The 57,671-nt window shown below is 57.8% G+C and carries 47 protein-coding genes, 1 tRNA gene and 1 riboswitch (2 of these 49 cut by a window edge); of the genes, 29 read left to right on the top strand and 19 right to left on the bottom strand.

Annotated features, from left to right (window positions below; all coding sequences use genetic code 11):
* Positions 1–23, bottom strand: partial view of a 3'(2'),5'-bisphosphate nucleotidase CysQ gene (gene cysQ, locus ACR0D6_RS18270; RefSeq protein ID WP_480731031.1) — the 5' portion only. The gene continues 775 nt to the left of window position 1, outside the view; 23 of the gene's 798 nt are visible here — the first part of the coding sequence; it begins with the start codon at positions 21–23; its stop codon lies beyond the left edge, outside the window.
* Between the two features lie 121 nt (positions 24–144).
* Here cysQ and ACR0D6_RS18265 point away from each other — a divergent pair, with 121 nt between their 5' ends.
* Complete coding sequence (locus tag ACR0D6_RS18265; RefSeq protein WP_170655215.1) at positions 145–969, top strand: ABC-2 transporter permease; 825 nt, start codon at positions 145–147, stop codon at positions 967–969.
* A 3-nt stretch (positions 970–972) separates the two neighbouring features.
* Here the strand turns inward: ACR0D6_RS18265 and ACR0D6_RS18260 are convergent, their stop codons facing one another.
* Complete coding sequence (locus tag ACR0D6_RS18260; RefSeq protein WP_170655212.1) at positions 973–1,575, bottom strand: alpha-ketoglutarate-dependent dioxygenase AlkB; 603 nt, start codon at positions 1,573–1,575, stop codon at positions 973–975.
* Between the two features lie 214 nt (positions 1,576–1,789).
* Between ACR0D6_RS18260 and dnaK the strand changes: the two genes are divergently transcribed.
* The 13 genes from dnaK to radC all read left to right on the top strand — a co-directional run bounded on the left by dnaK (position 1,790) and on the right by radC (position 13,364).
* Positions 1,790–3,697: a molecular chaperone DnaK gene (gene dnaK, locus ACR0D6_RS18255; RefSeq protein WP_170655208.1), complete on the top strand. Its 1,908-nt coding sequence runs from the start codon at positions 1,790–1,792 to the stop codon at positions 3,695–3,697.
* 74 nt (positions 3,698–3,771) lie between these two features.
* The gene (dnaJ, locus tag ACR0D6_RS18250; protein WP_170655206.1) at positions 3,772–4,920 is read left to right on the top strand and encodes a molecular chaperone DnaJ; all 1,149 of its coding nucleotides are present in this window, start codon (positions 3,772–3,774) and stop codon (positions 4,918–4,920) included.
* Positions 4,921–5,052: 132 nt separating this feature from the next.
* Positions 5,053–5,157: riboswitch (TPP riboswitch) on the top strand.
* A 47-nt stretch (positions 5,158–5,204) separates the two neighbouring features.
* Entirely contained in the window at positions 5,205–6,008 is an 804-nt protein-coding gene (gene thiD, locus ACR0D6_RS18245; protein WP_480766568.1) for a bifunctional hydroxymethylpyrimidine kinase/phosphomethylpyrimidine kinase, read from the top strand.
* The gene (locus ACR0D6_RS18240; RefSeq protein ID WP_480766567.1) at positions 6,005–6,982 is read left to right on the top strand and encodes an FAD-dependent oxidoreductase; all 978 of its coding nucleotides are present in this window, start codon (positions 6,005–6,007) and stop codon (positions 6,980–6,982) included. Before thiD ends, ACR0D6_RS18240 begins: the two co-directional genes overlap by 4 nt.
* On the top strand, positions 6,966–7,160 hold the full coding sequence (gene thiS / locus ACR0D6_RS18235; RefSeq protein ID WP_480452583.1) for a sulfur carrier protein ThiS: 195 nt from the start codon (positions 6,966–6,968) through the stop codon (positions 7,158–7,160). The genes ACR0D6_RS18240 and thiS overlap by 17 nt, the downstream gene beginning before the upstream one ends.
* Before the next feature lie 2 nt (positions 7,161–7,162).
* Positions 7,163–7,933, top strand: coding sequence for a thiazole synthase (locus ACR0D6_RS18230; RefSeq protein ID WP_480766566.1), 771 nt, complete (start codon positions 7,163–7,165; stop codon positions 7,931–7,933).
* On the top strand, positions 7,930–8,526 hold the full coding sequence (locus ACR0D6_RS18225; RefSeq protein WP_480452580.1) for a thiamine phosphate synthase: 597 nt from the start codon (positions 7,930–7,932) through the stop codon (positions 8,524–8,526). Before ACR0D6_RS18230 ends, ACR0D6_RS18225 begins: the two co-directional genes overlap by 4 nt.
* Positions 8,523–9,485, top strand: coding sequence for a HesA/MoeB/ThiF family protein (locus tag ACR0D6_RS18220; RefSeq protein ID WP_480766565.1), 963 nt, complete (start codon positions 8,523–8,525; stop codon positions 9,483–9,485). Before ACR0D6_RS18225 ends, ACR0D6_RS18220 begins: the two co-directional genes overlap by 4 nt.
* A 19-nt stretch (positions 9,486–9,504) precedes the next feature.
* Positions 9,505–10,440, top strand: coding sequence for an ABC transporter substrate-binding protein (locus tag ACR0D6_RS18215; RefSeq protein ID WP_480766564.1), 936 nt, complete (start codon positions 9,505–9,507; stop codon positions 10,438–10,440).
* A complete protein-coding gene (gene tenA, locus ACR0D6_RS18210; protein WP_480766563.1) occupies positions 10,437–11,117 on the top strand; it encodes a thiaminase II in 681 nt (226 codons plus the stop codon). The genes ACR0D6_RS18215 and tenA overlap by 4 nt, the downstream gene beginning before the upstream one ends.
* Positions 11,114–11,842 carry an ABC transporter ATP-binding protein gene (locus tag ACR0D6_RS18205; RefSeq protein ID WP_480766562.1) on the top strand — a complete coding sequence of 243 codons (729 nt, stop codon included), beginning with the start codon at positions 11,114–11,116 and terminating at the stop codon, positions 11,840–11,842. The genes tenA and ACR0D6_RS18205 overlap by 4 nt, the downstream gene beginning before the upstream one ends.
* A complete protein-coding gene (locus ACR0D6_RS18200; protein WP_480452573.1) occupies positions 11,839–12,573 on the top strand; it encodes an ABC transporter permease in 735 nt (244 codons plus the stop codon). The genes ACR0D6_RS18205 and ACR0D6_RS18200 overlap by 4 nt, the downstream gene beginning before the upstream one ends.
* A gap of 35 nt (positions 12,574–12,608) precedes the next feature.
* The gene (gene radC, locus ACR0D6_RS18195; protein ID WP_170655177.1) at positions 12,609–13,364 is read left to right on the top strand and encodes a RadC family protein; all 756 of its coding nucleotides are present in this window, start codon (positions 12,609–12,611) and stop codon (positions 13,362–13,364) included.
* A gap of 116 nt (positions 13,365–13,480) precedes the next feature.
* Here radC and ACR0D6_RS18190 read toward each other — a convergent pair whose 3' ends face one another.
* From ACR0D6_RS18190 to ACR0D6_RS18175, 4 genes are read right to left on the bottom strand one after another with little or no spacing between them, the layout of a single operon-like run.
* Positions 13,481–15,097 (bottom strand): bifunctional aspartate transaminase/aspartate 4-decarboxylase, encoded by a 1,617-nt coding sequence (locus tag ACR0D6_RS18190; RefSeq protein WP_480766561.1) that lies wholly within the window; start codon positions 15,095–15,097, stop codon positions 13,481–13,483.
* An 18-nt stretch (positions 15,098–15,115) separates the two neighbouring features.
* Positions 15,116–16,801, bottom strand: a complete 1,686-nt coding sequence (gene aspT / locus ACR0D6_RS18185) for an aspartate-alanine antiporter (RefSeq protein ID WP_480766560.1) — start codon at positions 16,799–16,801, stop codon at positions 15,116–15,118.
* Positions 16,802–16,839: 38 nt separating this feature from the next.
* Positions 16,840–19,968, bottom strand: a complete 3,129-nt coding sequence (locus tag ACR0D6_RS18180) for an efflux RND transporter permease subunit (RefSeq protein ID WP_480766559.1) — start codon at positions 19,966–19,968, stop codon at positions 16,840–16,842.
* Between the two features lie 3 nt (positions 19,969–19,971).
* Positions 19,972–21,150 (bottom strand): efflux RND transporter periplasmic adaptor subunit, encoded by a 1,179-nt coding sequence (locus ACR0D6_RS18175; RefSeq protein WP_480766558.1) that lies wholly within the window; start codon positions 21,148–21,150, stop codon positions 19,972–19,974.
* Positions 21,151–21,391: 241 nt separating this feature from the next.
* Here ACR0D6_RS18175 and ACR0D6_RS18170 point away from each other — a divergent pair, with 241 nt between their 5' ends.
* Positions 21,392–22,339 (top strand): cation efflux transmembrane domain-containing protein, encoded by a 948-nt coding sequence (locus ACR0D6_RS18170; RefSeq protein ID WP_480766557.1) that lies wholly within the window; start codon positions 21,392–21,394, stop codon positions 22,337–22,339.
* A 54-nt stretch (positions 22,340–22,393) separates the two neighbouring features.
* On the opposite strand, the gene ACR0D6_RS18165 is transcribed toward ACR0D6_RS18170, so the two are convergent.
* The 4 genes from ACR0D6_RS18165 to secA form a co-directional block, all read right to left on the bottom strand.
* Entirely contained in the window at positions 22,394–23,095 is a 702-nt protein-coding gene (locus ACR0D6_RS18165) for a hypothetical protein (protein ID WP_480766556.1), read from the bottom strand.
* Positions 23,096–23,576: 481 nt separating this feature from the next.
* On the bottom strand, positions 23,577–25,136 hold the full coding sequence (locus ACR0D6_RS18160) for a phosphate ABC transporter substrate-binding/OmpA family protein (RefSeq protein ID WP_480766555.1): 1,560 nt from the start codon (positions 25,134–25,136) through the stop codon (positions 23,577–23,579).
* Positions 25,137–25,160: 24 nt separating this feature from the next.
* Positions 25,161–26,096, bottom strand: a complete 936-nt coding sequence (locus tag ACR0D6_RS18155) for a hypothetical protein (RefSeq protein ID WP_480766554.1) — start codon at positions 26,094–26,096, stop codon at positions 25,161–25,163.
* Between the two features lie 100 nt (positions 26,097–26,196).
* Positions 26,197–28,902, bottom strand: coding sequence for a preprotein translocase subunit SecA (gene secA / locus ACR0D6_RS18150; protein ID WP_480766553.1), 2,706 nt, complete (start codon positions 28,900–28,902; stop codon positions 26,197–26,199).
* 176 nt (positions 28,903–29,078) lie between these two features.
* Here secA and ACR0D6_RS18145 point away from each other — a divergent pair, with 176 nt between their 5' ends.
* The 3 genes from ACR0D6_RS18145 to ACR0D6_RS18135 are packed head-to-tail and all read left to right on the top strand — an operon-like array spanning position 29,079 to position 31,554.
* Positions 29,079–29,927: a peptidylprolyl isomerase gene (locus tag ACR0D6_RS18145; protein WP_480766552.1), complete on the top strand. Its 849-nt coding sequence runs from the start codon at positions 29,079–29,081 to the stop codon at positions 29,925–29,927.
* A gap of 5 nt (positions 29,928–29,932) precedes the next feature.
* A complete protein-coding gene (argJ, locus tag ACR0D6_RS18140) occupies positions 29,933–31,159 on the top strand; it encodes a bifunctional glutamate N-acetyltransferase/amino-acid acetyltransferase ArgJ (protein WP_480766551.1) in 1,227 nt (408 codons plus the stop codon).
* Entirely contained in the window at positions 31,156–31,554 is a 399-nt protein-coding gene (locus tag ACR0D6_RS18135) for a (deoxy)nucleoside triphosphate pyrophosphohydrolase (protein ID WP_480766550.1), read from the top strand. Before argJ ends, ACR0D6_RS18135 begins: the two co-directional genes overlap by 4 nt.
* Positions 31,555–31,585: 31 nt before the next feature.
* On the opposite strand, the gene ACR0D6_RS18130 is transcribed toward ACR0D6_RS18135, so the two are convergent.
* The 7 genes from ACR0D6_RS18130 to ACR0D6_RS18100 form a co-directional block, all read right to left on the bottom strand.
* A tRNA-Leu gene (locus tag ACR0D6_RS18130) sits at positions 31,586–31,671 on the bottom strand.
* A gap of 70 nt (positions 31,672–31,741) precedes the next feature.
* The gene (locus ACR0D6_RS18125) at positions 31,742–33,808 is read right to left on the bottom strand and encodes a capsular polysaccharide synthesis protein (protein WP_480766549.1); all 2,067 of its coding nucleotides are present in this window, start codon (positions 33,806–33,808) and stop codon (positions 31,742–31,744) included.
* A 38-nt stretch (positions 33,809–33,846) separates the two neighbouring features.
* Positions 33,847–35,088, bottom strand: coding sequence for an NAD(P)/FAD-dependent oxidoreductase (locus ACR0D6_RS18120; RefSeq protein ID WP_480766548.1), 1,242 nt, complete (start codon positions 35,086–35,088; stop codon positions 33,847–33,849).
* A 48-nt stretch (positions 35,089–35,136) separates the two neighbouring features.
* Positions 35,137–36,069 (bottom strand): 4-hydroxyproline epimerase, encoded by a 933-nt coding sequence (locus ACR0D6_RS18115; protein WP_480766547.1) that lies wholly within the window; start codon positions 36,067–36,069, stop codon positions 35,137–35,139.
* Positions 36,060–37,019 carry a dihydrodipicolinate synthase family protein gene (locus ACR0D6_RS18110; RefSeq protein ID WP_480766546.1) on the bottom strand — a complete coding sequence of 320 codons (960 nt, stop codon included), beginning with the start codon at positions 37,017–37,019 and terminating at the stop codon, positions 36,060–36,062. Before ACR0D6_RS18110 ends, ACR0D6_RS18115 begins: the two co-directional genes overlap by 10 nt.
* 173 nt (positions 37,020–37,192) lie before the next feature.
* On the bottom strand, positions 37,193–38,182 hold the full coding sequence (gene iolG, locus ACR0D6_RS18105; protein WP_480766545.1) for an inositol 2-dehydrogenase: 990 nt from the start codon (positions 38,180–38,182) through the stop codon (positions 37,193–37,195).
* Positions 38,183–38,194: 12 nt separating this feature from the next.
* Positions 38,195–39,316 carry a Gfo/Idh/MocA family protein gene (locus ACR0D6_RS18100; RefSeq protein WP_480766544.1) on the bottom strand — a complete coding sequence of 374 codons (1,122 nt, stop codon included), beginning with the start codon at positions 39,314–39,316 and terminating at the stop codon, positions 38,195–38,197.
* Between the two features lie 102 nt (positions 39,317–39,418).
* On the opposite strand from ACR0D6_RS18100, the gene ACR0D6_RS18095 reads away from it, so the two are divergent.
* From ACR0D6_RS18095 to iolB, 8 genes are all read left to right on the top strand, one after another.
* A complete protein-coding gene (locus ACR0D6_RS18095) occupies positions 39,419–40,234 on the top strand; it encodes a MurR/RpiR family transcriptional regulator (protein ID WP_480766543.1) in 816 nt (271 codons plus the stop codon).
* A gap of 129 nt (positions 40,235–40,363) precedes the next feature.
* A complete protein-coding gene (locus ACR0D6_RS18090) occupies positions 40,364–41,305 on the top strand; it encodes a sugar ABC transporter substrate-binding protein (RefSeq protein ID WP_480766542.1) in 942 nt (313 codons plus the stop codon).
* Positions 41,306–41,368: 63 nt separating this feature from the next.
* Entirely contained in the window at positions 41,369–42,466 is a 1,098-nt protein-coding gene (locus ACR0D6_RS18085) for an ABC transporter permease (RefSeq protein ID WP_480766541.1), read from the top strand.
* 1 nt (position 42,467) lies between these two features.
* Positions 42,468–43,286: an ATP-binding cassette domain-containing protein gene (locus ACR0D6_RS18080; RefSeq protein ID WP_480766540.1), complete on the top strand. Its 819-nt coding sequence runs from the start codon at positions 42,468–42,470 to the stop codon at positions 43,284–43,286.
* Positions 43,283–45,196, top strand: a complete 1,914-nt coding sequence (locus ACR0D6_RS18075; RefSeq protein WP_480766539.1) for a bifunctional 5-dehydro-2-deoxygluconokinase/5-dehydro-2-deoxyphosphogluconate aldolase — start codon at positions 43,283–43,285, stop codon at positions 45,194–45,196. Before ACR0D6_RS18080 ends, ACR0D6_RS18075 begins: the two co-directional genes overlap by 4 nt.
* Entirely contained in the window at positions 45,193–47,019 is a 1,827-nt protein-coding gene (iolD, locus tag ACR0D6_RS18070; protein ID WP_480766538.1) for a 3D-(3,5/4)-trihydroxycyclohexane-1,2-dione acylhydrolase (decyclizing), read from the top strand. Before ACR0D6_RS18075 ends, iolD begins: the two co-directional genes overlap by 4 nt.
* Positions 47,020–47,063: 44 nt before the next feature.
* Complete coding sequence (iolE, locus tag ACR0D6_RS18065) at positions 47,064–47,978, top strand: myo-inosose-2 dehydratase (RefSeq protein ID WP_480766537.1); 915 nt, start codon at positions 47,064–47,066, stop codon at positions 47,976–47,978.
* Positions 47,971–48,798: a 5-deoxy-glucuronate isomerase gene (iolB, locus tag ACR0D6_RS18060; protein ID WP_480766536.1), complete on the top strand. Its 828-nt coding sequence runs from the start codon at positions 47,971–47,973 to the stop codon at positions 48,796–48,798. Before iolE ends, iolB begins: the two co-directional genes overlap by 8 nt.
* Before the next feature lie 144 nt (positions 48,799–48,942).
* On the opposite strand, the gene ACR0D6_RS18055 is transcribed toward iolB, so the two are convergent.
* Positions 48,943–52,062, bottom strand: a complete 3,120-nt coding sequence (locus ACR0D6_RS18055; RefSeq protein WP_480766535.1) for an efflux RND transporter permease subunit — start codon at positions 52,060–52,062, stop codon at positions 48,943–48,945.
* The gene (locus ACR0D6_RS18050) at positions 52,063–53,220 is read right to left on the bottom strand and encodes an efflux RND transporter periplasmic adaptor subunit (protein WP_480766534.1); all 1,158 of its coding nucleotides are present in this window, start codon (positions 53,218–53,220) and stop codon (positions 52,063–52,065) included. It lies immediately after the preceding gene.
* A gap of 263 nt (positions 53,221–53,483) precedes the next feature.
* Here ACR0D6_RS18050 and xrtT point away from each other — a divergent pair, with 263 nt between their 5' ends.
* From xrtT to ACR0D6_RS18035, 3 genes are all read left to right on the top strand, one after another.
* The gene (xrtT, locus tag ACR0D6_RS18045; RefSeq protein ID WP_480766533.1) at positions 53,484–54,938 is read left to right on the top strand and encodes an exosortase T; all 1,455 of its coding nucleotides are present in this window, start codon (positions 53,484–53,486) and stop codon (positions 54,936–54,938) included.
* Positions 54,935–57,013 carry a VIT and vWA domain-containing protein gene (locus tag ACR0D6_RS18040; protein ID WP_480766532.1) on the top strand — a complete coding sequence of 693 codons (2,079 nt, stop codon included), beginning with the start codon at positions 54,935–54,937 and terminating at the stop codon, positions 57,011–57,013. The genes xrtT and ACR0D6_RS18040 overlap by 4 nt, the downstream gene beginning before the upstream one ends.
* Before the next feature lie 153 nt (positions 57,014–57,166).
* Positions 57,167–57,671: the 5' portion of a response regulator transcription factor gene (locus ACR0D6_RS18035; protein WP_480766531.1), read on the top strand. Its footprint extends 179 nt past the window's final position; only the first 505 of its 684 coding nucleotides appear in the window; the start codon lies at positions 57,167–57,169; its stop codon lies off the right edge, out of view.

The following is a 57,671-nucleotide window of genomic DNA, read 5'->3' as shown; positions in this document are numbered from 1 at the left end:
GGGATAAGGGTTTCGTAGGTCACAAAATTGCTCCGATCCTGTGATTTGTTGATCTGCAAACTTGTCGATCTTATGGTGCGATGCAAAGGGTTCGGCAAGATTTACATGGCATGATCCCGGAAATGACGCAGGTAAAATTCTTCGGTGTTTCAGTACAAGCGCAATAGAACCCTGATCGGTGCCGCCATTTCGACGGCTGAACTGGTGTTTCACGGCATCGTGCGCAATGTGCGTTCGAAGCATTCGAATGCCGTTCTGGCGATTGTGCTGAATATCATTCAGGTCGTCCTGATGGTCGCCGTCTTCTACCTGATCATGACCTTTGTGATGGGCGGGCGTGTCGCGCGAATTCGAGGCGAATTCATTCTGTACCTGCTGTCGGGCGTGTTTCTGTTTCAGGGCCATATCAAGGCTGTTGCTGCCATTTCAGGGGTGGGAACCGGCAACAATCCGATGATGCTGCATTCACCGATGAACATGATGGTGGTGCTTTTGGCGGCGGCGTTCCAGACACTCTATGTCCAGATAATGTCTCTGATCGCTATCCTGTTCATCTATCATGTCACGATCAACCCGTTGGAAATTCAGGATCCGGGCGGTGCATTTGCCATGCTTGTTCTGGCCTGGTTCACAGGCTGTGCTGTGGGGCTGGTATTTCTGGCGATCCAGCCGTGGTTTCCCACAGTTGCAAGTATCGGAAGCAGCGTTTACCGGCGCATGAACATGGTGTTTTCCGGCAAAATGGTCGTTGCCAACGCCTTGCCGCCCTTCATGCTGAAGGTTTTCGACTGGAATCCGCTGTTTCATGCCATCGACCAATGCCGTGGCTTCATCTTCCGAAACTATTTCCCTCGCGTGACCAGCTGGGAATACGCCCTTTGGGTCGGCATTGTTCTGGTGATGATCGGCCTGATGGCCGAATTCTATACCCGGCAGCAGGTGTCGAAAAGCTGGTTCGCCCGCCGCTGAGTGTCAGGTGGCGACGCGCAGCGTCAGGTTGAGCCGCCCGCCCTTGGGCAGCAGGCGGGACGAACCGAACCGAATTCGATCCACGCCATGATAGGTCAGGCGCGCAGGCCCGCCCATGACCACCACATCCCCCGAACTCAGCCACAGCGATTCGGTTTTGCCGCCCCGGCTGGTGTTGCCGATCCTGAACAGCGCGTCATCCCCCAACGAGATCGAGACAACCGGCCAGGAAAAATCCGCCTCGTCCTTGTCCTGATGCAATCCCATCCGGCTGCCCTCGCCATAATAGTTGATGAGACAACAATCCGGTGCGCGGTCAGCCCCGGTCAGGTGTCGCCAGATATCCAGAACCGATGCCGGAATGTCGGGCCATGTCACGCCCGTGGGGTGGGTGGGCTGATACCTGTAGCCGCTCTTGTCGGTGACCCATCCCAGCGCCCCCGCCGAGGTCATGCGAACCGACATCTGTTTTCCGGACGGGGTCGTTGGCCGGACCAGCGGGGCGGCCTTCAGAATCGGCCGCAACTCCTCGATAAGACCCGACTGAGCGGCCCCGTCCAGATAGCCTTTTCTGATGTCGAAACCGCGCAACAGCAGCTGAGTCATCCCGGAAACCCCAATCCTTTCCAAATCCTTGCCAAAAAAGGCCCGAAAATCGTGAAAACCTGCATTTCACGACGCTTGCAGGCCACGTTTCCGGCCCTTATATACGCCGGGACGCGCGATGGTGTAGTGCTGTCGCGCACATCAGATCGGGGCCGGGATGCCGTAACGGGTTCAGGCCTCGGGACATCGCCTTGAAGAGAAAGGGATCGAACCTATGGGAAAAGTAATTGGCATTGACCTCGGCACAACCAACTCGTGCGTGGCAATCATGGACGGCTCTCAGCCGAAGGTCATCGAAAATGCGGAAGGGGCGCGGACCACGCCCTCGATCGTCGCCTTCACCGAAGATGAGCGACTGGTCGGTCAGCCTGCAAAACGCCAGGCGGTCACCAACCCCGACAACACGATTTTCGGCGTCAAGCGTCTGATCGGTCGTCGCGTGGATGATGCAGAAGTCGAAAAAGACAAGAAAATGGTGCCCTATGCCATCGTCAATGGCGGCAACGGCGACGCGTGGGTTGAAGCCCGCGGTGAAAAGTACTCCCCAAGCCAGATCTCGGCTTTCACTCTGGGTAAGATGAAGGAAACCGCCGAGAGCTATCTGGGTGAGGAAGTCACGCAGGCGGTCATCACCGTTCCGGCATACTTCAACGACGCACAGCGTCAGGCTACCAAAGACGCTGGCAAGATCGCCGGTCTGGAAGTGCTGCGGATCATCAACGAACCGACAGCGGCTGCTCTGGCCTATGGTCTGGACAAGGAAGAAACCCAGACCATCGCGGTCTATGACCTTGGTGGTGGCACCTTCGACGTGACCATCCTGGAAATCGACGACGGCCTGTTCGAGGTCAAATCGACCAACGGTGACACCTTCCTGGGTGGTGAAGACTTTGACATGCGCATCGTCAACTACCTGGCGGATGAGTTCAAAAAGGAACACGGTGTCGATCTGTCTGCTGACAAGATGGCGCTGCAGCGTCTGAAAGAAGCCGCGGAAAAAGCCAAGATCGAGCTGTCCTCGACATCGCAGACTGAAATCAACCAGCCGTTCATCTCGATGGGTTCGAACGGTCAGCCGCTGCACATGGTCATGAAACTGACCCGTGCCAAGCTGGAATCGCTGGTTGGCGACCTGATCAAGAAATCGATGAAGCCGTGCCAGGCCGCTCTGAAAGACGCAGGTCTGTCGCCTTCGGACGTGGATGAGGTTGTTCTGGTCGGTGGTATGACCCGGATGCCGAAAGTGATCGAAGAGGTCACCAAATTCTTCGGTAAAGAGCCGCACAAGGGTGTGAACCCGGATGAAGTGGTTGCCATGGGCGCCGCCATTCAGGCCGGTGTTCTGCAGGGCGACGTCAAGGACGTGGTTCTGCTGGACGTGACCCCGCTGTCGCTAGGCATCGAAACGCTGGGTGGCGTGTTCACCCGCCTGATCGACCGCAACACCACGATCCCGACGAAAAAGTCTCAGGTCTTCTCGACCGCCGAGGACAACCAGAACGCCGTGACCATCCGCGTGTTCCAGGGTGAGCGTGAAATGGCCGCGGACAACAAGATCCTTGGTCAGTTCAATCTCGAAGACATCCCGCCCGCACCGCGCGGCATGCCTCAGATCGAGGTGACTTTTGACATCGACGCCAACGGCATTGTCTCGGTTTCGGCCAAGGACAAAGGCACCGGCAAAGAGCAGAAGATCACCATTCAGGCCTCTGGCGGTCTGTCCGAAGAGGACATCGACAAGATGGTCAAGGACGCCGAGGACAATGCCGAGGCAGACAAGGAACGTCGCGAGCTGATCGAGGCGAAGAACCAGGCCGAAAGCCTGATCCACTCGACCGAAAAGTCGATGGAAGAGCATTCGGACAAGGTCGATCCGACCACGATCGAAGCCATCGAGCTGGCGATTGCCGCGCTCAAGGACGAGATCGAGACGGACAATGCCGACAAGATCAAGTCCGGCATCCAGAACGTGACCGAAGCCGCCATGAAGCTGGGCGAAGCCATCTACAAGGCGCAGGCTGAAGAAGCGGATGACGAACCGGCAGCAGCGGACGCTGCGCCCGGCGATGATGACATCGTCGATGCCGAATTCGAAGATCTGGATGACGACAAGCGTAACTAACGGGTAACCGGGCCAATGCGGGCCGGTCCGGTTGCCGGGCCGGCCCGATTACGTTGAGGCAGAAGGAAAAACTGATGTCAAAACGCGACTACTATGATGTGCTCGGCGTGTCCAAGGGCGCATCAGCGGACGAGATCAAGAAGGGTTTTCGCAGGAAAGCCAAGGAATTGCATCCCGACCGCAACAAGGACAACCCGGATGCCGAGGCGCAGTTCAAGGAAGCGAACGAAGCCTATGACGTTCTGAAAGACGGTGAGAAAAAGGCCGCCTATGACCGCTTTGGCCACGCGGCCTTCGAAAACGGCATGGGTGGCGGTGGCCGCCCCGGTGGCGGTTTCGGTTCGGGCGATTTCTCCAGCGCGTTCTCGGACGTGTTCGACGACCTGTTCGGTGATTTCATGGGCGGTCAGCGCGGTGGCGGCGGCGGACGCCGGGCCGCGCGCGGGTCCGACCTGCGCTATAACCTTCGCGTAACGCTGGAAGAGGCGTTTGCGGGGATGCAAAAGACGATCAACGTCCCCACTGCGGTTGGTTGCTCGTCCTGTGATGGAACCGGCGCAGAAGGCGGTGCCGAACCCTCGACCTGTCCGACCTGTTCGGGCATGGGCAAAGTGCGGGCACAGCAAGGCTTTTTCACGGTTGAACGCACATGCCCCACCTGTTCCGGGCTGGGTCAGATCATCAACAATCCCTGTAAATCCTGTCAGGGCGCTGGCCGCGTTGAAAAAGAACGCGCGCTGTCCGTCAACATTCCCGCCGGTGTCGAAACCGGCACCCGCATCCGCCTGGCAGGCGAGGGCGAGGCCGGAATGCGCGGTGGCCCTCCGGGTGATCTTTACATCTTTGTCGAGGTTTCTCCGCATCAGCTGTTCGAACGCGACAGCGTGAACCTCTATTGCCGGGTTCCGGTCAGCATGGCCAAGGCTGCACTGGGCGGTTCGATCGAGGTTCCTACCATTGATGGCGGTCGCGGCCGCGTTCAGATCCCGGCCGGCAGCCAGTCCGGCCGCCAGATGCGCCTGCGCAGCAAGGGTATGCCAGCCCTGCGCGGCGGAGGTGTTGGCGACATGTTCATCGAACTTGCCGTCGAAACCCCGGTCAACCTGACCAGCCGCCAGAAAGAGCTGCTGCGCGAGTTCGAAGAGCTGGGCGAAGACAACCATCCTGAATCCAAAAGCTTCTTTTCCTCGGTGAAAACCTTTTGGGACGGAATGAAGGGCTAAGCCCGACTGCAACCCGAATTCAGGCCGGTCCAATCGGGTCGGCCTTTTTTTGGCCTGATCAATAAGTCCAGATTGGCCTCAATCCCTACAGGATTGGCCCTTGATTCCTGCGCCATCCCCTGAGATTGTCCGCGCCAACCGTTGGGGTGCCCGATTGCGGGCTGAGAGGCGTGGATGCGTTAACCCATCGAACCTGATCCGGGCAATTCCGGCGTAGGGAACGGTCTAAAGACAAGAGAACGTTTTTTATGCCCCTCGTTGCCCAAGTGAATTGGAGCAACCAAATGGCGCATATCGCGTTGACAATAGCGGGATCTGACAGCGGCGGCGGAGCGGGCATTCAGGCCGACCTCAAGGCCATGTCCGCGCTGGGCGTTTACGGCGCCAGCGTGATTACTGCGGTCACTGCCCAGAACACGCAGGCGGTTACTGCGGTACACGGGATTCCGCTGGACGTCATTGCGGCCCAGATCGACGCGGTTCTGAGCGATCTGGACGTCCGGGCGATCAAGATCGGGATGCTTGCGACACCCGAAATCATCCAGACGGTCGCCGATGGCCTTTCCGGCTTTGACGGCCCGGTGGTTCTTGATCCGGTGATGATCGCCAAATCCGGTGATGCGTTGCTGGCCCGCGAGGCGGTGCAATCCCTGCGCGACCTGCTCGTTCCCCGCGCCACGGTGCTGACCCCGAACTTGCCCGAGGCCGCCTGTCTGTTGAATGAAATGGTCGCCGAAACGGATGATGAGATGATCCGGCAGGGATATGCCCTGTCCGCCATGGGGGCCAAATCCGTCCTGATGAAAGGCGGGCACGGCAAGGGTGATCTGTGCCGCGACCTGTTGATCGACAGCACCGGAGTACTGGCGCAGTTCGAGGCCCCACGACAGGACACGAAAAACACCCATGGAACCGGCTGCACCCTGTCATCCTCAATCACAGCCGGACTGGCCAAGGGTTTGACGGTGCCCGAAGCGACGGCGCAGGCGCATGACTATCTGCAGGGTGCGATCTCGCAGGCGGACGGTCTTGCGGTTGGTCGTGGACATGGTCCGGTGCATCACTTCCATCGGGTCTGGGGCGCGTGACGGATTTCTCGGTCATAGGTGCCGGTGTCTCCGGCCTTGCGGTTGCGACCGAACTGGTCGCGCGCGGGGCAACGGTTCAGATCTTCGACCCCGGCGGAGTGCCGGGGCCGCATTGTTGTTCCTGGTGGGCAGGCGGCATGTTGGCGCCATGGTGCGAGTACGAAAATGCCGAGGAACCCGTGCTGCGGCTGGGTCAGAAAGCCATCGGCTGGTGGGCCGACAAAACCCACGTTACGCACCACGGAACCCTGGTCGTCGCCAGTGGCCGGGACATGCCCGATCTGCGCCGTTTTGCCCGCCGTACCGAAGGCTTTGCCGAGGTAGATCGAGCGAAAATAGCCGAGTTAGAGCCTGATTTAGACAAGTTCGGCAAAGGTCTTTTCTTTGCGGACGAGGCGCATCTTGACCCGCGCAAGGCGTTGCAGGACCTTGTGCGCGGATTGCAGGACAACGGCGTGGTGTTTCACCGCAAACTGGCTCCGGCGCGTCTTGAAAACGCGATCGACTGCCGGGGTCTGCACGCCCGCGACCTGCTTTATGACCTGCGCGGTGTTAAGGGTGAGATGCTGGTGATCCGCTGTCCGGATGTTACTCTGTCGCGCCCCGTGCGTCTGCTGCATCCGCGCATGCCGCTTTACATCGTACCGCGCGGAGACGGCGTTTACATGCTGGGCGCGACGATGATCGAATCCGAGGACAGCAGCCGGATCACCGCCCGCTCGATGTTGGAAATGCTCAGCGCCGCCTATGCCCTGAACCCTGCCTTTGGTGAGGCCGAGGTGCTGGAAATCGGCGTCGATCTGCGCCCCGCCTTCCCCGACAATCTGCCGCGTATCCGGCGGCTGGGGCGGACAATTTATGCCAACGGTCTCTATCGTCACGGCTACCTGCTGGCGCCCGCGCTGGCGCAGGGGGTGGTCGATCTGGCGCTGGAAAACAAACATTCGGAGATGGTCGATGAAGATCGTGCTTAACGGTGAACCGCGCGAGGTGCGCGCCGAAACCCTGTCTGAACTGCTGACCGAATGCGGGTTTTCCGGCCGCGTCGCCACTGCGGTGAACGAAGATTTCGTGCCCTCGGGCCTGCGCGTCGCCCACAAACTGACCGATGGCGACCGGGTCGAGGTCGTCGCGCCGATGCAGGGGGGCTGAGAATGAAACGCTTCTACGGCACTGAACTGCCAAACCCTCTGATGCTGGGCACGGCGCAATATCCCAGCCCGGCCATTCTGGAACAGGCGTTCCGTGACAGCGGGGCAGGGGTTGCCACCGTATCCCTGCGTCGTGAAGGCGCGGGCGGCGCCGGGCAAACATTCTGGCAGATGATCCGCGAACTGGGTGTGCTGGTCCTGCCCAACACTGCCGGATGCCACACGGTGAAAGAGGCCGTGACCACCGCCCATATGGCGCGCGAGGTGTTCGACACAAAATGGATCAAGCTAGAGCTGATCGGCCACACCGACAGCCTGCAGCCGGATGTGTTTCAACTGGTCGAGGCCGCGCGCATCCTGACCGAGGACGGGTTTCAGGTCTTTCCCTACACCACCGACGATCTGATCGTGGGCGAACGTCTGCTCGAAGCCGGTTGTGAGGTGCTGATGCCCTGGGGCGCGCCCATCGGCTCGGGTCGGGGGTTGAACAACGAATATGCCCTGCGTGCCATGCGCGCCGAATTTCCCGATGTGCCGCTGGTCATTGATGCCGGCATCGGCCTGCCCAGCCATGCGGCCCACGCGATGGAGCTTGGGTTCGATGCTGTTTTGCTGAACACGGCTGTGGCCCGCGCGGGCGATCCCGTGGCTATGGCGCGGGCCATGGCGCTGGCGATTCAGGCCGGGCAACTGGCCCATCAGGCCGACCCGATCGAGGCGCGCGACATGGCCGAAGCTTCGACCCCCGTTATTGGAAAGGCGTTCCTGTCATGACTCTCGACCGGTTTTACCCGATCTTCGACCACTCAGACTGGCTTCGCCGGATGCTGCCGCTTGGTGTCAAACTGGTGCAGTTGCGCATCAAGGACCAGCCGGACGATGTGGTGCGTCAGGAAATCGCCACCTCGCGGGCGTTGTGCGCTGAGCATGGTGCGGTTCTGGTGGTGAACGACTATTGGCAGGCCGCCATCGACGCCGGGTGCGACTGGATTCATCTGGGGCAGGAAGATCTTGACGACGCCGATCTGAAGGCAATCCGTAAAGCGGGTCTGAAACTGGGTGTTTCCACCCATGACGATGACGAGCTCGAGCGTGTCTTGTCGATGGGCCCCGACTATGTTGCGCTGGGTCCGGTCTATCCGACCATCCTGAAAAAGATGAAATGGGAGCAGCAGGGCCTGCCGCGCGTGACCGAATGGAAGGCGCGCGTGGGGGATATCCCGCTGGTCGGAATCGGCGGTATGAGTGTCGAACGCGCACCCGGCGTCTTTGCGGCGGGGGCCGATATCGTCTCAGCCGTCACCGACATCACGCTGAACGCCGACCCCGAGGCGCGCGTGCGCGCATGGATCGAGGTCAGCCGATGACACGCTATGCCCGCCAGATGATCCTGCCCGAGGTGGGTGAGCAAGGGCAAAGCCGCCTTGCCGCTGCGCGGGTTCTGGTCGTCGGCGCAGGCGGGCTTGCCGCCCCGGCGTTGCCGCTGCTGGCGGGCGCAGGCATCGGTCACCTGATGATCATCGACGCGGACACCGTCTCGCTGTCGAACCTGCATCGTCAGACGCTGTTCACCGAACAGGATTGTGGTCGTCCCAAGGCCGAGGCCGCCGCTGACCGCTGCCGCCGGATCAATTCCGATATCGAAATCATCGGTACAAACCGGAAGATCACCCCTGAAAATGCTGTAGGATTTGTACAAAACGCCGATCTGGTGCTGGATTGCGCCGACAGCTACGCCGCCAGCTACACGCTGTCCGACACCTGTCTTGCGCTGGGCAAACCTCTGATCAGCGCCTCGGTCCTCGGTCTGTCGGGATATGTCGGCGGGTTCTGTGGAGGGGCCCCATCCCTGCGCGCGGTCTTCCCCGATGCCCCTGACAGCGGCGCAAGCTGCGCCACCGCGGGCGTACTGGGACCAGTTGTTGCGATGCTGGGCGCAATGCAGGCGCAGATGGCGTTGAGTGTGATCCTCGGTCTGGAACCGTCCCCTTTGGGGCAGCTTGTCCAGTTCGACGCAACCGCCTGCCGCAGCACCGGTTTCCGATTTGATCGCGCCCCTGAGCCGGCGCAGTTCTTCCCCTTCGTCACCGCCAGCGCGTTGAACGAAACTGATCTGATCGTCGAGCTGCGGGATGTGGATGAGGCACCGACACCGATCCACCCGGATGCTCGTCGGATATCACCGGTAAGCCTGAAAATAGAGCCTAACAAAGGGCAAAGGCTGGCCCTTTGCTGTGCCACCGGTCTGCGCGCATGGCGCGCTGCCGAGCGTATTCAACCGGATTGGCCGGGCGAGATTGTCCTCGTCGCGGCTTCAACCTCGTGAACAGAAGGAAACGCGAGACATGAAAAAGCTGATCGCTGCAATCACCCTGCTGGCCGCTGCGCCAGCCTGGGCTGAAGACAAGATGACCGTGTTGTTGGACTGGTTCATCAACCCCGATCACGGGCCAATCATCGTGGCACAGGAAAACGGTTATTTTGCAGAACAGGGACTTGAGGTCGAAATCGTTCCGCCTGCGGACCCCTCGGCCCCGCCGCGCTTGGTCGCTGCTGGTCAGGCTGATCTGGCCGTGTCCTACCAGCCGCAACTGCACCTGCAAATCCACGAGGGTCTGCCCCTGAAACGCGTTGGAACGCTGGTCGCCACGCCGCTCAACTGCCTGCTGATCCTGAAGGACGGACCGATTAAATCACCTGCAGACCTGAAAGGTAAGAAGATCGGTTTCTCCGTCGCAGGTGTTGAAGAGGCAGTTCTTAGTACGGTTCTGGGTCAATATGATGTGACCTTGGCCGATGTCGAACTGATCAACGTCAACTTCTCGCTTTCGCCTTCGCTGATGTCCGGTCAGGTGGATGCCGTGATCGGCGCATATCGCAATTTCGAGCTGAATCAGATGGACATCGAAGGCCGTCCCGGCACCTGCTTTTACATCGAGGAAGAGGGCGTTCCGGCCTATGACGAACTGATCTATGTCGCCAATCCGGACACCATGGATCAGGACAAGGTCGCACGTTTTCTGGCCGCGACCGAAAAGGCAACTCAGTACATTGTCAACAACCCCGACAAAAGCTGGGAGATCTTCTCGTCCACCTCGCCCGAGCTTCAGGACGAGCTGAACGCCCGCGCCTGGGTCGATACGCTGCCCCGTTTCGCACTGCGCCCGGCGGGTCTTGAGGCGGGTCGGTATGCCCGGTTCGAGGCCTTCCTGAAGGACAGCGGCATGATCGACAGCATCAACCCGGTCAGCGACATTGCCATTGACGTGACCGCGCAATGAGCGGTCAGGACTATGGCCGCGCCTTCGCGCTGATGCGGGATGCGGCGCAGGAGCCGTGGCGGGATTACACCCGCCACGCCTTTGTCGAAGGGATGAAGGACGGCACGCTGCCGCGCCCGGCATTTCTGCATTATTTGCGACAGGACTATGTGTTCCTGATCCATTTCTCACGCGCTTGGGCGCTGGCGGTGGTAAAGTCGGAAACACATGAAGAGATGCTGGCCGCCGCGCGTACAGTAAACGGGCTGATCAGCGAAGAGATGAAGCTGCATATCGGTGTCTGCGAAGCAGCGGGCATTTCGCAGGACGAGTTATTCGCAACACCGGAACGTTCTGAGAATCTGGCCTATACGCGCTTTGTGCTCGAAGCGGGGTACAGCGGCGATTTGCTGGATCTTCTGGCTGCCCTTGCGCCCTGCGTCATGGGGTATGGCGAAATTGGCACGCGACTTAGTTCCGAGGTCTCTTCGGAAACCTATCGCGACTGGATCGATACCTATGCGGGTGATGAGTATCAAGACGCCTGCCGGGCAGTTGGCGAGCTGCTGGATTCGGCTCTAACCAGAAGGATTGGGCCGGATTTCGCCGCCTCGCCACGCTGGGAACGCCTGTGTCGAACCTTCCGTACAGCCACTGAACTGGAGGTTAACTTCTGGCAGATGGGTCTGACCCCGTGACACCTGCGCCCGAAATCACCATCAGTGGACAGGCCAGCATCGACGATGCGCCGCTGTTCGCACCGTTGTCCCTGACGCTTGCGGCGGGGCAATGGACCTGTCTTCTAGGTGGTTCGGGCGTCGGAAAAACGACAGTCCTGCGTCTGATCGCAGGACTGGCGACTGGCGCTGAGTTTGAAGGGGAAATTACCGCGACAGACAGCGTATCGGTGGCGGACCGGGTGGCCTATATGGCGCAGGATGACCTGTTGTTGCCTTGGGCTACGGTGGCGCAGAATGTCTCGTTGGGTGCGCGTCTGCGGGGCGAGAGGGTCGATCTGGATCGACGCGAGCGCCTGATCAAGCGGATGCGCCTGCAGGATCATATGTCAAAAAAGCCCGGCGAGCTTTCAGGTGGTCAGCGCCAGCGCGTCGCGCTGGCACGCACGTTGATGGAAGATCGTCCCATTGTCCTGTTGGATGAACCTTTTTCAGCCCTTGATGCGCGTACCCGCGCCGACATGCAGGACCTGGCCGCCGAAGCGCTGTTGGGGCGCACCGTCCTGCTGGTCACCCATGATCCCGGAGAGGCCGCACGACTGGGGCAAACCATTGTCGTCATGACGCAGCATGGCTTGACCCACTGTCAGCCGCCGCACGCACCCGCGCCGAGAAAGGTGGATGACCTGGAGACACTGGAGACTCAGGGGTCTTTGCTGCGTCTTTTGCGGGAGGGATCGGCATGAAATACCTGTCCGCCCTTGCCGCAACCGTGTTCGCGGTTGCTGTTTGGCAGGCCATCGTCACCCTGACGGGTCTGCCCAAGTTCATACTGCCGGGTCCAGCCCTGGTGGCCGAAACCTGGTGGCAAAACCGCTGGCTGATTGCGGAACATACATGGATCACCGCGGTTGAGGTGCTGATTGGCCTCGCTTGTGGGACGTTATTGGGCGTAATCACTGCCCTGCAACTTGCCAATTCGCGGGCCGCACGGGTATTGGTGCAGCCGATGCTTGTGTTCACACAGGCGTTGCCCGTTTTTGCGCTGGCACCTCTGTTGACCTTGTGGCTGGGCTATGGGCTCTGGTCCAAGGTGGCAATGGCTGTTCTGATCATCTATTTCCCGATTACATCGTCATTCTTTGACGGGTTGATGCGGACACCACCCGGATATTTGGATCTTGCACGCACCATGCAGGCCGGGCCGCGCGCGGTGTTGTGGCATATCCGCATTCCCGCCGCGCTGCCCTCACTTGCATCCGGTATGCGACTGGCTGCGGTTTACGCGCCAATTGGTGCGGTGATCGGTGAATGGGTAGGGTCATCGCAAGGGCTGGGCTATCTGATGCTGCTGGCAAATGGCCGCGCCAAGACTGATCTGATGTTTGCCGCGATGCTGACCTTGGGGGTGTTTTCGGTTGTGTTGCATATGGCTGTGCGGCGTGCGACCGCGCGCATGGCCGGTGAGTCGCATTAACCAATCGGAAACCAGTTCTGAGCCAGTCTGAGCATATGACTCAGGACACCTTTGCCGAAGCCCCGACGCTGTTTGAAACGGACGAAGCCCCGGTGCAGCCGTTGCCCGCAGGCCGGTTGCCGTCCTACATCAAGGATCACCGCAAGCGCCTGCGTGAACGGTTCATGTCGGGCGGTTCGGCGGCGATGCCGGATTACGAACTGCTGGAACTGGTATTGTTTCGTTCGATTTCTCGACAGGACGTGAAACCGCTAGCGCGGGCCTTGATGGATGCCTTTGGCGACTTCAACCGCGTGCTGACCGCGCCCGAAGAGCGGCTGCGCCAAATCAAGGGCGTTGGTGATACAGTGATCACCGATCTCAAAATTCTTGAGGCTTGCGCCCACAGGATGGCGCGTGCGCGGGTGATGCAACGGCACGTGATCTCAGGTTGGGACGCATTGCTGGACTATTGCCACACCACCATGGCGCATCGTGAGACAGAGCAGTTTCGGGTGTTCTATCTGGATCGGAAAAATGTCCTGATCGCAGACGAAGAGCAGGCCAAAGGCACCGTGGATCATGTTCCCGTATACCCGAGGGAGGTTGCAAAGCGAGCGTTGGAACTGAACGCATCCGCGCTGATTCTCGTGCACAATCACCCGTCAGGTGACCCGACGCCCTCGCAATCCGACATCGACATGACCAATCGAATTCAAGACGCCTGTACCGCACTTGGCCTAGTTTTGCATGACCATCTGATCATTGGAAAATCAACCGAGTTGAGTTTCCGGTCGCAGGGATATCTTTGATCGAAGGGTTGCCTGCCAACTGCAGGCTTGAATGAGCTGCATCCGGCCGTTGCCAGTGAAGGCAACCTACCGGATGCTGGCGTTCCGGTGCACCAACACCGGAACGGTCTGTCTGATCACCCGTGCAACGGTTTATTGTTTGCGGCCCGATATGCCTGAACGTATCCGCGGGCGACGGACCGGACGGCACGGCCAATTTGCGAATAGGCCTCATCTGGCAAGTTGGCAAAGGACACGCGGGCGGACCAACCGGGTGCGTCAAACCCGCTGCCGTTCAAAAGCACGATCCCGTAATCCTCGGCCAGCTTGAAGGCGATATCCAACGGATGAACGTTTTTCTTGATCCATTCGACCACATCCTCGCCCACGTATTTCCGCAGCCAGTATTCAAAGTCGATGATTCCGTAATAGGCGTCGTAATGCGCACCGGCATCCACCTCGATACCCATTGCCTCGGTCAGCAGTTTGAAACGGCGGTGGACTAGTTCCATGCACGCGGTCTGATACAGTTTCTTTGTGTCCACCAGTTCGCAAAGCGAGAACAGCGTCATCATCACCTGTTGCGGCAGGGACAATCCGGCAGTGTGGTTCAGAGCAACATCGCGACTGTCGGCCACCAGCCTGTCGATGAACCTGATATCGCGTGGTGTAAGGCTCAGCGTGCCGTAGCGGCGATCCAGCGCCTGTTTGATCTCTTCCGGCAGGTTCGCGAGTTTTTCGTCAAAGATATTGTCTTCGGCCACCGCGATCACGCCCAGCCGCCATCCCGTACAGCCGAAATACTTGGAATAGGAGTAAACCCCGATCGTATTGCGCGGCAGCTGCCCCATGACCGATGTAAAATCATGAACAAAGGTTCCGTAAACATCGTCGGTCAGCACGATCAGGTCGGGCCGGTGGTTTGTCACCAGATCATCCAGCTTGCGCAGCGATGCGTCATTCAGCGCGACCGAGGACGGATTACCGGGATTCACCAGAAAGAACGCTTTGACCTTTGGGTCTTTCAGCTTTTCAACGGCCGCATCGGTAAGTTGAAATCCGTCTTCCTCATCAGTCTCTACATGGACGGATTCCAGATTGTAGTCCTCAAGCTCGGGCATCTCGAGATAGGGCGTAAATATCGGTGTGCACAACGCAATCGTGTCGCCCGGATTCAGCAGTCGATTGGCTTTGAGAGATTTGAATATATAACACATCGCCGCTGTGCCGCCCTCGACCGCGAACAGATCGAATTTTGCGTCGGGTTGATGGCCCGAACACATGGACCACATCAGATATTCATGAGCGATGATCGCATTGTGCTTCAGGATACGATCCGGAACCGGGTAGTTGTCGCCGATGATCGAATCCGTCAGCTCGTGCACAAATTCGTCCGCATCAAAGTCAAAGGCTGAAATGGCGTGATCGACCACCTGGCGCAGGGTCTCCGATCCCGGCATGTCACCGTTTTCATCAAGCCAGCCCATCAGGCGGCCATGACTGCCAGCCATTTCCGGCATTCCACCCAGGCCTGCGGGATGGTTCATGACACGTTTGGATTCGGTTATTGCGAATTGCCCTAGCGCAAAGAAAGCCTCTCGCGGGCGGGTCGCGACCCAGTTGGGGTTTCCGCGCCCGGCGTTCAGAAAGACGCTGTTGGCTTTTTGGGCCTCGGCTGACGCCAGTTGAATAAGCTCATCCTTGATCTGGAACGGGCTGAGCGCCTCATAGTCGTGCAGTTTCAATCTATCCATTGCAATAGCCTCTCTGAATCAGCTGAGAACAAGTACGACGACCATTCCGAAAATGGTCAAAAGCGTGTTTCCGATGGCATAGGGCATGCCATATCCAAGCGCCGGGATGCGGCTTTGCGCGGCCTCTTGAATCATGCCCAGCGCAGCGGTTGTCGTTCGGGCGCCCGCGCAGGCGCCGAACAGGATTGCCGGGTGAAACTTGAAGACATAGTGGCCAACATAAACCGAAAAGATCATCGGCAGTGACGTCGCGACGATGCCCCAAAGCAGCAGCGCCAATCCCGCCTGCTGAAGGCCCGCGACGAAACCCGGCCCGGCTGAGATTCCGACCACCGCGATAAAGACGTTTAGACCGAGGGTATTCATCAGCCACAGCGATGGTCCGGGTATCCGGCCAAAGGTTGGATGAACGGTCCGCAGCCAGCCAAGGACGAGGCCAGCCAGCAACGCGCCACCGGTGGTCGACAGGCTGATCGGAAAGCCGCCCATCTTAATCGCGAATGTGCCGATCAGGCCGCCGATGAAGATCCCCCAGCCCACAAAGGCCAGATCGGTCGTATCAACGGGGCGGTCCGCATACCCCAGTTCGGCAATGGCGGCTTCGACATGGCGCTTGCTGCCCATGATTGTCAGGATGTCGCCGCGATGCAGGACCGTTCCCGGCAAAAGCGGCAGGTCGATCATGTTGCGCATCAGTTTGGTGGCATAGACACCACGGGCCTGATGCATCTCACTGAGGTCTTGCAGGGTTTTGCCATGGACCTCCTTGTTGGTGATCAGAACATCCAGCTTTTCAGATGGAATGCTCAGCAATTCCGGCGCATCGGCTTCTTTCAGGGTTGGTTCCAGCTGGCCGACCAGATCGGCCCGCCGCCCCGAGAACATGACCGTATCCCCGGCCTGTAGAATGGTATCATCGTCCACTTCAATGATCTTGCCGTCCCGTCGCAGCCGTTCCGCAAACACCCGCACGCCCGGCAGCAAGTCCTTGACAGGCTGCCCCAGAAGCGCACTGCCCTGAGGGATTTCAAAGGCGCGGGCCTCGATCGCGCGATAGGCCGAGACCATGCCGCCGCCTGTTTCTGCCGCAGCGCCACCACCCAGTTGGGCCTCATACTCTTTGCAGGCAGCAACCAGATCGACGCCGATCAATCGCGGCCCGATCTTGGCCAGAATGATGGCCGAACCGATGGTGCCGTAGATATAGGTGACGGCATAGGCGATCGGAATTTGATTTGCGTATTTCTGCGCGTCCTCCGAGGACAGCCCGAGTTGGTTGATCTGATCCGTCGCAACGCCAATCGCAGCCGAGATCGTCTGCGAGCCCGCATAAAACCCGGCGGCATAACCTAGCTCCAGACCAGCAACCTTGGCCGAGATCAGCGGCACAATCAGGCACAGCGCTAGGACGCTGAGCGCAAACAGAACCTCTCTTGCGCCATCGACTTTCAGGCCCCGGATAAATTGCGGCCCAACGCCATAACCGACGGCAAAAATGAACATTATGAAGAAGGTGGATTTGACGGCAGAATCGATGTCGATATGCGCCTGCCCGATGACCACGGCGGCCAGCAACGTGGCCGTGACCGTCCCCAGACTGAACCCCATGAATTTCCACGGGCCGACCAGAAAGCCGATTCCAATGGATAAAAATACGGCAAGCTCCGGATAGTTCCGAAGCACACCCACAAACCAGTCGATCATAGTCTTCCTCCCCTGACGGTGATCGAATTTTGCACTGCTTACGTTTCTGCCTGTTTCCGCTGGCCGTGCACCTTTTCCCGAAATTTCTGAGCCAAAACATAAAGTGACGGGATGATGAAAATCCCAACAAGCGAGGCCGCCAGCATACCGCCAAACACAGGTGTACCGACGCCGCGCCGCGCCAGTTCCGATGCGCCTTCTGCGACAACCAGCGGATAAAGCCCGGCGATAAAGGCAAAGCTGGTCATCATGACGGCCCGAAAACGTGCACGGGCGCCATCAATGGCGGCGTCAACGACATTCATCCCGTTATTGTACCGATCCATCGCAAATTCGACGATCAGGATCGCGTTCTTTGCAGCCAGTGCGATCAGGACGACCAGACCGATCTGGGCGTAAAGGTTGTTTTCAAGCCCCAGCAGCAAGAGCGCCCCCAATGCCCCGCACACGCCAAATGACACGGACAACAGAACCGCTAGCGGAATGCTCCAGCTTTCGTAAAGGGCGACGAGGAACAGATAGGCAAACAATACAGCCAGCCCCAGAACGATGGGAGTTTTACCGGCCGCCTCGATCTCTTGCTGGGCTGTACCGGTCCATTCATAGCTATAACCCTGCGGCAGTGTCTGGGTAGCTACCTGATCCATCGCCGTAAGCGACGCACCCGAAGACACGCCCGGCGCCGGAGCACCATTGATGGTCACGGATCGGAAGTTGTTGTAGCGAACCAGCAATTGCGGCCCAAGGATGAGGTCCGTTTCGGCCACTGCGCGGATCGGTACCATCTCGCCATCCTTGTTGCGCACATGAATACGCCCGATATCCGTGGCGCTTTTGCGATACTTCTCATCCGCCTGCAGATTGACTTGCCAGGTGCGTCCAAAGAGGTTCATGTCGTTTACATAATACCCGCCCAGCGTCACCTGCATGGCGCGGAACAACTCATCCACATCGACGCCAAGGGTCTGCAGCTTTTTCCGATCCAGCTTGAGGTCCAGTTTCGGGGTCTGCGCCGAAAAGGTCGTATAGACGCCCGCAAGCCGGTCATCCGCATTGGCCGACGTCACAAGACCCATCGCTGTTGCCCCCAGATCGACAACATCGCCGCCATGCAGATCCAGAAGCTGGAATTCAAATCCGGCACCCGTACCAAGCCCCATGATCGGCGGCAGGTTGAAAGGAAACGCGACCGCGGATTCCAGTCCAGCGAAACTCCGCCGCGCGTAGCGGATGGAGGCATTGACCGAAAGCGCTGGGTCGGTCCGTTCTTCAAAGGGTTTCATGATGACAATCGCGAAACCGCCGTTGGACTTCGAGATACCGTCGACAAAGCTGAAACCCGTGACGGTCATCACTTCCTCGACGCCCGGCCCGTCTTTTAGGATGTCATAGACATCGTCCAGCACGACGGCGGTCCGGTTGATCGAGGCCCCTTCGGGCAACGCTACCTCGACAAAATAGACACCCTGATCTTCGGTGGGCAGAAACCCCGACGGCGTAATCTTGAACAGCACACCGGCGCCGAACAGGGCGAACCCTAGAAACAGGATCGACAACAGCGCGCGCCGGGCCAATCGGGTGACCACAAAGGCATAGCCATCGCGCGCATCGTCGATCCGCCGGGATATCCACGCCAGCGGACCGCGCTTTGGTTCGTTGTCATGTTTCAGCAAAAGCGTGCACAGCGCAGGGCTGAGCGTCAGGGCATTCAATGCAGATATAAGCATCGAAAAGGACACGGCCACGGCAAACTGCTGGAACATCGATCCGGTGATGCCGGGAATGAACGCAACCGGGACAAACACCGACAGCAGCACGAAAGTGATGGCCAGAATTGGGGCGGTGATCTGGTTCATCGCCTCGCCGGTTGCCTCGGCCACCGACAGTTCCGGCCGCTCGCTCATCACCTTTTCGACGTTCTCGATGACAACAATGGCGTCATCCACAACAATGCCGATTGCCAGCACCAAGGCCAGCAGTGAAACCGTGTTGAGCGAAAAGCCAAGCGCGAGAATAAAACTAAGCGCCCCGATCAGCGAAACCGGAACCGCGATCAGGGGAATCAATGCCATTCGGAAACTGCCGAGGAACAGAAAGACAACAATCACCACCAGCACAAAGGCCTCAAGCAGCGTCTTGATGACCTCTTCGATACTGGCCTTAACGAATGTGACCGAGTTGTAAGGCACACTCCAGCTGACATCCTGCGGGAATGAGCTTTGCAGGGCGTCGATGGCGTTGTTCACCCCTTCGGATGTTGCAAGCGCATTGGCGCCGGGCGCCAGATAGACGCCGATCATCGCAGTGGGTTTGCCTTTGAACTTGGAAAAGGAATCCTGTGATTTGGCACCCAACTCAATCGAGCCGACATCGCCAAGCAATACAAACGACCCATCGGGCAGGGACCGGACAACGATCTGCTCGAACTCTTCAACGCTGCTCAGGCGGCCCTGCGTCTGGATGTTGAGCTGAAAGACCGGATCATCGGTCATCGGCTGCGCGCCTACCCGGCCCACCGCAGCCTGCACGTTCTGTCCGTTCACCGCATTGATCACGTCGTCAACCGACACCTGCAGGCTGGTCATCCGGTCCACGTCCAGCCACACCCGCATGGAATAATCCTGCGCGCCGAATATCTCTGCATCCCCCACACCGGGCGACCGCTTGATACTGTCCAGAACGTTGATCGTGGCGAAGTTCGACAAAAACAACGCGTCGTGTTTCGGATTGTCCGACGTTATCGCAATGACCTGCAACAGCGCCGAGCTTTTCTTCTTGGTGCTGACACCGGCCCGGACAACTTCATCCGGAAGACTGGACATGGCCAGACTAACCCGGTTCTGGACGTTCACCGCGTTGATATCGGGATCAGTTCCCGGTTCAAACGTTACCTGCAGGCTATAGCTTCCGTCCGAACCGCTGGTTGATTTCATATAGAGCATGTCGGATACACCGACGACCTGCTCTTCGATGATCTGCGCGACTGTGGATTCCACGACATCTGCGCCGGCACCTGGATAGGCGGTCGAAACCTGAACCTGTGGCGGTACGATATCGGGCAACTGTTCGACCGGCAGTTGGGTCAGCGAAATTAGACCGGCCAGCGTAATGACAATCGAAATGACCAGCGCAAATCGGGGACGGCGAATGAAGAGTTGAGAGATCACGGATCAATCCTCTTTTGCCGTTGCATTACCCCCGGTGGTGCCGGTTTGACCGTCCTGCCCGGATTTCGCAGATGTCTTTTGCACGGCATCCACTTCGATACCGGCATGGACGCGCTGCAACCCTTCGGTGATGACCTGATCACCTTCTTTCAAACCGCTGCCCACAACCGCTTCGGTCCCGGCAATGCGCGCAACGTCGATTTCCTGTTTTGCGACCTTTCCGCTGTCATCGACCGTCAGGACAAAGTATCCGGACTGATCCCGCTGCAGGGCAATCGCAGGTATGACCAAAGACTTGTCCTGCGGTTGATCGACAACCTTTACGCGAACCAGCTGATCGTTCAGAAGCGCCCCGTCCGGGTTAGGGAAGGTTGCCTTTATCATGATGGTGTCGGTTCCGGACTGAACGCTGGTATCAAGCAGCGAAACCTTTCCGCTATGCGCATAATCCGAGCCGTCAGCCAGAATCAGATCGATTTCCAGAGGCGGTCCGCCCTTGTTCTCCGACCGCTCAGCCCTGAACTTCAGAAGCTCGGTTTCGGATACGGGAAACGAGACATAGATCGGATCGATACTGGCGAGGTTCACAAGCACCCCGCTGCCCGGGTTCACATAGGCCCCTACCGACAGGCTGCTAAAGCTCATCCGCCCATCGAAAGGCGCTGCGATCTTGGTATAGGACAAGTTAAGCTGTGCATTCTGCAGGCTACCTTTCAGCTGCAACAACTCACCTTCGACCTGACCCTGCTGGGCCTGCGCTTTTTGTACGATGTTTTCGGCAACATCATCTTTTTCAAACAGCTTTTGCTGACGGTCCAGTTCGATATCTGCCAAAGTTTTCGCGGCCTGCGTGGATTTGATCTGGCCCTGTATCTGGGTGATCGCCGCCTCATAAGCGTCCGGTTCGATCTGAATCAGCAGGTCACCCTTTGATACGCGTCCGCCTTCCTCGAACCCGATGGATTCAACATAGCCCGGAACACGGGCAAGAATATCTACCTGGTTCACCGGTACGACCCTGCCCGAGAACACTTCGGCTTCCGAGACCTGCTTTGACTCGACCGGAACAACGGTCACTTTCGGTTTGGGCGGAGCCTGTTCGCCCGACTGCGCAAAAGCCGGAGCAGAAAGGCCGCCCGACGAGACAAAAACCAACGTGATAAGCGCAGCTAGGCGTTTCATATACGTTACTCAACTATGGATAATCTGGAATTCTCGTTTCACGATAGCGGTAATCGCGCTTGAGTCCAGTTTCAGAGACTTTGTGCTAACCGTTTTTTCGATCAGCCAGTGTTTCAATAGTTGGTACCGGTGTTCCCTGAAGCCTTCAGCGCTGCCCAGTACGGGCATAGACCTGCGCGGCATAATGAATAATGTGAACCCAGTACGCCAACATAAGACATATCGCGGATCGGGAACGCCAATGACGGTCATTTCAAAAGAAGACACCGAAAAGCTTGAAAGCCGCGCTCTGACTGCCGGAATGATCGGTAACCTGTTTATGGGTGTGGCGGGCGTGATAGCGGCCTATCTTTCGCATTCACAGGCCATTCTGGTTGATGGATTATTTTCGCTGATCGGCTTTTCCGCCGCCCTGCTGGGCAAACGCGTAGCGCGAAATGCGCGCCGTCAGCCGGACAAGTTCCGGCCATACGGCTATGCGGGTGACGAGGCGATTTTCACCACGTTTCGCGCGCTGTCCCTTCTTGGTCTGGTTCTGTTCGCCATAGCCAATGCTCTGATGAACATCCTTGGCTATGTGAACGGAGCACCTCAGGCGAAACTGATATTCGAACCAATGGCCATCTATTTTGTGGTCGTCGGGCTGACTTGTGTCTTGTTATGGGCCTTTCATCGCTGGTCATGGAAGAAAACCGGCAATCTCAGCGAGGTGCTGCGGCTGGAAAGCAAAGCCGCCGCTTTTGACGGCATAATCACCGGTGCCGCAGCCGTGGGCCTTTTGGGCATTCATTTTCTCAAGGACGGATTTCTTGCACCCATTGCTCCGGTAGGGGATTCGGTCATTGTTCTGGTTCTGTGTACGACTGTCGTCGCACAGTATTTCCGGGATTTCATACGCGGCCTTGGTGAATTGGCGGGGGTCACTGCCAGCCCCCGGCATGTCGCCGCAGCGCGCCGCGCAGCCAGGCACACGTTGACGCAAGATGGGGGTTTGCTTTGCGATCTGTCGGTCTCCAAGCTGGGGCGTCTTTTTACGGTCTTCGTTTACTACGATCCAAACCGTCCCGTGCTTGCCGAGCATATTGATGCCCTGACCTTGCAATTGCAGAGAGATATTGGAGCGGCCCTGCCAGATCCCGAAGTCTTTGTCGTGATCTCGAAACACGGCCGCGTTCTACCGACGGAGTAGGGATAGCCAAGGTGCAGAGCAGTGCAATCGGATAACCTGATCCACGAACTGATGTCAGAAACTTAATCCGAACCCGATAGCAACGCCGTTAAAATCCTGAGCGAATACACCATTTAACATAATTCGACCTGCCCTGATCGCCGACCTCCCGCCGGTACCTGTATCGACTTCCAACCCCAGACCGGTTGATACCATCCAGTCGGTATCCAATACAGTTGCACTATCCCCGTGAAAAAAGGCGACGCCGGTGTCGATCACCAGACGTGTAGGACGTTTGAACGGCCGGACCTTGGGCAAGGGGTATCTGTGTCGGGCAAACAAGGTGGTCTGGTTGGATCTTGCGGTCGCATCCCCAGCCAGCGGTTCGTCAATTGGGTAAAATTTGAGAAACGTCTGGCGAATTCGGTACTCACCTTCCAGCAGCCCAAACTTTTCCTCGCGGAGCAGGCTGAGCGACGCACCGACCCCGACGGCATCCAGATTTCCATCGGCATCATCGTTCGGGTTTGTTTCCATTCGCGACAGCGGAGAGCCGGACAAAATTGCGTCTGTGGAAACATGGCCAAATGACAAATGGCCGACAGGTCGGACTGTCCAATCGCGCCCCAGTGGAAATTCCCAGCCAACCCCCACCGTTCCGGCAATGCTCGCCCAGGTCACGTCCAATTCCCTTCCTGGAGCTATTTCGGGAAAAATGAGAACGGGGTTATAGTTTTGATAGGCCGCAAGCCATTCAATATAAAGATTGTTTTCCAACGGTTTGAATCCGCCCCTGATTTGCGTTGACCGAAAATCCCGGGTCGGGCCGGACGCGCTCAGGAAATTGAATGACGGCAGGATATCATTTGGTGTGGCAGCAACACTAAGCGCTGCCAATGCGGCTTTGGCGGCCACTTCTGATACATCCGGCTCAACACCCTGCGCCAAAACAGGAGGGGACAAAGCGCAGGAAACAAATGCAATCAAATACCGAACAGGTTTCACTGTCATCCTTCATTCTGGAGAGCTGAATACCCGCCATTGGCAAGAATTTGATAGAAACGCATCGAATAAAGCAACAACTTTAAACCGCAACTCAGCCAGATCATGCGGTTGAGGTGAGGGGCTACTTGTCATTTTTGGCCATGCCTCTTGCCACTTTCCGCAAGCCAAGGGGTTTTGTCCCCAAAAGCCGATGCCGGTAGGTTTGCAGAAGGTTACGTATCCGCCATCGGCAATTTCATGTGAAGTGTGGCGTTCACTCGATCCAAACTTCGACCCGCCGGTTAATTTTCCGGCCCCACTCGCTGTTGTCGCAGGCCATGGGCATCGCCTCGCCAAAGGCATCTACGGCGATTTCGACGTTTTCCGGCAATGTGGTTTCAATTGCCGCCAGAACCGCGTCGCGCACGGATTCAGCACGTTTTAGTGCGATGCGGGCGTTGCCGTTTGCTGGTCCGTCGCCATCGCTGAAGCCGATAAACATCAGCTTTCGCGTGTCGTATTCTCCGCTCTCCAGCGCTTGTGCCAACTGCAAAATGTTCGATCTTGATTGCGCGTCCGGGCGGGAGGAACCGGGCTCAAAACGAAATGACGTTGTCAGGCGCGCCATCGGCCTGAGCGTTTCAATCATGCGCCGCATTTCTTCAATCTGAATTTCATCCCCACTGGATGCGATGACATTGGCAAGACGATCACCTTGCAGTCCGATGCTGATGGTTTCGGTCGACTGATCCACAAAACCCGCCCGGCGGATGACAAGTTGAGCACCAGGGCCCTGGGCGTATGCCAGAAACTGCCGTGCAATCTTTGGCAGGCGGCGAGCAGGCAGATACAGAAACATGGGCGACGTCAAAGGATAGTCTTCGGTCTTTATGGTCCAGCGGGTTGCCGACAGGGAAAACCCGCAGGGACCCGCCAAAGTCAACGCGCGCGCCGTCGCTGTTTCGGCGTGGCTGGCAATACCGATTGAAAATGGATCGCTGGAAATAGTGCGACCCAGATCGCTGCTTCGCGTGTGCCGAACGATATCCGTCGCAAGGGTCAGATTGACCGGATTCAGCAGCTGGTCAACAACGGCCTGCGCCAGACCAGATCCCGCATCAGGCAGATGCAGTGTTACCGGAGCGTCCGGCCCGCCCAATTCGGACCAATTGGCGATTTTACCGGCAAAGATATCGGCAAGATCGGTGGCCGTGACCTGCCGGACCGGGTTTTCGGCGGACACCACGGGAACCATCGCGTCCAGCGCCAGAACGCGGGACCGGTTGGGTTGAGTCAGGTCGCCCAAACCGGCCTGTATCGCCTGATCCTTTTCCAGAGGGCGTATTTCCCTCTGTGCCATAACTATATCGGCTTCATCGCTCAGAAGATCGGCAAATCCCTGATCGGTGTGCGCAAGTCTGAAGGTCAGCCGCGCAAGCGGAGCTTGCCGTCCGGGCTGGTGCAGAGAATAGACAAAATGCGTATCTCCCTGCGATTTTCGTTGTGCAGTCAGCCCGTTTTGCAGCGCAAACCCCTCGACAAGGGCTGGCAACAGCGACTCTCCCATCACGGAAGAGCCTGAAAACACCACCTCGGCGACGAAGTCGGTCAGACGAGGGCAGGCGGGACCATCACAGGTGACGCCCGAACCATCCACCGTCAGTTCGCCAAACTGTGTTTCGATTCGATAGAATTCTCCGTCAAACCCCAACAGAGAACCGGTCACTTCAACCTTGCCGTCATGCGAAGTCAAAGTGATATCCTGCGCCGCGGCACCGGTTGCGATTGTCAGTAACGAAAGTGCGGCGATCGCCGCCGCACGGAGCCGGTTCATGTGATACCTGAGATTGCCTGCGAATTACTTTGAAGCGATTTTCAGGTCTTGGAGCAGATTATTCAACACCAGAAAATCACCTGCAGCCGTACAATCGGGGATAGTCAGCGTGAAATCGCGTGACCGTAGTTTACGATCCCGACGCAGCTCAAGGGATTGCGCGTGAATGTCACGACCACAATTGGCCTGCGTCACCTCAGCTTCGATCGACAGCGCAACAGACCCCGTTCTATCGGACTCACGGGATGGAAAAGTGTAAATCTCTGCAAACTGCGCTTTGGATGCTTTTCTGTTGCCAAGGTGAACGACGTGACCCACCCCTCGGGCAGAGTGGTCTGCCCAGACATGTCCGTCTTCGCCATAGCCCGCTCCGAATTCCAGTGCGTGGATCTGGAAACCGGCATCGGTGTCCCATTGCAGGGCGATCCGTTCGTATGCATCCAGATCACCCACATGCGTGCTGGCCACCGTTCCTTTCCCATTTTCGAATGAAACCAGGAAAACCGCATTCTCGGTAATGGCGGGCACCATCAGTTCCAGATCCCCGTCAGCATCGGTCATTTCAGTGAACACGAGCCCGCTGTGATGGATCGACACGCGTTCATTCGCGTTACAGGGCGCTGCTACGCTTAGCTTTGCGCTGGCCATCGGCCCTGCGACGGCCACGGCACCCAAATTGCAGGTCTTCTCAAACTTGGGTTCAGGTGCGTTTTCGATACTTGCCCGATGGTCCGATGCGCCAGGTGCCTGTTCCTGTGCCGGAGACGAAGCAGTGAGGACGATATCCTCCAGCCCGGCGATAACGGCAACTTCGGGCAAATTGTCGGTATTTGAGGCCAGCTGTTGTCCAGGTGAATCCGCGGGGGACATCCATGACAGGCCATGCTGCATGAAAAATCCGACACCAAGCGCGCACCCGACCGTGCCGCCCACGGTCAAGAAATTTCGAATATAACTCAAGACACCCTCCCCAGTTGAAGGAGCGATGGTCAATTTCGTTAAGAAACGCGGCCAATCTGTGGCCGCGCCGGGGAGTCATTGTGTCGCGATTCTGTCCGGGTCAGGACAAACGCCCATGGCAATGCTTGAACTTCTTGCCGGACCCGCAGGGGCATTTATCGTTCCGAGAGGGGTTACCCCAGGTGGAGGGGTCGTCTTCGACGAAACCCGGACGCGCGTCGCCCGAGGCATCTGCCTCGGCGATTGCTTCGGCCTGCTGGCCTGCCTTTTGCATCTGCGCCTGTTGCGCCGCCATCTGCGCCAGCATCTGACGCTGTTCCTCTTCGGTCAGGGGGCGGACACGGGCCAGTTGCTGCGTGACCGTTTCGCGAAGGGTGTCCAGCAGCGTTTCGAACAGCTGAAAGCTTTCGTTCTTGTATTCGTTCAGCGGATCGCGCTGGGCGTAGCCGCGGAAACCCACGACCGAGCGCAGATGTTCCAGCGTCACTAGATGTTCGCGCCATTTGCTGTCGATGGTCTGCAACAGAACCTGCTTTTCGATATTGCGCATGTTCTCGGGGCCGAAATCGACGGCTTTCTTCGCCATCATGTCATCCGCAGCTCTGGTCAGACGTTCGCGGATTTCGTCATCGTCCACGCCTTCCTCGGCCGCCCAATCCTGCACGGGTACGTCGATATTCAGCCCTTCGATCACAGCTGCATGAAGGCCATCCGTATCCCATTGATCGGCGTAGGTTTTCGGCGGCATATACTGGTCGATCAGGTCGTCGATCACCTGTTCGCGCATGTCTGACACGATCTCGGACAGGTCATCGGCAGACATGATTTCGCGCCGCTGGTTAAAGATCACCTTGCGCTGATCGTTCATCACGTCGTCGAACTTCAGGATGTTCTTGCGCATGTCAAAGTTGCGGCCTTCGACCTTGGCCTGGGCGCGCTCAAGAGACTTGTTCACCCAAGGGTGCACGATCGCTTCGCCTTCTTGCATACCAAGCGTCTTCAGAACCTTGTCCAGACGTTCGGACCCGAAAATGCGCATCAGGTCGTCTTCGAGGCTCAGGTAAAACGCCGTGCGACCGGGATCGCCCTGACGACCTGAACGGCCGCGCAGCTGGTTGTCGATGCGGCGGCTTTCGTGCCGCTCGGAGGCGATTACATACAGGCCGCCGGCGTCGAGTACCTTTTGCTTCTCCTCAGAATGGCGCGCCTCTTCGGCCGCGCGCAGTTCTGCAGGATCGGCGTCGGGGTTTTCAGCGATGGCTTCAAGCACCTTCAGTTCGACATTGCCGCCCAGCTGAATGTCGGTACCGCGTCCCGCCATGTTGGTGGCAATGGTCACCGCGCCCAGACGCCCAGCTTCGGCCACGATCTTGGCTTCCTGCTCGTGCTGGCGGGCGTTCAGAACGTTGTGCTGAATACCGCCCTTGGTCAGAAGCTGGCTGAGCATCTCGGACTTCTCGATCGAGGTCGTGCCGACCAGTACCGGCTGGCCCTTGGCGTTTGCCTCTTTCACCTCGTCTATCATGGCGCCGTATTTCTCGGCGGCCGAGCGATAGACCTGATCGTCTTCGTCAAGACGGGCGATTGGCCTGTTGGTCGGAACTTCAACAACACCAAGACCATAGATTTCGGCGAATTCTTCGGCCTCGGTCAGGGCCGTGCCGGTCATGCCTGCAAGCTTGTCATAGAGCCGGAAGTAGTTCTGGAACGTTACGCTTGCCAGCGTCACGTTCTCGGGCTGGATGGCGACACCTTCCTTGGCCTCGATAGCCTGGTGCAAACCCTCGGACAAACGGCGGCCCGGCATCATGCGGCCGGTGAACTCGTCGATCAGGACAACATTGCCGTCACGCACGATGTAATCCTTGTCGCGCTGGAACAGCTTGTGCGCGCGCAGGCCCTGATTGACATGGTGCACCACCGTGGTGCTTTCGGGATCATACAGCGAATGGCCTTCGGGGATCAGTTCTGCGGCCAGCAGTTGCTGTTCCAGAAACTCGTTACCCTCATCGGTAAAGGTCACATTCCGGGACTTTTCGTCCATGGTATAGTGATCGTCCTGCAGCGACGGGATCAGGGCGTCGATTGCGGTGTACAGATCCGAGCGATCCTGAGAAGGACCCGAGATGATCAGCGGCGTCCGCGCTTCATCAATCAGGATCGAGTCCACCTCGTCCACAATCGCAAAGTTGTGCTGTTTCTGGTAAACCTCTTCCAGATCCGCCTTCATGTTGTCGCGCAGGTAGTCAAAACCCAGCTCGTTATTGGTGGCATAGGTGATGTCGCAGGCGTATGCGGCCTTTTTCTCGGGATCGGGCTGCCCCGACCAGATCACGCCGGTGGTCATGCCCAATGCCCCGAACACCTTGCCCATCCATTCCGAGTCACGCTTGGCCAGGTATTCGTTTACCGTGACGATGTGCACGCCCTTTCCGGTCAGCGCGTTCAGATAGGCGGGGAAGGTGGCGACAAGTGTCTTACCTTCGCCCGTCTTCATTTCCGAGATATTGCCCTGATGCAGGAAGGTGCCGCCCATCAGCTGTACGTCAAAGGCGCGCAAACCCAGAGCGCGCCTTGCCCCTTCGCGTACGTTGGCAAAGGCTTCGGGAAGCAGATCATCCAGGCTTTCGCCATCCAGCGCGCGTTTGCGCAATTCAGCGGTTTTTTCGATCAGACCCTCATCCGACAGTTTTTCGAACTCTGGTTCCAGCGCATTGATCTTTTCGATCAGGGGGCGGGTCGCCTTGATCTTGCGGTCGTTCGGTGTTCCGAACACCTTTTTGGCGAGCGTTCCGAGTCCCAGCATGTTCACTCCAGCGGATCTGTTCTTGTCTTGGTTGCGACAGGCTTGCCCACCTTGCGCGCAACCCATAGATACGGGGGGTGAAAGGCGGCCCTGTCCAAGGCTTCAAGGCGATGTAAGCGGCAGGCCAGAGAGTGTCAACGTCGCGCCCTGTCGCGGCAAAGAAATAGGATGAATCCATGCCCAAAGGCCTCACTTTTCTGCCATCGCTGGCACTTGCTGCCGTGATGGCCCTGCCACTGGCCGCCGAAACCAAACCCGATGCCTCGACCGTTGTGGCGCGCGTGAATGGTGATGAGATCACATTGGGTCACGTCATCGCCACCGCGTCTGCTCTGCCCGCGCAGTATCAGCAGTTGGAAGACGACGTTCTATATGACTTCATCCTCGAACAACTGGTCCAGCAACACCTGTTGGGTCAGGAGCAAGAGGCGTTGAACCCACTGAATGCGCTGCGTCTGGAAAACGAAACGCGGTCCCTACGCGCGGTACAGACGGTTGAGGCGATCACCGCTGCCGAGGTCACAGATGAGGCGATTCAGGCCGCCTATGATGCACAGTTCGCCGAATTCGAGGGCGAGGACGAATTCAACGCCAGCCATATTCTGGTCGAAAGCGAAGACGAAGCCAAAGCCGTCAAGGCCCAGTTGGACGAAGGCGCAGATTTTGCGGAACTGGCGAAAGAGAAGTCCACTGGTCCCTCGGGTCCCAATGGCGGTGCGCTGGGTTGGTTCGGCAAGGGACAGATGGTGCCCGAATTCGAAAACGCGGTTGTAGCGTTGGAAAAAGGCAGTGTTTCTGACCCGGTTCAGACGCAATTCGGCTGGCATCTGGTCACGCTGAATGACAAGCGAAAAACGGAAGCGCCCGAGCTTGAGGCCGTGCGCGGAGAATTGGCTCAGACCATCCGGCAAGAGGCGATTCAAGCTAAGGTCGATGAACTGACCCAAAAGGCGACGATCGAGCGCCCTGCGCTCGAAGGCGCTGGACCCGAGATCATGCGCCAGATCGACTTGCTGCAGGAGTAACGCGCGTGGCCACGATTACCAAGGTTTCACCGCTGGCGCCAGCGGCTTTCCCCGACCTGCCCGCCATCGACGGTGTCCGTTTCGCCACTATTGCGGCGGGTGTACGCTATCAGGACCGGACAGATGTCATGTTGGCGGTGATGGACCCGGGCACTTCGGTGGCCGGGGTTTTCACCCGCTCAGCCACCCGCGCCGCGCCCGTCCTGGATTGTCAGGACAAGATCGGTGGCTCCAGTGACGGGCCTGCTGCAATTCTCGTGAACTCGGGCAACGCCAATGCGTTTACAGGGCATTACGGTCAGACCTCGGTAACCGAAGTGACGCAAGCAGTTTCACAGGCAACCGGCGTTGCAGTCGAACGGGTCTTTACCTCGTCCACCGGCGTGATCGGCGAGCCTCTGCCGCATGACCGCATCGTTGCGCAGCTTGAGGCGCTGAAAGTGGGGCTCAGCCGTCACGCGATCGAGGATGCGGCGCGTGCGATCATGACCACCGATACCTTCCCAAAAGGGGCCAGCGCCCAGGTCGATATTGATGGCAAAACAGTCTCTATTGCGGGGATAGCCAAGGGTTCGGGCATGATTGCGCCGGATATGGCGACGATGCTGGTCTATATCTTTACAGATGCGCAGGTTGAACAATCGGCGCTGCAGGCCATGCTGGGTGCGCAGACGGATCGTACCTTCAACTGCATCACCGTCGACAGCGACACGTCGACTTCGGACAGCCTGCTTTTGTGCGCGACGGGCGCCTCGGGTGTCGACGCAACCGGAAATGCATCGTTTGCCGAGGCGCTGGAAAGCGTGATGCTGGATCTGGCACAGCAGGTGGTGCGCGACGGCGAAGGGGCCACGAAATTCGTGGAAATTCGTGTGACCGGCGCCGCTTCGGATGCGGATGCCAAAGTGCATGCTCTGGCGATTGCCAATTCACCGCTGATCAAAACAGCCATCGCGGGCGAAGACCCGAACTGGGGCCGTGTGGTCATGGCTATCGGCAAATCCGGCGCACAGGCGGATCGGGACCGATTGAGCATCTCGTTTGGTGACATCTTGGTTGCTGAAAATGGCTGGGTCAGCCCCAAATACCGCGAGGAAGAGGCCGCCGCCTATATGAAAGGCCAGAACCTTGTGATCGCTGTAGATCTGGGGCTGGGCGAAGGTGCATCCACCGTTTGGACCTGCGACCTGACTCACGGTTATATCGAGATCAACGCGGATTACCGGTCGTGAAAACCATTCTGGTATCTGCCGTCGCTCTGATCGACATCGATGGCCGGGTGCTGCTGGCGCAGCGCCCGGAAGGCAAGTCCATGGCCGGGCTGTGGGAATTTCCTGGTGGCAAGGTTGAAAACGGTGAAACCCCCGAAGCCGCCCTGATCCGTGAGCTGGAAGAAGAACTGGGGATCGGCACATGGGCCTCATGCCTTGCGCCGCTGACCTTCGCCAGTCACAGCTATGACGATTTCCACCTGCTGATGCCGCTGTTTGCCTGCCGCAAGTGGGAGGGTATCCCCCAGTCAAACGAGGGGCAGGCCTTGAAATGGGTGCGGGCGGCGGATTTGCGGAATTACCCAATGCCTGCTGCGGACATACCGTTGATCCCGATACTGCGCGACTGGCTTTGACCATCCAGGTTCAGCATTTATTGCTGGTCGGTGGTGCGGGCGGTGGGACTCGAACCCACACGGCGCTAAGGCCTTCGGATTTTAAGTCCGATATGTCTACCATTCCATCACGCCCGCACGCGACAGGTGTCCTGCCACTGCTTCCTAACTTGCTGCGGAGGCTATTGCAATCAGCCCGACAGCACATTCACTTGGTAAGAAAGTCAGGGCTGGATGCAACAGTTTCGTACAAGTCGCAGTCATCTTTGTAGTACGCGCCCATAATGTCGACCGATGATTTCGACAGATGTTCGATACCCAGATGCTTGTAGGTCGAGTTGCGCCTTTTTTGATCCTGAACGGCGCCGCCAAAATTTCTTCCGATTGTAAAGTCGGGCACTCCAAACTCTGAAAGGAGGCTATGCAGCTGTGCGTCAAGCCTGCCAAAATCGACTGCGAAATCGCAAAACTTGAAGAAATCTACCTGTGGAATGAAATGGCCGTCCGACAGGTTGGGGTTTGCGCGTAGCAATTCGAACTTCTTTTCAACCCAAGCGTTCAGCTTGTTTTCGTCATAGTCATTGGTTTCGTGTTCGTGCCGAAACTGGCTGATCACCCGCTCATACGGATTTCGAATGACACAAAAGCCCTTGAACAGGGTCTTTTGGGGATAGTGCCAACGCGATACCCCGAGATCGTTCCTCTCAAGCGTCCTGTCGAACCTGCCCCAGAAGATTCCTCTTTTCAGGGCCGCATTCTCAATCGACGATCCGGCGGCCTTGGGTATGTGAAGAAAGCTCAGTCTCGCTTTTGGCGTTGAGTTTTTCAGCAGGTAGATTGTCTTCTTTTCCAGATCTTTATTGTTGGTATTTTTGCGCGTTTGCTTGGCAACTTTCGATGATCTGAATTCGTCCCACTCGGCGTAAGGCTGGCAGTAGCTGTTGATCTTGTTGTCCAGTTCCCTTTTGGTGTCCTGGTTATTTTTCATAACCTCGTTCCACAGGTAGAACATCCAGAAGTAAGGGATCACATTTCGGTCTTCACAATATGAGAGGAAGTCGAATCCTGTGCCTTCCCGTGACACCAGATCATCCCGCTTATTTGCGATGGCATTGTGCAGGACGGGCATATTTACGGTTGCAAGACCGTTTCTTTCCTTCCCAAGGAAGCGCAGGATTTCTTCCAGAAGCTCGCGAATGACAGGATGCCCCTGCCGGGACGCCAAAAACCAAGACACCAACTGCCTGTCAGGATGATCCGGCGGTTGCCTGAAGCAGAATAGATCCCGTTGTTCTTTCGGGAGCCAAGTCGAAATGGGCTCGACACACAGCGTCGTCGAGTCGACCCAAACGCCGCCAAACCGATACAGCAGATACACCCGAAGAAGGTCGGAAAACGAAGCTTTCGTCAGTTTGACGAAAGGAAAGCAATTTGCATCTGCCGCAAAGTCAAACCCGACGATGGATTTCAGCTTTTCGTCATCCAGGAAAACGACCTGGAAGTCCGGATTCTTTTCCACCCACAGTTTGTAGGAATGCAAGACAATATCCGGAGCCGAATTGAGACCGGAATCCCAGTAGATCCAGATCGTATTTTCCCTGTTTTCCGAGGGATCCAGTTCCGGAATTTCAATAATGTTTCCGGTGACTTCGGGAATCGCCTTCGCAATGTCCGCTATCTTTTCAAAGTGATTGCTAACCGCGGTATTAAGACCCTTAACTTTCTGGGAAAGTGCTTCTTTTTCTTTTTCCGCTCGTTCCAGTGTCGGGGCAAATGCTCTATTTTCATTTTCCGCACGTTCCGCGCGGCGGGTAAGACTGTCAGTGATGTTTTCCAACTGCTGTCTTGTATCCGCGATGGTTTTCTTGCGGGCGCGGCTTGATTTCCTGTGGTGCACTGCAAGCCAGATTAACAAAGTCCAAGGCAGAAACACTGCAAATACAACTGCGAATTCCATGAAAGAGTCTGTCGCTTTCTTCAAGTCTTCTGATTTGACCGAATGTGACCCGGTCAGACTGCAATGCCACAGATAGTCATGTTCTCGGCACCACAGGTATGAGCCAACTCGACGCAATGGGCGTTCGTGGGTCTTACCCGGCCAGTTTGACCTTTGTCCACTGCTGTTTCGCAACCTGCCCGAGCAGGAACCAACAAATTGGATTACTCGGTCCGGGTCAGGGTGCGTTTCAGCCGGCTGGGGAACAAATACACGCGATGGTTTGTGTTCATGTTGCTTCGGCGCGCCTTGTCTCCATTGCAGCGTGGTACCCGACACCAAAGGAGTGGGCTCTCACACCAAAAGTTCCGCGGTGGTCAAAACCGGTTCGCCCCGTAAGGAGTAAGGTGAAGGCGTGGTTCAGCCCCTGAAACAATGTCAGCAACCAGCTCTGCGGTTCCGGCCGCCTGTGTCAGCCCAAGGTGGCCGTGCCCGAAGGCGTAAATCACGTTGCCTGACCGCGTAGATGGTCCGATCACCGGCAAACTGTCAGGCAATGAAGGCCGAAATCCCATCCATTGCGTGCCCCCAGCCGTGTTCAGACCGGGCAGGAATTGTTCGGCTTTTGCAAGCAACGTACTGGCCCGGTCAAAATTTGGCGGCAATGCCAGCCCGCCCAGCTCTACCGCACCGCCGACTCGCAATCCGTCGCCGATTTTTGTGACAACAAAGCCGTGGTTTCCAAACGTAAGTTGTGTACGCAACGAAAAGGCCTGACCGGGCAAGGTGGTGTTGTAGCCGCGTTCGGTTTCCAATGGGATATTGTCTTGCAGACTGCGGGCCAGATAATGAGACCACGCTCCGGCGGCGACGACAACTTTGCTGGCCTTGAAGCTGTCCTTTGCTGTGAGCAGCGCGACCTCATCCCCCTGAATTTCCAAGGCGCTGATTGAGGCAATCTCGATTGTTCCGCCCATCGCCCGAAAGCAATTGGCCAGATGCTCGGTCCACTTCAAGGGGTCCGTCACGTTCATCCAGTCAGGAGTATATACGGCATGGGTGAAGCGCGGATGGATGCCTGGTTGTATCTCGGCGATTGCATCGCGGCTGTTCAGGATGTCGAACGCGATGCCATGATCCTTGCGCAGCTGCCATCCGGGAAGGCTGTCGCGGTATTGCCTGCCTCCTTCGTAAAGCTGCAACTGACCTTCGCGCCGCATCATCTTTTCGCCGTTAACCGCCACGATCTGGCGTTCAAGCGCGGCTTTCGAGTGATCCATCAGACGGGTTTGCGCGACAACGGAGGCTTTGTAGCGGTCAGGCCAACTGGCGCGCCAGAACCGCAGCATCCAGGGTGTGATTTTGCATGCGTATGACGGTGGCACAGATAGAGGGCCCAAAGGATCGAACAGCCACTTTGGCGCCTTGCGCATGATGCCCGGCGCGGCCAGAGGTTCGATGTCGGTAAAAGCAAAAGCACCCGCGTTGCCCTGTGATGCCTCGGCTGCGACGCCCTTGCGGTCCAGAACACGCACATTCAGCCCGCGCATCTGCAGGGCAAGCGCAGTACTGATGCCAATAATTCCGGCCCCTATGACGATGACGTCCTGTTGCTGCATCGTGGCGTTTGCTTTCTGCGCTTTGCCGGTCCGGCTTCTACGAGATTCTCAAATCCTGATCCCGGACCGGAATGGGTCTGCATCGCCAAAGATCAGCCGGGCTTCGGCTGTGACAAAAGCCTGACCCGTGATGGTCGGGATAACGCCCCCTTGCGGACCCGGCTGATAGGACAGGCGATAGGGGCTGCCGATCACGCTGTGTTGGATTATCTCTTCGCCCGGTTCTAGTTGACCCTGCGCCGCCAGACAGGCCAGCCGCGCCGATGACCCGGTTCCACAAGGAGAGCGGTCATAGGCATCGTCCGGACAAAGTACGAAATTTCGGCTGTGTACTCCATCAACAGGTGGGGGGCCCTGAAAGATCACGTGATCTATAGGTTCGCCGTTTTCGCCACCAATGCCTGCTGCATTGGCCGCATCGCGGATTGCGATTCCCAGATCGGTCAGGGCGCGGATGTTGCCGGGTTCGACCGGGATCGGGCTGGGGTCGAGGATGAAAAACCAGTTGCCGCCATAGGCGACATCCCCGGTCACTTGCCCGTGGCCGGGTACGTCCAGCGATACGGCCTGTGCGATCTGTCGGCTTTCAATGTTGGTGAGGGTAACTGTGTTGGCATCAGAAAGCGCGACTTCGACAATGCCCACCGGAGTCTCGATCCGATGCGTGCCAGGACCGATCCGCCCGAGATGCGCCAGCGTTACCGCCACCCCTATCGTGCCATGCCCGCACATGCCAAGCACCGCGCCCGCGTCGAAATAGATCACACCTGTGACGCATTCCGGGTCCGTTGGTTCCACCAGAAGGGCGCCGACCATGGCAGGTTGGCCGCGCGGTTCAAGCATGACCGAAAGGTAGAAATCCTTGTGTTCGTCGGACAGGCGTCGCGCACGTTCTGCCAATGGTCCCGAGCCAAGATTGGGGCCGCCATCCAGGATCACCCGGGTGGGTTCTCCGCCGGTATGGCTGTCGATCACATGCATTCGGCTATTATCCCGCCCTGAGCGGACCAGTCGGCGAACCACTTGCGGAACAGGGTATATTGTTGTTCGCAATAATTGCGCTGGGCGTCGGACAACGCGTCGGATTCGACAAAATGCAGGCGATATTCCTCTTCACCGTTCAGGACGAGCAGGTGTTTGTAATACAGCACCAGATCGGTACCTTCGTCAAAGCTGGCCAGAACACCGAACGCTTCTTCCAGTTCGCGGGCCCGCAAACGGGCCTCGGCGTTTCCATCGGCCGCTTTCTGACATAAGGCGGCCAGCAACAACGCCTCTTTCGGCAGGGCGGTTCCTATGCCGGTGATGGACCCGGTCGCCCCGCAATTGACAAAGCCGTGATACACTTCGGTATCGACCCCGACCATCAGCGTGACCTGATCATCCTTGCTGGTGATGTGCTCGGCGGCATAGCGCAGATCGTCCTTGCCCCCGAACTCCTTGAATCCAACCAGATTGGGATGTTCAGCCCGCAAGGCAAAGAACAGCTCGGCGCGTGTGGCAAAACCGTAGACCGGGCTGTTGTAGATGATCGCGGGCACATCTGGGGCCGCCGACAGGATCGCCTTGAAGTGGTTTTTCTGCGCGGCAATCGACTGACCACGCGACAGAACTCTTGGAATAACCATCAAGCCGGCGGCACCAACTTTCTGAGCGTGCGCTGCAAGGGCTACGGCTGATTTCGAGTTGATCGCACCGGTCCCGACCACCACGGGCAGGCCCGCATCGACCAGACGCTCGACACCGGTCATGCGCTCCTGATCCGTCAACAGTGGCCAGTCACCCATCGAGCCGCAATACACAACGGCGGACATGCCGGCATCGATCATTTCACGACCCTTTCTGACAAGGGCGTCGTAATCCGGTGTTCTGTCAGCGGTGCAAGGGGTCATCAGCGCTGGCATGGTTCCAGTGAAAACGTTGTCCTGCATGTGTGCCTCTGTTGGTTTGTTCGGTTGTCAATTTGTGGCGGCGTCTGTGCGTCCAGATAGAGTGCCGTCACGGGTTCTTCGTGCAATATGGGATTTTGTATCCAAAATCCACAAGAAAAGAAAAAGGGCGTGAATCGATGACTCACACCCCTGTCTGTGGTGGCTTGTAGCCGTTACAGTTTGACGGGTTTGCCCGAGTTGACAGATTCCAGTGCGGCCTCGGCCAGACGCAACGCTTCCAGCCCGTCTGCCCCGCTGGGCACCAGGGGCCGGCCCGAACGCAGGCCGGAAATAAAGGCGTTCAGTTCGGCTGCGTAGGCATCGATATACCGGGTCATGAAAAAGTCGTGCAGGGGCGGGCGGGCGTATCCGTCTTTTGTGGCCACCTCGATCCCGACCGGACGCTGGTTTTCCGCGTGTACCATGCCTTTGGAGCCATGAACCTCGATCCGTTGATCATACCCGTAGGTGGCCCGGCGCGAATTCAGGATCGCCGCCTGCCGCCCGCTGGCCGTAGTCAGCAGAACCGTGGCAGTGTCATAATCCCCAAGTTCACGAACGGACGGGTCAACCAGCGCCGAGGCGGTGGCAAAGACCTGCGTAATTTCTTCGTCCAAAAGGTGCCGGGCCATGTCAAAATCATGGATGGTCATATCGCGAAAGATGCCACCCGAGACGCTGATATAGTCAGACGGCGGCAGCCCCGGATCGCGCGAGGTGATTGTCACCTGCTCGACATTACCGATCCGGCCTGTGTCAATCGCCTGTTTCAAAGCGGCGAAATGAGGGTCAAACCGGCGGTTGAAGCCGACCATGAGCGGTGTACCTGCCCCTGCGACGGTTTTCAGACAGGCTTCGACGCGGGGCAGGCTCAGGTCCACGGGCTTTTCGCAAAACACAGCCTTGTTTGCGTGGGCAAACCGCTCGATCAGATCGGCATGGGTGTCGGTTGGTGTGCAAATGATGACGGCATCGATGTCGGCGGCGCCTTCAATCTGGTCGATCGTGCGGGTTTCACCGCCGTATCTGTTTGCCAGCGTTTCCGCAGCCTGTGCCGAAGCATCGGCAATGGTAATCAGTTCTGCGTCGGAATTGGCGGCGACGGCTTTGGCGTGAACCTGCCCGATGCGGCCTGCGCCCAGAATGGCGATACGTAGTGTCATTACAAACCTTTCTCAGATCGAAACGCGGGCACCGGTTTGTGCAGACCGTGCCATGGCGTGGATGACATTTTCGAATTCCAGCGCGGCGGTGAAATCGGGATAGGCTGTGCGCCCGTCGGAAATGGCCCCGAGCAGCTCGGCGGCCTCAATGATTTTCAGGTCGTTGAACCCAAGCTGATGTCCGGGTGCCGGGCAGAAACTGTCGTATGGCTTATGCTCGGGTCCGGTGAGGATGGTCTTGAAACCCTGCTCCGCACTGTCACCTTTGTTCTGATAGATCTGCAACTCGTTCATTCGTTCCTGATCAAAGCAGATCATGCCGTGCGTGCCGTGCACTTCCCATGCCAGTCGGTTTTTGCGGCCCCAGGCGGACCGTGACGTGGACAATGAACCGTGAACGCCGTTGGCAAAGCGCACCAGCGCGCTGGCGGTATCTTCGTTTTCCACTTCGCCGATGCCTGATCCATCCGGAAGCGGACGTGTGGCGTGCACCGTTTGAATGTCGGCCACAAGGTTGTCGATCGGGCCCACGAGGCCATAGGCCATTGAAACCAGGTGACAGCCAAGATCGCCCAGCGTACCCAGCCCGGCATCTGCCAGACGCGCCCGCCATGTCCACGGAAGGTCCGGGTCGGCCTGATAGTCTTCGTCCACCCAGCCGCGAAAATGCACCAGTTGGCCGATGGCGCCGTCGTCGATCAACTGTTGCGCCAGCCTGAATGTTGGATTCCGAACGTAGTTGTATCCCACAAGTGTGACGACCCCGGCCTTGCGCGCGGCCTTTTCCATTTCTGCGGCGTCTTCCAGTGTCAGTGCCATCGGTTTCTCACACCAGATATGCTTGCCAGCGGCGATTGCGGACAATGCCATGTCCTTATGCATCTGATTTGGCGTGGTGATCGAAACGATGTGAATTTCTGGATCGCCCAGCATTTGACGCCAGTCGTCGGCCGCTTGTTCGAACCCGAATTGATCTGCCATCGCGCCGGCCTGTGGAAGCGGCGTGTCGCACAACGTTCGCAGCCGGATCTCGGGAAGGTTGCCCATGACGGCGCGCGCATTGCGATAAGCCAGCGCATGGGCTTTGCCCATAAATCCGGTCCCAATCAATCCGATGCCCAACGGCGTGCTCATCTTGATCTCCCGTTTTGTCGTTTGCGAAGACTCTATGGAATATTTGTTCCATTATCGCTATCGTGATCCGCAAGCATTCTGTCAAGAACAAATGGACCTCCGATGCACGACCTGCCCGCACCGAAAAGTGTCGAAGCCTTTCATCACCGTCTGCGCGAAATTTCCGATACGCTTCCGAAGCGAATGAAACAGTGCGCGGAGTATCTTGCGGCGCATTCCGACAGGATCGCGCTGGGGACTGTGGCCGAAATGGCAACGGGCGCACAGGTGCAGCCATCCGCGATGATGCGGTTTTGCCAGATCATGGGCTTTTCCGGCTATTCCGAAATGCAGAAACTATTCCGCGAGTCGGTGGCCCAGGGGTTTCCTGATTATGCCAGCCGCCTTGCAGCGTTGCGCGAACGTGGTGCCGGCAGCCCTTCGGCTCTGCTGGCCGAGTTTGTCGATGCGGGCCGTATGTCATTGGAAAATTTGGCAAATACCGTGGATTCCCGTGTTTTGGACCAAGCGGTGGCAAAACTGGTTCAGGCCGAGACGATACATGTCATTGGCTTGCGGCGCGCATTTCCCGTGGCGTCTTATCTGGCTTATGTCTTTGAAAAGATGGAAATCCCGGCGATGCTGCATGACAGCGTCGGCAACCTGAACCATGTACATGCCGTTCGGCCGGGTGATGCGCTGATCGCCATTTCCTTTGCGCCCTATTCCGAAGATACGGTGGCGCTGGCGCGTGAAAGCGTTACGCGCAAAGTTCCGGTTGTTGCGATTACGGATACCGGACTAAGCCCCCTTCAGATGCAGGGCGTATTGTCCTTGTCAGTGGCAGAAGTCGATTTTGGCGCGTTCCGCGCGCTATCTGCTACCTTGTCGCTGGCCGTTGCATTGGCTGTCTCCGTTGGTGCGGGAAGGAGTTCTTGATTTTGGAACTCAGCTATTGATTTTTATCATTATGGAATGTTTATTCCATCCGTGGTGCTTTGCGGACCTTTACCGTTCGAAGCCCGCGCAGAAAACGAGCCACGGCTCGCATGAATTTGGGAGGATCTCATGAAGAAATTGCTGACAGCCGTAGCTGCCGCCGCGATTTGCGCGACCGGCTTTGTGGCGCCGGTAGCCGCCGAAGGTGAAAAGATCATTCTGATCAGTCACGCACCGGACAGCGACAGCTGGTGGAATACGATCAAGAACGCGATTGCGCTCGCGGGCGAGCAGATGGGTGCGGATGTCGAGTATCGCAATCCGCCAACGGGGGACCTGGCCGATATGGCGCGGATTGTCGAACAGGCTACGGCCACCGATCCGCACGGAATCATCGTGACCATCGCCGATTTTGATGTTCTGGAAGGGCCGATCAAAGACGCAGTGGATCAGGGTATTCCGGTCATCACGATCAACTCTGGCACGCAGGAACAGTCCAAAGAGCTTGGCGCGCTGCTGCATGTAGGTCAGCCAGAATATGATGCCGGCTTCGGTGCGGGCGAAAAAGCCAAGGCCGCCGGGGCAACCTCGTTTCTGTGTGTAAACCACTATATCACCAATCCGGCCTCGGTCGAACGGTGTCAGGGATTTGCGGATGCGATTGGGGCCGATCTTTCCGCCTCGATGATAGACAGCGGGCAGGACCCTTCCGAGGTTCAGAACAAGGTATCCGCATATCTGTCAGCTCATCCCGATACCGGCGCCATCCTGACGCTTGGCCCGACCTCGGCCCACCCGACGCTGCGTGCGCTGGATGAAAACGGTCTGGCGGGTGAGATTTTCTTTGGCACCTTCGATCTGTCGGGTGAGATCGCCGAGGCAATCAAAGGCGGGACGATCAGTTTCGCAATTGATCAGCAGCCGTACCTGCAGGGGTACCTGCCGGTTGTGATCCTGACAAACCTTGCGCGCTACGGCGTGGTTCCCGGAAACTCGATCAACTCAGGCCCGGGCTTCGTGACCAAGGACAACATCGCGCTGGTCGAGGAATTCGCAGGCGAATACCGCTGATCGACCGGGGGGCGGCTCGCCCCCCGTAACCATCCACCTTCCTGCAAGTTTAAGTGAGGGGCCATGACGGACGAGCGTATCAAGCAGGTCTCGGCGCTGCGGCGTGCCATGATCCGGCCAGAGCTGGGGGCCATCGCTGGCGCAATTCTTGTGTTTGTCTTTTTCCTGATGATCGCAGGCGACAGCGGCATGTTCGCGCCCGAGGGCATTCAGAACTGGACCGTTGTTTCGGCCCAGTTCGCGATCATCGCGGTGGGTGCCTGTCTTCTGATGATCGCGGGCGAGTTTGACCTGTCCGTCGGCTCGATGATCGGTTTTGCCGGGATTGTCATCGCCATTCTTTCGGTGCAGTTGGGCTGGCCGGTCTGGCTGGCCATCATTGCGGCTTTTGTCGTCTGTGTTGCACTGGGCTGGGTCAATGGAATGCTGGTGATCAAGACCGGGTTGCCCAGCTTTATCGTGACGCTGGCCTTTCTTTACATTCTGCGCGGCCTGACGATTTGGCTGGCGATCCTGTCCACACGCAAGACCATCATCGGCGGCGTCAAAGATGTGGCCGAAGGCGATCCTTTGGCGTGGTTGTTTGGCGGTGTCGTGTTCAAACCTGTGTTCCAGTGGCTTGCGGATATCGGGCTGCTGGAAACCTTTACCCGGGGCAAACGTGAAGGACAGCCGGTGGTCGACGGGGTGCCGATGCTGGTCATCTGGGCCATCGCGCTGATCATTGTTGGTCACGTCATCCTGACCAGGACAAAGTTCGGCAACTGGATTTACGCAGCCGGTGGCGATGCACAAGCCGCACGATATGTCGGCGTGCCGGTGAACCGCGTCAAGGTGCTGATGTTCATGTTCACCGCCTTTTGCGCCTGCGTTTTTGCCACATGTCAGGTGATGGAGTTCGGCTCGGCCGCCGCAGACCGTGGCGTGTTAAAGGAATTCGAAGCGATCATTTGCGTGGTGATCGGTGGCGCGTTGCTGACCGGTGGTTACGGTTCTGTGATCGGCGCGGCGCTGGGCGCGTTGATCTTTGGTGTGGTCCAGCAGGGCCTGTTCTTTTCGGGCGCGGAAAGTTCGTTGTTCAGGGTATTTCTGGGCACGATCCTGATTCTGGCCGTGATCCTGAACACCTATATTCGCCGTATGATCACGGGAGAACGCTGAGATGACGCAGAACACCACGTTCCACCATGGCGACCCTTCGGGTGCGGCGCCAATCGTTGAAATGAAGAATATCGAAAAACACTTTGGTGCAGTGATTGCATTGGCCGGGGTCAGTTTCGATATCCGTCCCGGTGAGTGTCACTGCTTGCTGGGTGACAACGGTGCAGGCAAATCGACCTTCATCAAGACCATGGCCGGGGTGCACAAACCCACCAGAGGTGAGATATTTTTCGAAGGCAAGCCAATGTCCTTCGACAGCCCCAGGGATTCGATGGAAGCCGGCATCGCCACCGTCTATCAGGACCTCGCCATGATCCCGCTGATGAGCGTGACGCGCAATTTCTGGATGGGCAGAGAACCGGAAAAGAAGGTCGGGCCGTTGCGGTTCATCGACTTCGACAAGGCGAACTCGGTCACGATGGAAGAGATGAAGAGGATGGGGATCAATCTGCGTTCACCGGATCAGGCAGTTGGCACGTTGTCGGGTGGTGAGCGTCAGACCGTGGCCATCGCGCGCGCGGTGCATTTCGGGGCCAAGGTCCTGATTCTGGATGAGCCTACTTCGGCATTGGGTGTGCGGCAGACTGCGAATGTTCTGGCCACGATCGACAGGGTCCGCAAAAAAGGAATTGGCGTAGTCTTCATCACGCATAACGTTCGGCATGCGATGGCGGTGGGTGATCGCTTCACGGTGCTGAACCGGGGCCAGACGCTGGGCACGGCTGTACGCGGTGAGATCACACCGGACCAGTTGCAGGACATGATGGCTGGTGGTCAGGAACTGGCCCAACTCGAAGGCAGCCTTGGGGGCACCGTATGACAAAGACGCTTGATGTCATCACCATTGGACGCTCGTCGGTTGACCTTTATGGGGCGCAGGTGGGTGGCCGGTTGGAGGATATGACTTCCTTCAACAAATATATAGGCGGATCGCCAACCAATATGGCGGCAGGCACCGCGCGGCTGGGGTTGAAATCCGCGCTTATCACCCGTGTCGGGAATGAGCATATGGGCCGTTTCCTCCGCGAGGAACTGGCGCGCGAGGGCGTTGATGTGCGCGGGATCAAAACCGATCCTGACCGGCTGACTGCTCTGGTGTTGCTGGGTATTCGCGATCAGGAGCAGTTTCCCCTGATATTCTATCGCGAGAACTGCGCCGACATGGCTTTGAGCGAGGATGACATCGACCCGGCCTTCATCGCCGAAGCGCGCGTGGTTGTAGCGACCGGCACGCATCTGAGCCATCCGCAGGTCGAAGGCGCAACACTGAAGGCGCTGAAACTGGCACGCGAAAATGGGGCTCAGACAGCACTGGATATCGACTATCGCCCGAACCTGTGGGGCGTGGCCGGGCATGGGGATGGCGAAAGCCGGTATGTGGAAAGCGCCAAGGTCACAGCAAAGCTGCAATCGACCCTGCACCTGTTCGACCTGATCGTGGGTACCGAAGAAGAATTCCATATCGCAGGCGGCACCACTGACACCATGGCGGCCCTGCGTGCGGTGCGGGCCGTTTCAAATGCCGTGCTGATCTGCAAACAGGGGCCAATGGGCGCCTCGGCCTTTGTGGGCGACATTCCCGGCACATTGGACGAGGGGCAGAGCGGCCCGGGCTTTCCCATTGATGTATTCAACGTTCTGGGTGCCGGGGACGGTTTCATGTCCGGTCTGCTCAAAGGCTGGCTGGATGGGGAGGATTGGCCAACTGCTCTGGGATACGCCAATGCTTGCGGAGCCTTTGCCGTCAGCCGCCATGGTTGCACCCCGGCCTATCCCAGCTGGGAAGAGCTACAGTTTTTCCTGACCCGCGGTGTCAGGGAAAAGGCGTTGCGAAAGGATGCCGAGCTGGAACAGTTGCACTGGTCCACGAATCGCAAAGGCGACTGGTCCACAATGCGGGTTTTTGCATTTGATCACCGCATCCAGTTCGAAGAGATGGAGGGCGCAACGCCCGAAAAGATCGGTGTGTTCAAATCGCTCTGCCTTGAGGCTGCAACGCAGGTGGCTGGTGATCGGCCGGGTTACGGCCTGCTATGCGACTCGCGTCTGGGGCGAGACGCCCTGTACAAGGCCGCCGGGCAGGGGCTGTGGATCGGCCATCCCGTGGAACTGCCCGCCTCGCGCCCATTACAGGCCGAGCCCGGGATCGGGCCAGATTTCGGAGGGCTCAGTGAATGGCCGTCCGAACATGTGGTGAAATGCCTGTGCTTTTATCACCCTGATGACAGCGACGAGATGAAGGCCCGGCAAGAAGACGTCGTGAAGCGCTTGTTCACGGCCGCCCGGCGTAACCGGCTGGAATTTCTGCTCGAAGTCATTCCGTCCAAGGTGGGGGCCGTTCGACCTGAAACCACACCCGCGATCATCCAGCGGTTCTATGATATTGGTGTCTACCCGGACTGGTGGAAGCTGGAGCCGCTCAGGACCGATGGGGAATGGGCAGCTGTGGTCGAGGCCGTTCAGCGCAATGATGCCCATACGCGAGGGATCGTTGTTCTGGGTCTGGATGCCCCGACAGATGAACTGGCAGCCTCCTTCGCGCAGGCGGCCAAATTCGATCTGGTCCGGGGGTTTGCTGTGGGGCGCACCATTTTTGGTGATGCCGCACGCGCTTGGATGAAGGGTGAGCTTGGCGACACGGATGCCGTTGCACAGATGGCGGCGAGATATGAAAACCTTTGTGCGATCTGGGATCAGGTGCGCGCGCAAGCAAAGGAACAGGCAGCATGAGCACGATCCGGCTGACTGCGGCACAGGCGATGGTGCGCTATCTTTCGGCGCAGAAAAACGAAGACGGTGCGCCATTTATTGCTGGTGTCTGGGCGATTTTCGGACATGGCAATGTCGCCGGTCTGGGCGAGGCGTTGTATGCGGAACGTGACACTCTTCAGACCTATCGCGGACACAACGAACAGACCATGGCCCATGCTGCGATTGCCTATGCCAAGCAATCCGGTCGGCGGCGGGCAATGGCAGTGACGTCCTCGATCGGTCCGGGGGCCACCAACATGGTAACCGCTGCGGCGCTGGCGCATGTCAACCGATTGCCGGTGCTACTGATCCCCGGCGATGTATTTGCCGGTCGCGGTCCCGACCCTGTATTGCAGCAGATTGAGGATTTTGGTGACGGAACCGTCAGCGCGAACGATTGCTTCCGCCCGGTCAGCCGATATTTCGACCGCATCACCCGGCCCGAACAGTTGCTCACCGCGCTGCCCCGTGCCTTTGCTACCATGACTGACCCGGCAGATTGCGGACCAGTGACGCTGGCCTTTTGTCAGGATGTACAGGCTGAAGCCTATGACTGGCCCGAAAGCTTTTTTGACGAAAAAACCTGGCATCAGCGACGTGTGCGCCCTGATGAGGGCGAACTGGCACGTGTGGCGGATGCGGTGAAAGCGGCGAAGAACCCCGTGATCGTTGCAGGAGGTGGAGTGCATTATTCAGGTGCCTGCGCCGCGCTGCAAAGCTTTGCCGAAACGCATCAGATACCGGTTGTTGAAAGTCAGGCCGGCAAATCGGCTCTGGCGTGGGATCACCCGCTGAACCTTGGCCCTGTTGGGGTGACCGGAGCCTCCAGCGCCAATACGCTGTGCGAAAAGGCCGATCTGGTTCTGGGGGTCGGCACCCGGTTTCAGGATTTTACCACCGGGTCATGGGCGTTGTTCCGGAACCCGGACTGTAAACTGGTCAGCCTGAATGTCGCTGCCTATGACGCCGTGAAACATGGGGCAATGCCTCTACAGGCCGATGCGAGGGCGGGGCTTGAGGAACTGACGCGCGCATTGGGCAGTTACGCAGCCAGCCCGCCTGATGCGGCTCTGAAATCCGATTGGTTTGCGGCCGTTGATCCCCTGACTGAAACGCCTGGGGATGGCAATGCGCTGCCGACAGACCAGCAGGTCATCGGCGCTGTGCAACGCGCCAGCGGGCCGGATACGGTGGTTATGTGTGCAGCAGGCACAATGCCCGGTGAATTGCACAAGCTCTGGAAAGCGCCGCGTCCCGGGGCGTATCACATGGAATATGGCTATTCCTGCATGGGGTACGAGATTGCAGGAGCCATGGGCATCAAGATGGCGCAGCCGGATCGCGATGTGGTCTGCATGATCGGAGACGGGTCCTACATGATGGCGAATTCCGAGCTGGCTACCGCCTGCATGATGGGTATCAAAATCACGATCGTGATTACCGACAACCGTGGTTTCGGGTGCATCAACCGGTTGCAAATGGGCACCGGAGGGGCCGAGTTCAACAATCTGCTGGACCACGCGCATCACACCAACCCATCGAATATCGACTTTGCCGCACACGCGGCCTCGATGGGTGCGGCCGCGGTGCATGTCGGGACGGTGGCCGAGTTGGAGGATGCTTTGACCCGAGCCAAAACCGCCGAAGGTCCTTTTGTGATCGTCATCGATACCGATCCTTATCCCAGCACCCCCGATGGCGGTTTTTGGTGGGACGTGGCGGTGCCCGAAGTCAGTGACCGTGATGAGGTGAAGGAAGCGCGTCTTGGGTACGAAGCAGCCTTGCGCGCGCGCCTGAATTAGGCGCGTCACCTCCGCCGGTCGCGCGTTTTCGAAATAATCAGAAGATGGACACAGCCATGATACTTTACGGCACCAATCCCATCGCATGGGCGAATGATGACGATCAGTCTCTGGGCGCGCATATCCCCACCGAGCAAATCCTGACCGAGGCCAGCCAGATCGGGTTCGACGGGATCGAGAATGGGCATCGCTGGCCGCAGGATGACCCTGAGGCGCTGAAACAACTTTTGGGTGGGCATGGCCTGAAGTTCATCTCGGGCTGGCACTCACTGAACCTGCTGGATCACTCGGTCGAAGAGGAAAAAGCGGCGATACAGCCCCATCTGGACAAGCTGAAACACAATGGCTGCAAGGTTTGTATCGTGTGTGAGACATCGAATTCGGTGCAGGGGCTGGATGTTCCGGTAAACGATGCACCCGTTCTGACGCCCGAGCAAATGACCTCGTTCGGGGCCAAAATCGAAGAGATCGCTCAATACTGTGCCGATCAGGGGATTGATCTGGTCTATCACCATCACATGGGAACGGTGGTGGAAACGCCCGCAGAGATCGACGCTTTCATGGCAGCCACCGGCCCGGCGACAAAGCTGTTGTTCGATGCGGGTCACTGCTATTTTGGCGCGAATGGGCAGGACCCCGCGCCAATCCTGCGGAAGTACAGGGATCGCGTACGCCATTTCCATGCCAAGAATGTGCGCCCCGACGTTATGACCGAGGTACGTGGGAAGGGTCTGTCCTTTATGGATGGCGTTCGTGCAGGCGTTTTTACCGTTCCCGGCGATAGCGAAGGCGGCGTGGATTTCACACCGCTGCTGCGCATCCTCAAGGATCAGAACTATGAAGGCTGGATCGTGATCGAAGCCGAACAGGACCCCGAGCAACGCAATCCACATCACTATCAGTCGATGGGGCTGAAATCGTTGAAACAAACGGCACGAGGAGTTGGCCTTGATGGGTGATCTGTTACGCAAACCAACGGCGGCGTCGAGCAAGGTGCACGACATAACGCCCGACAGCGCCCGCGGTCCGCTGAGCCCGGACTGGATCTATGTGGGCTTTGGTCTTTACCATCTGGAACCGGGTGAGACTGTGGCCGAACCCACGGGCAACCGCGAGGTCATTCTGGTGCTGGTCGAGGGCAAGGCAAACGTCAGCTGCGACAGTATGGATTTCGGCGAAATGGGCGACCGGATGAGCGTGTTCGAAAAGACGCCACCACATTGCGCATATGTTCCTAACGACAACGCGTGGTCGGCCACGGCAACCACCAAATGCGTTCTGGCGGTATGCAGTGCACCCGGCAAGGGAAACTATCCCGCATGCCGTCTGGGCCCGGAAGGCATAGAACTGACGCCGCGCGGCAAGGGGCAGAACACCCGCTATATCAACAACATTGCAATGGAAGGCCGCAATGTGGCCGACAGCTTGCTGGTGACCGAGGTATTTACGCCTGACGGCAATTGGTCGTCCTATCCAAGCCATCGCCATGATGAGGATGATTATCCGAACATGACATACCTTGAAGAGACCTATTATCACCGCCTCAACCCGGCGCAGGGTTTCGGTATACAAAGGGTCTATGCCGAGGACGGATCGCTGGATGAAACCGTGGCGGTCAGGGATGGCGACGTCGTGCTGGTCCCGCGCGGCCACCACCCTTGCGGGGCGCCTTACGGATACGAGATGTACTATCTGAACGTCATGGCCGGGCCGCTGCGAAAGTGGCGTTTTCAGAACGATCCGGATCACGACTGGATCGCGCAGCGCGACGCTGTTTGATGCATCAAGATCGTAACAACCCGAACCGCGCTATGCCTTTAAGTGCACGGCAAATAGTATGAGCCTCTTGTTGCCATTTGTTGAGGTAGCGACGGCCTAGAGCTGTTGTTGGCCCTTAGGCTCGATTATCCTGACTGTGCGGTCTCAACCGGAAATCGCGCGGCGTTTCGTCAGACGCTCTCGTAACCGTTCGATAACGACGTACAATACCGGTACAAGCACGAGGCTAAGCACTGTAGCGACAATCATCCCGCCAAAGACAGCAGTTCCAAGAGATCTTCTGGCCGCAGATCCGGCACCGCTGGCAATGACCAGCGGCACAACGCCCAGGATGAAAGCAAACGCAGTCATCAACAATGGCCTTATCCGGATGCGTGCTGCTTCCATTGCCGACTCTTCAATCGAAAGACCCTCCTGACGTCGACGTCGGGCGAACTCGACAATCAGAATGGCGCCTTTGCTTGCCAGACCGATCAACATGACCAGTCCGATCTGGCAATAGATGTTGTTGTCGTAACCTCGAAACCATTGCGCCACCAAAGCCCCGAAAATCGCGAGCGGAACCGCCAACAGAACCATTAGCGGCATCACAAAGCTTTCATACTGGGCGGCCAGAAACAGAAAGGCGAATACGACAGCCAGCGTGAAAAGGATCGGCGCTACGTTCCCCGCTTTGATTTCCTGATACGCATTACCGGTCCACTCAAAGGTATACCCCCTTGGAAGCGTCTGCTTCGCCAAAGTATTCATCGCCGTGATCGCCTGACTGGAACTATGTCCCTCGCCTGCGGTACCGCTGATACTGGTCGAACGGAACAGGTTGTAATGATTGATGGTGCGCGCGCCGATCTGGGGCTGCAACTTTACCAAAGCACTCAACGGCACCATGCTGCCCTTGTCGTTGCGCACGTACAGCCGACCAATGTCCTCTTCGGCTTGCCGGGCATCTACATCGGCTTGCAGATAGACTTTGTACACTCTGCCGTAGACGTTGAAATCGTTGACGTAGACGCCGCCCAAAAACGTTTGCAGCGCATCAAAGACATCACCAATCGAAATGCCCTCGGTCAGAGCCTTGGTTCGGTCAAGCTCGATATGCAGCTGCGGCGTGCTGGCGGAAAACGGGCTGTACAGGCCGGACAACTCAGGCCGGGCATTTCCAGACGCAACCATTTCCCGAGTCAGCTGCTCCAAGTCCTGCAGCGAGCCGCCCGTTGTGTCCTGCAATTCGAACTGGAACCCCCCGGTTGGCGACAGGCCAAAAATGGGGGGCGGGTTGAAGGTGGTCAGTATTCCGCCAGGGATCTCATCGAATTGCGCCTGCGCCTTGGCAATGAGCGCCGCTACGCTTTCACCCGACCCCTTTCTCTTGTCCCAGGATTCGAGAACTGCGAACAGGTTGCCCTGATTGGGCGCTGACGTGTTTGTCAAAATACTGAAACCGGTGAAAGTAATGACACCTTTGACCCCCGGCAGATCATGCAGAATTTCGTAAGCCTCATCGACGACCTTTTGGGTCTGACCCAGCGCGGTACCTTCCGGCGTTTCCAAACTGATGATGAAATAGCCCTGATCTTCGTTTGGGATAAAACCCACAGGTACGACGGTAAACATGTAGACAGTTCCCGCCAGTAACGCCGCAAAGCCCAGTGCCACAGGTTGCCAGACCCGGATGAACCAGCCGACAACCGCCTCATAGCGCCGCGTAAACCATGCAAACCCAGCATCGAATTTCTGGATTATCTTAGCTTTTGGTCGTGCCCCGCCCAAAAGCAAACCACACAAGGCTGGACTGAGCGTCAGGGCGTTGATCGCTGAAATTGCGACAGCCGAGGCAATGGTCAGGGCGAATTGCTGATATAACTTGCCTGTCAGCCCGGGCATCAGAGCAACAGGTATGAAAACCGCCATCAGAACCAGCGAAGTGGCCACAATCGGGCTGGTGACTTCGTCCATCGCGCGACGTGCGGCTACTTTGGCATCCGTCTCACCGTTTTCGATATGCCTCGATACGTTCTCGACCACGACGATTGCATCATCGACAACCAGACCAACCGCCAGCACAAGACCGAACAGCGTCAGCAGATTGATTGAAAAGCCCAAAGCGTACATCAAAGCGAAAGTGCCGATCAGGCAGACCGGAATTGTTATCACCGGGATTAGCGCCGCCCGCAGGTTGGGCAGGAAGATGACAATGACAAAAACGACAAGCAGGATGGCCTGTCCAAGTGTGAAAAGAACATCTCGAATGGCTTCTCTATCGAAGTTCGTTGTGTCGTAGATAACCGTATATTCAAGACCCTCAGGGAAATCCTGTGACAGTTCCGCCATGGTTTCGCGAACCTGCGACGCCAGTTGCAGGGCGTTGGCCCCAGGAAGCTGCATGACACCAAGGCCCACCGTCGGGCCGCTATCCAAGGTCGAGTTGAACGAATAGTCCTCGGCGCCCAGTTCCACCCGCGCCACGTCCTTAAGTTTGATGACAGCACTGTCATCACCGATACCCAGAACGATATCTTCAAACTCTTCCTTGTTTTGCAGCCTTCCTTTTGCAGTCAGCGTCAGTTGGAATTTCTGGCTGTTATGGTTCGGCGGCGCGCCCAATGAACCGGCGGCGACCTGCTGGTTTTGTTCGGTTATCGCGTCATAAACATCAGATGCGGTCAGGCCGAGGCTTGCCATCTTTTCGGGATCAAGCCAGATCCGCATTGCATAGACCCGCTCACCCCAAACCATAACCGTGCCAACACCCGGAATACGCTTGAGACGATCCGTGATGTGGATGTCCGCGTAGTTTGAGATGAAGAGTTCGTCGAACTGGCCGTTCGGCGAAATAAGGTTAACCCCCATGATCAGGTCAACCGACTCCTTTGTGACGGTCACTCCCGAGGCGACGACCTCATCCGGAAGTTGCGCCATCGCTGTGGAAACCCTGTTTTGCGTGTCCACGGCTGCAATACTAAGATCGTAACCCTCCTCGAAAGTGACAGTTATGTTCGAGGTGCCGTCATTGGAGCTGGTGGACGACATGTAAACCATCCCCTGAACGCCGTTGATCTGCTCCTCAAGGGGAATGGTCACTGCCTCTTCGACAACTTCGGCGCTGCCGCCGGTATAAGTGGCGCTGACGACAACCGTCGGGGGCACGACTTCCGGAAATTCGCCGACGGGAAGCAGTGGTATAGAAATCAACCCGGCGATCACGATGACCAGCGCGATAACCGAGGCAAAGACGGGCCTGAAGATGAAGAACCGGCTCAGCATTCAGCCATCAGCCTTGTCCGTATCCGAACCGGCGGAAGGTTTTGTAACCTCCACAGCCATGCCTGACCGGACGCGCTGTTGCCCCTTGATGATCACCACTTCAGCGTCCTTGAGCCCCGTCATGACGATGCGGCGACCTTCGAAGTTGCGGCCAACGGTTATCCGGCGCATTTCGGCCTTGTCGGTTTTGTCGACGACAAAAACAAAGAATCCGGCCTGATCCTGCGCGATCGCTTCTGAGGGTACTGTTATCTGGCCTGACTGCTCGGCAAGCTGGATGTTCACTCTGGCATATTGACCGGGGCGCAGCGTTTTGTCGGGATTGGGAAACACGGCACGCACAGCAATAGTACCGGTCGTGGGATCAATGCCCGGTTCCGAAAAATCAAGCGCACCTGCGTGCGGGTGTACGCTGCCGTCGACCAGCGTGATCGCGACCTTCAGATCGGGATTTGCCGATCTGTACTTTTCCAGTTCCAGAAATTGCGCCTCACTTGGGCTTACATAGACGAACAAGGGATCCATCTGGACCAGTTCAGTCAGGACAGTGTCATTTCCCGAAACGACGTTGCCGACATCCTGATAAACCCGTCCGATACGTCCATCGATTGGGGCGGAAACCGTCGCGTAATCAAGGTTGACCTGAGCCGAGTCCACCGCGCCCTGGCTACTGTCGAGATCGCCCTTCGCTTCGGCCGCGCTGGTGGTTTTCTCGTCCAATTTCTCCTGTGCGACTGTTCCATCACTCGCCAGAGCGGAAACCCTCTCCTTCTCTCTGTTGGCGAAGTCTAAGCTGGCCTGGCTTTTGTCCCGCTCGCCCTTGAGGCGCTTGAGTTCAGTTGCGTAAGGGCGTTGATCTATTACGAACAGGGTATCGCCTTTGACGATATCTGTACCTTCTTTGAAGGGGCGCGATTCAACGTGACCATCGACGCGCGACCGAACGGACACCGTGTTGGGCGACTCTGTACGTCCGGTCAGCTCAAGAAAAAGTGGTACATCTTGTGTCTTTGCCTGTGCGACGACAACCTTCGGTGCGGTGGTTTTTGTTTCATCCGACTCTTTCTCGAAGCAGCCGGAAACGAGGATCAGCAGGCACACCGAAAATACATGGCGTGCGCCCCGGTTCTCACCCGTTATTCGCTGCCCAAAGCGCACTCGCTCCTCCTGAAACTCAACACCCTGATTTATTGATAGCTTATTTTGCCTGCATTATCACCAACAACAGTTTTCTGCGTATCCTCCTTGCCGAAATTGATGACGGGGGACGCGAATTAGATGGGTTGTCCTCTAATGTCGGCCATTTCTTCGTAAATTTGCCGGGACGATGATGGGATCAGGTTCGCAAATAGCGGCAATCTCATTAGAATCTGCACAACTTGGGCAGAGTAAATGCGCGTTCGCCGTTCACAACTGGCGGCATGAAAAGTTATTCCACAGATACAGTGGCTTGGTGCGCATTCGCGATTGCCTCGGCAATATTGGCCGTGCAGCCTTTGCAATGGCTTGTCCGAAGTTGGCTCAGTCCTGCTTATGGGTCTTACGGGTACGTCTATGTCCTGCTGATTTTTTGTCTAGCCGGGATGAGTTTGCTGAGCGGGCGGCCGAAAGAAGCTGTCTCTGGGATTCCGGCGATTGCCTTATTGTTGATGGCCGCATTGATCCGGCTTTTCGGGCAGATACTGGCGATCAACATTCTCAGTGCACTTGCGCTTGCAGTAGATGTCTTTGCGCTGGTTGTGCTGCTGCAGCTAAATCGTCGACCCTTTGCGATTTCGCCATTCTGGATGGCTGCGTTGTTTCTGTTTTCCCTGCCAACAGAAATGGTCCTGCAGCGCACGCTTGGGTTCCCGTTGCAAATGGTTTCGGCGGAATTGGCCTGCCGTATGCTCGGCACTCTGTTCTCGAATGTGGTCTGCGACGGGGTGCGCATCACCCTGGAGCGGAAGGACATTCTGGTAGACCTGCCCTGTTCCGGAGCCTCGGGTCTTTTGCTGTCGCTGGCCTTCGTGGTGACCCAAAACGCGGTTATGAGGCCACGGTGGCATGTCGGCGGTTTTATCCTGTTGGTCACAGCTGGATGCGCCACACTTGGAAATAGTCTGCGCATTTCGCTGCTGGCAACTGGCCTGGCTTATGATCTGGATGTGATGGCCGAGCCCTGGCACAGCCTAATAGGGTTGACGACACTTGGCCTGACCGTCGCACCCTTTGCCCTGTTCTATCGGCCCTGCAGCAGAAAGGCGCGCGAAAGCCGCCCACGGCCCAAGTCATTTATTCTGCCGAAACCCATCAAAATGCTGGCGGGGATTGCTTGCCTGATCGGCAGCATTGCCATCGTGTCCCTCAAGGCAAACCCGGTGGACGTTTCGGGTAGCGTGGTAGCGCCGATCCTGCCCGCGCAAATTCAAGGATTTCAGGGGAAGAAAGTGCCCCTGACACAGATGGAAGCTCGTTATTTCGATGCCTATGGCGGGCAGGCGCAGAAGGCCCAGTTCGGTCCGCTGGGGCTGAATGTGGTCAGCACACGCGCGCCGCTGCGGCATCTTCATGCCCCCGAAATCTGCCTGCGGGGTCTTGGCTACAAGGTTCGGTTTCTGGGCACACGCTATGACGGCGTTCCCAGCGCCTACTATCGGGCCACGGGCCCCGACGGAGACCGATGGTTGGTAGCGGTCAGCTATGTCTCGCAGAGCGGGCAGGTCACCCCAAGTGTGGGCGAAGCGATCTGGCGTTGGCTGAGCGGGACCGGCGGCACCTGGAGCAGCGTGCAAAGGATCACCCCATGGGCGCTGGACACCGCACTGCGCGCCGAACTCGACGCTGCCACGATCGCAGCACTGGACATTCAAACCATCGAAGGAACGGACGCATGATACGCTATTTCGCTTTTGTTTTTCTGCTGCTGCCGGGGGCTGTGTACGCTCAGCCCGACGACGAGATCGCAGGTCGTTTGATCGGCAGCGGGGCAGCCGGGCAACTGGACTTGCCTCTGCTGAAATCGGACCTTTCCGTTGATATTCAGGGAGATATGGCAACTGTTCAGGTGCGGCAGGTGTTCGTGAACCCGTCGGATGATCCGATGTCGGCGGAATATCTGTTCCCTCTCAACCAAAAGGCTGCCGTCTACGCGATGCAGATGCTGGTGGGGGACGAAGTGGTTGAGGCACAGATTCAGAAAAAGCAGCAGGCCGAACAGACCTTTGAGACCGCAAAGCAAGAGGGCAAGGCAGCGGCCCTTTTGACCCAGCATCGTCCCAACATGTTCACACAGAATGTCGCCAACCTGATGCCGGGGCAGCCGATCACGGTAACGCTTAGCTATGTGCAAGCGGTTCCCAAGATCGACGATGCTTATGAACTGGTTCTGCCGCTGGTCGTCGGGCCGCGCTATAAGGGGGCAGTGAATTCCAACCCAATGTCCGGGCACGTTGTGTTGGCGGATTTCCACGAAGAAGACCCGGCCGCCTCAACCAAAGTCGACGGTTGGACAGTTTCCGAGCTGCCGGAATACCCACCGGTCCCAAGCCTTTCAAACCCGGATGTCATCGAACCCGCGCGGGTCTCGCTGGATCTGAACCTGCGCGGGGCTGTTCCCGTTTCCAATCTGACAAGCGCAACGCATGACTTGCAAGTCCAGCAGTCAGAAGGAGTGATCAGCGCCACTTTTCGGGGCGGGCGGGTGATCGACAACCGCGACCTTGTTTTGCGCTACGAACTTGGTGGTGATGAGACAACTGCCGGAGTGCTGGCCCATCACGATGAGCGGGGCGGCTTTGTATCGTTGTTGGTTGAGCCGCCCAAGATCCCGCAAGCGGATCAGATCACCGCACGAGAGCTGGTCTTTGTTCTGGATACCTCAGGTTCGATGGGCGGCGCGCCTCTGGATGCCAGCAAACGGTTTATGGAATCCGCCCTGCAGGGGCTGCGCCCCGAGGATTATTTTCGCGTGATCCGGTTTTCTTCGGGTGCGTCCGAGTTCGCATCCCAAGCCGTTCCTGCCACGCGTGGCAACATCCGGTCTGGCTTGCGCTATGTGCGCGGTCTTCGTGCCGGGGGTGGCACTGAAATCGACAATGCAATTCGTCACGCTTTTGCAACGCAGCAGCCCGCCAACACGCTGCGCATCGTCGTTTTCCTCAGCGATGGCTATATCGGTCACGAGTCGCGTGTTCTGCGCACAATCCGGCGGCAAATCGGCGATGCCCGTATCTATGCCTTTGGGGTGGGTACTTCGGTAAATCGTTACCTTTTGGACGCGATGGCCGAAGAAGGCCGCGGCTATGCCCGCTATGTTGATCCGACTCAGCGCGCCTCGGATGTCGCGGATACGCTGGCCCGAGACCTGAAATCGCCGGTGTTGACGGATATCTCCATTGATTGGGGCGAGTTGAATGTCAGCGAAGTGGTACCACACCACATCCAAGACCTGTTCGATGGCGGCTCAATCCGGGTTATGGCCCGGTACGATGGTGGCGGGCCTGCCGACATCACGATCAATGGCCTGGTGCAGGGCAGAAAGGCACAAATGCCACTGTCGCCGGTTCTGCCAACAGCTTCCGATCCAGAGGGGGATACGCTTCAGGGCGCTGCGATCCCATTGACCTGGGCCCGCACCAAAATTGCGGAATTCGACCGCGCCATCGCTGTACAGGCTGGCGATCCCAAAGAGCTTGAGGCGCAGATCACCGATCTTGGGTTGCAGTTCAATCTTCAGACGCAGTTCACCTCATTTGTTGCCGTGTCAAAAATGATCGTGAACACCGGCGACGTGCCAACAGCCACTACTCCGGTGGCCTTGCCTCAGGTGGCGGGTGTGGGTGCCGGGGCCTATCCCAAAACCGCGTTCAGTGGATCATCCACACCCGAGCCGCAAACGATATTTGGATTGATTATTCTGGCGGCTCTGGGCGCGCTGCGCCTGACGCGTAGTCGGAGGGTTGCGGCATGAGAAACGTCCCCTACAAACTGCGCACAGATGCCTGGTGGCTGGGGGATGATTTCACTTGGCGCAGACCGCAAGTTCAGGCTCCACTTGACCCGGCCAATAGCAGTATGATCTCTGATCGTGACTTCGGTGAAACTTCGATGATGGACGCGAATAGTGAACAACATCCTGATCGTAGATGATGATGCCCGCATTCGTGATGTCGTTCGCTTTGCGCTGGAAGATTCCGGCTTTCAAACAACCGAGGCGGCCACCGGTCAGGATGCACTGGAACTATTCGGCAAATCTCCGGCTGATCTGGTGGTTCTGGATATCGGGATGCCGGAAATGGACGGGCTGGAAGCCTGCAGGGAGCTTCGCAAAAGTTCGACTGTGCCGATCCTGTTTCTGACTGCGCGCGATGATGAGATTGATCGTATTCTGGGCTTTCAGCTTGGTGGGGATGACTATGTCACCAAACCCTTCAGCCCACGAGAGCTGGTGCTGCGGATCAAGGCCATCCTTGCCCGCGCCAGCGTTTCAGATGCGCCGGACGAAGTGACGGTATTTCAGGACCTTCGACTGGATCATAGCGCACATTGCTGCACCCTGGCCGAGGCCGAGATTCAGCTGACCGGGATCGAGTTTTCGGTGTTGTCGATCCTGGCAAAGACACCAAGCA

The sequence above is a fragment of the Ruegeria sp. BJ6 genome (genome assembly GCF_056537885.1).
The sequence above is the reverse complement of the archived record's forward strand: the minus strand, read 5'-3'. Positions and strand labels throughout refer to the sequence as shown.

Coding starts and splice junctions, on each gene's coding strand:
- ACR0D6_RS18260 (WP_170655212.1), bottom strand. CDS start 1,575: ATGACTCAGCTGCTGTTGCGCGGTTTCGACATCAGAAAAGGCTATCTG.
- dnaK (WP_170655208.1), top strand. CDS start 1,790: ATGGGAAAAGTAATTGGCATTGACCTCGGCACAACCAACTCGTGCGTG.
- dnaJ (WP_170655206.1), top strand. CDS start 3,772: ATGTCAAAACGCGACTACTATGATGTGCTCGGCGTGTCCAAGGGCGCA.
- thiD (WP_480766568.1), top strand. CDS start 5,205: ATGGCGCATATCGCGTTGACAATAGCGGGATCTGACAGCGGCGGCGGA.
- thiS (WP_480452583.1), top strand. CDS start 6,966: ATGAAGATCGTGCTTAACGGTGAACCGCGCGAGGTGCGCGCCGAAACC.
- ACR0D6_RS18230 (WP_480766566.1), top strand. CDS start 7,163: ATGAAACGCTTCTACGGCACTGAACTGCCAAACCCTCTGATGCTGGGC.
- ACR0D6_RS18225 (WP_480452580.1), top strand. CDS start 7,930: ATGACTCTCGACCGGTTTTACCCGATCTTCGACCACTCAGACTGGCTT.
- ACR0D6_RS18220 (WP_480766565.1), top strand. CDS start 8,523: ATGACACGCTATGCCCGCCAGATGATCCTGCCCGAGGTGGGTGAGCAA.
- ACR0D6_RS18215 (WP_480766564.1), top strand. CDS start 9,505: ATGAAAAAGCTGATCGCTGCAATCACCCTGCTGGCCGCTGCGCCAGCC.
- tenA (WP_480766563.1), top strand. CDS start 10,437: ATGAGCGGTCAGGACTATGGCCGCGCCTTCGCGCTGATGCGGGATGCG.
- ACR0D6_RS18200 (WP_480452573.1), top strand. CDS start 11,839: ATGAAATACCTGTCCGCCCTTGCCGCAACCGTGTTCGCGGTTGCTGTT.
- radC (WP_170655177.1), top strand. CDS start 12,609: ATGACTCAGGACACCTTTGCCGAAGCCCCGACGCTGTTTGAAACGGAC.
- ACR0D6_RS18190 (WP_480766561.1), bottom strand. CDS start 15,097: ATGGATAGATTGAAACTGCACGACTATGAGGCGCTCAGCCCGTTCCAG.
- aspT (WP_480766560.1), bottom strand. CDS start 16,801: ATGATCGACTGGTTTGTGGGTGTGCTTCGGAACTATCCGGAGCTTGCC.
- ACR0D6_RS18175 (WP_480766558.1), bottom strand. CDS start 21,150: ATGAAACGCCTAGCTGCGCTTATCACGTTGGTTTTTGTCTCGTCGGGC.
- ACR0D6_RS18170 (WP_480766557.1), top strand. CDS start 21,392: ATGACGGTCATTTCAAAAGAAGACACCGAAAAGCTTGAAAGCCGCGCT.
- ACR0D6_RS18160 (WP_480766555.1), bottom strand. CDS start 25,136: ATGAACCGGCTCCGTGCGGCGGCGATCGCCGCACTTTCGTTACTGACA.
- secA (WP_480766553.1), bottom strand. CDS start 28,902: ATGCTGGGACTCGGAACGCTCGCCAAAAAGGTGTTCGGAACACCGAAC.
- ACR0D6_RS18145 (WP_480766552.1), top strand. CDS start 29,079: ATGCCCAAAGGCCTCACTTTTCTGCCATCGCTGGCACTTGCTGCCGTG.
- ACR0D6_RS18120 (WP_480766548.1), bottom strand. CDS start 35,088: ATGCAGCAACAGGACGTCATCGTCATAGGGGCCGGAATTATTGGCATC.
- ACR0D6_RS18115 (WP_480766547.1), bottom strand. CDS start 36,069: ATGCATGTGATCGACAGCCATACCGGCGGAGAACCCACCCGGGTGATC.
- ACR0D6_RS18110 (WP_480766546.1), bottom strand. CDS start 37,019: ATGCAGGACAACGTTTTCACTGGAACCATGCCAGCGCTGATGACCCCT.
- iolG (WP_480766545.1), bottom strand. CDS start 38,182: ATGACACTACGTATCGCCATTCTGGGCGCAGGCCGCATCGGGCAGGTT.
- ACR0D6_RS18100 (WP_480766544.1), bottom strand. CDS start 39,316: ATGAGCACGCCGTTGGGCATCGGATTGATTGGGACCGGATTTATGGGC.
- ACR0D6_RS18095 (WP_480766543.1), top strand. CDS start 39,419: ATGCACGACCTGCCCGCACCGAAAAGTGTCGAAGCCTTTCATCACCGT.
- ACR0D6_RS18090 (WP_480766542.1), top strand. CDS start 40,364: ATGAAGAAATTGCTGACAGCCGTAGCTGCCGCCGCGATTTGCGCGACC.
- ACR0D6_RS18085 (WP_480766541.1), top strand. CDS start 41,369: ATGACGGACGAGCGTATCAAGCAGGTCTCGGCGCTGCGGCGTGCCATG.
- ACR0D6_RS18080 (WP_480766540.1), top strand. CDS start 42,468: ATGACGCAGAACACCACGTTCCACCATGGCGACCCTTCGGGTGCGGCG.
- ACR0D6_RS18075 (WP_480766539.1), top strand. CDS start 43,283: ATGACAAAGACGCTTGATGTCATCACCATTGGACGCTCGTCGGTTGAC.
- iolD (WP_480766538.1), top strand. CDS start 45,193: ATGAGCACGATCCGGCTGACTGCGGCACAGGCGATGGTGCGCTATCTT.
- iolE (WP_480766537.1), top strand. CDS start 47,064: ATGGACACAGCCATGATACTTTACGGCACCAATCCCATCGCATGGGCG.
- iolB (WP_480766536.1), top strand. CDS start 47,971: ATGGGTGATCTGTTACGCAAACCAACGGCGGCGTCGAGCAAGGTGCAC.
- ACR0D6_RS18055 (WP_480766535.1), bottom strand. CDS start 52,062: ATGCTGAGCCGGTTCTTCATCTTCAGGCCCGTCTTTGCCTCGGTTATC.
- xrtT (WP_480766533.1), top strand. CDS start 53,484: ATGAAAAGTTATTCCACAGATACAGTGGCTTGGTGCGCATTCGCGATT.
- ACR0D6_RS18040 (WP_480766532.1), top strand. CDS start 54,935: ATGATACGCTATTTCGCTTTTGTTTTTCTGCTGCTGCCGGGGGCTGTG.